Raw genomic sequence first — 57,671 nt, forward strand, 5'->3', positions numbered from 1 at the left:
GGTGGCTACGACGGGATTCGAACCTGTGACCCCATCATTATGAGTGATGTGCTCTAACCAACTGAGCTACGTAGCCATCTTTTTTCGCGTTACCTTATCGGCGTTGCGGGGCGCATTATGCGTATAGACCCTTGCAGCGTCAATACCTTTTTCAACGAAAATAGCCGGAATGTGACTGTTTGGTTAGGTTGCGAACAGCGTGGCCGAATATTCGGCAATTATTGGTTATTAATCGGTTTTAAGCGGTGAAATGTGAGGCAAAAAAAATCAGGCCCCTGAGGGACCTGATCGCGATCTGAGTGATTATTTGTAGGCTGACTGGTGCACGCCTACCGCGCGTCCTGATGGGTCGTTCATGGATTTGAACGATTCATCCCATTCAATCGCTTTGGCAGAAGAGCAGGCGACGGATGGGCCACCTGGTACGCACTCCGCAGCACTTGGAACCGGGAACAGCTCTTCAAAAATTTCACGGTACAGATAAGCCTCTTTCGAGCCTGGCGTGTTATACGGGAAGCGGAAGCTTGCGGTTTCCAGCTGTTGGTCTGAAACCTGTTTCGCCGCGACCTCTTTCAGGGTGTCAATCCAGCTATACCCTACGCCATCAGAGAACTGCTCTTTCTGACGCCACGCAACGCTTGCCGGCAGGTAGGATTCAAAACATTCACGCAGGATATGTTTTTCCATTTTACCGTTGCCGCACATTTTATCCTGCGGGTTGATGCGCATCGCCACGTCGAGGAATTTCTTATCCAGGAACGGCACGCGCGCTTCCACGCCCCAGGCGGACATCGCTTTGTTGGCACGCGCGCAGTCGAACATATGCAGTGCCTGCAGTTTACGCACCGTCTCTTCGTGCAATTCTTTGGCGTTCGGCGCTTTGTGGAAGTACAGGTAGCCGCCAAACACTTCGTCTGAGCCTTCGCCGGAGAGCACCATCTTGATGCCCATCGCTTTGATCTTACGCGACATCAGGTACATCGGCGTCGAGGCGCGGATTGTCGTTACGTCATAGGTTTCGATGTGATAGATCACATCGCGGATCGCATCCAGGCCTTCCTGCACGGTGAAGTGAATTTCATGGTGCACGGTCCCAAGGTGGTTTGCCACTTCCTGCGCGGCTTTCAGGTCAGGCGCCCCTTCCAGGCCAACGGCAAAGGAGTGCAGCTGTGGCCACCAGGCTTCCGAGCGCTCCTGATCTTCCACGCGGCGCGCGGCGAATTTCTTAGTGATCGCGGAGATCACGGAGGAGTCCAGACCGCCGGAGAGCAGCACGCCGTATGGCACGTCAGACATCAGGTGGCTTTTCACGGAATCTTCCAGTGCCTGACGCAGCTCGGTTTTGTCCGTGACGTTGTCTTTTACCGCGTCGTAGTCGAACCAGTCACGCTGATAATACTGGCGGATCTCGCCGTCTTTGCTCCACAGGTAGCTGCCCGCCGGGAACTCTTTAATGGTACGACAAACCGGCACCAGGGCTTTCATTTCAGACGCAACATAGAAGTTGCCGTGTTCATCGTGGCCCATGTACAGCGGGATAATACCGATATGGTCACGGCCAATCAGGTAAGCGTCTTTTTCGCTGTCGTACAGGGCGAACGCGAACATGCCCTGCAGGTCGTCCAGGAACTCGGGGCCTTTCTCCTGATACAGCGCCAGGATGACTTCACAGTCAGAACCGGTCTGGAACGCATAGCGGTCGCCGTACTCGGCGCGCAGCGCCTGGTGGTTGTAGATCTCACCGTTGACAGCCAGCGCGTGCGTTTTTTTCTCGTTATACAGCGGCTGTGCGCCTGCGTTGACGTCAACAATAGACAGACGTTCGTGGGCCAGAATCGCTTTGTCGCTGGCGTAAACGCCGGACCAGTCCGGGCCGCGATGGCGCATCAGGCGGGACAGTTCGAGTGCCTTTTTACGCAGTTCGCCCGCGTCAGTTTTAATATCCAGTACGCCAAAAATTGAACACATAACCTTCTCCGTTAACCCTGTTGCTTTGTAATGTTGCTTGCTTATGAAAATGCCGCAAAGGGGCAGGGGGCGCAAGCGTTTTACGGGTGAAAACGGAAATAGTGCAATGGTGGTTGCCGATCAGTGAAAAACACGTATGTCATAAGCGCATTCATTGATGATTATGCAATGAAAGTGCTTTTTTGTTAGATAGGATTGTATTCTGCAAGTGTGAAAATAAAAAAACCACGCCTGAGGCGTGGTTCGGTATCAGATGATGTCAATTTCATCGACGGAGGGGTAGATCCAGCTTGGCCGGAACGGCATTGAGTCAATGTCATCAAGCTGAGAGACGCCGGAGAGCACCAGAATCGTTTCCAGACCCGCCTGGAAACCGGCCAGAATATCAGTGCGCAGATTGTCGCCGACAATAACGGTTTCTTCAGAGTGGGCCTGCATCTTGTTGAGTGCGGCACGGATGATCCACGGGCTTGGCTTGCCGACATAGAATGGCTTGCGCCCGGAGATCTTCTCAATACCGGCGCACAGAGCACCACAGGCGGGATAAAAACCACGGCCATGAGTATCCGGATTGGTGGCAATAAAGCGCGCGCCGTTAGCCACAAAGAAGGATGCCTTATGCATCATCTCCCAGTTATAGGAGCGCGTTTCACCCACAATCACAAAGTCCGGGTTGACATCGGTAATGGTAAAACCCGCTTTATACAGCTCGTGGATCAGCGCACCTTCACCGACCACGTAGGCTTTTTTTCCTTCCTGACGTTTCAGAAAATCCGCCGTGGCCATCGCCGAGGTATAAAACACGCTGTCCGGGACGTCGACGCCCGCCGTCGCAAAACGGTTTGCCAGATCCTGACCGGTCTGAGAAGGGTAGTTCGTGAGAAGAACCAGAGGCATTCCTTTGTCGATGATGCGGTGAAGAAACTCCGCAGCACCCGGCACGGCAACGTTGTCGTGCATCAGCACGCCGTCGATATCACAAATTACATTCTTAATGGTCATGGACAGTCCGACATCAAAAAAAGAAGGCGTTACTATAAGGTTCGATCAACTTTCCAGCAAATGCTGCAGCAGAATTCCGTTGAGCATGGCGCGTTTGACCAGCGCGAACGCGCCAATCGCCGAGCGATGGTCAAGTTTTGAACGAACCACCGGGAGGTTCTGACGGAATGCTTTCAGCGCCTGGGTGTTAATACAACCTTCAATGGCGGGGAGCAGTACCTTTTCCGCCTCCACAATTTCGCCTGCGATCACCACTTTTTGTGGGTTAAACAGGTTAATGGCAATGGCGATGGTTTTCCCCAGATGGCGTCCCACCTGCTCGATCACTTCACAGGCCAGCGCGTCGCCTTTATTGGCGGCTTTGCAGATGGTGCCTATCTTGCAATCATCCAGCGTGACGCGGCTTTGATAACCCTGTTCAAGGAGATGGCGAACGCGCTGCTCAATGGCCGTGTTGGCGGCAATGGTTTCAAGGCAACCGAAGTTTCCGCAGTGGCAGCGTTCCCCAAGAGGTTCAACCTGAATGTGGCCGATCTCACCGACGTTGCCGTTGCGGCCAATAAAAATTCGGCCGTTAGAGATAATGCCGGCGCCCGTACCGCGGTGAACGCGCACCAGAATAGAGTCTTCGCAGTCCTGGCTCGCACCAAAATAGTGCTCTGCCAGCGCCAGAGAGCGAATGTCATGGCCCACAAAGCAGGTCACTTTGAAACGTTTTTCCAGCGCGTCGACCAGCCCCCAGTTTTCAACCTGAATGTGCGGCATATAGCGGATCACGCCGCTTTCCGGGTCGACCAGGCCGGGTAGAATCACGGAGATGGCGATGAGTTCACGGATTTTGCGCTGACAGCTTTCAATAAACTGCGCGATGGTATTCAGCAGCGCATGCTCCAGCGTCTCCTGGGTGCGCTCCGGAAGGGGATAGTGTTCTTCCGCAATGGCTTTGCTGCTCAAATCGTAGAGCGTGAGCGTGGTGTCATGACGACCCAGCCGGACGCCAATGGCCTGAAAATTGCGGGTTTCGGTGATAATGGAGATCGCGCGGCGACCCCCGGTGGAGGCCTGCTGATCGACTTCTTTGATCAGACCGCGCTCAATGAGCTGGCGGGTAATTTTTGTCACGCTGGCGGGAGCAAGCTGGCTTTGTTCGGCTATCTGAATACGTGAGATTGGACCGTGTTGGTCAATCAGGCGATATACCGCCGCACTGTTAAGTTGTTTAACGAGATCGACATTACCAATTTGAGCTTGTCCGCCAGGTGTCATACTTTTACTTACTCAGTGACGACCTCGTTACCATTAACGATGGTCTTAATAATTTTATAATCGTGTGTGAATGCCGTCAGGTTTGCAACCATACCTGGTGCAATTCCGCCGAGCTGTTTATCCACGCCCATTGCGCGAGCCGGATAAAGGGTGGCCATCCGCAGGACTTCATCAAGCGCAATCCCACAATGTTCAACCAGGTTCCGCACCCCTTCGATCATGGTCAAAGAGGAACCACTCAGCGTACCGTTTTCATCCACACACAGTCCATTGCGGTAGTATATTGTTTTACCGGCAAAAATGAACTGCTCAATATTTGCACCTGCCGGGGCGGTAGCATCCGTCACCAGACAGAGCTTGTCACCTTTCAGCCGCTTGGCATTACGAATGTTGGTGTAATCGACGTGTAAACCGTCCGCAATAATACCGCAGTAAACGTCTGGCTCATCCAGAATCGCACCGACCAGACCCGGTTCACGCCCCGTGATGTACGGCATGGCGTTGTAAAGGTGCGTTGCGAAGGTAATGCCCGCACGGAAACCGGCTTTTGCCTCTTTCAGCGTTGCGTTTGAGTGACCTGCTGAAACGATAATCCCGGCGGCAGCCAGTTTGCTGATGACCTCCGTGCCCGTCATTTCAGGCGCCAGCGTCACTTTGGTGATGACATCGGCGTTCGCGCACATGTAGTCAACCAGTTCCGCATCCGGTTTACGCACGTAATTAGGGTTATGTGTCCCTTTCTTGACCATATTCAGCCATGGCCCTTCAAGGTGCAGGCCCAGCGCCTGATTCGGGTATTTGGCCAGGTATTCACGCATCACGCGGATACCCTGTTTCATGAGATCATCACTGCTGGTAATGAGCGTTGGCAGATAGCTGGTGCAGCCTGATTTCTCGTTGGCTTTCTGCATGATCTCCAGCGTTTCGACCGTTACCGCATCGGCGGAGTCATTAAATTGCACACCGCCGCAGCCGTTCAGCTGTACGTCGATGAAACCGGGGGAGATTACTGCTCCATTGAGTGAGCGCTGTTCAATCTCCGGCGGCAGCTCTGCCAGCGGGCAAACACGTTCAATCAGGCCATTGGCGATAACAATCGCATGGTCATCCAGAATATCATGGCCGGTATAAATCCGACCGTGGGTTAAAGCGTACATAACGACCCCCGGTTAAAAAAAGCGGCCGCCTCTTGATGAAGAGGCGGTTATTCAATTACAGACCTTTGATGTTCTCAGCTTCTAACTCATTGAAGTATTTCAGCGTTTTTACTTTCAACTCCATCGTGGACGGCTCGTCACAGACGATGACCGACTTAGGATGCAGCTGCAGGCAGCTGATGGTCCACATATGGTTCACGTTGCCTTCAACGGCAGCCTGCAGCGCCTGCGCTTTCACGCCGCCCAGGACCAGAATCATCACTTCTTCGGCATCCAGCAGGGTGCCCACGCCTACGGTCAGGGCGTATTTTGGAACCTGGTTAACGTCACCGTCAAAGAAACGGGAGTTTGCCACGCGCGTGTCATGGGTCAGCGTTTTAATACGCGTACGGGAAGCCAAAGATGACGCCGGTTCGTTAAACGCGATATGACCGTCATTGCCTACGCCACCCATGAACAGGTGGATTTTACCGTAGGAACGGATTTTTTCTTCATACTGACGGCATTCTGCGTCAATATCCGGCGCGTTTCCATTCAGCAGGTTAATATTTTCAGATGGAATATCAACGTGATCAAAGAAATTGCGGTGCATAAAGCTATGGTAGCTTTCCGGATGGTCTTTCGGTAAGCCGACGTATTCGTCCATATTGAAGGTCACAACATGTTTGAAGCTAACCTGGCCTGCTTTGTGCATCTCCACCAGTGCTTTATACGCGGTCAGCGGTGTGCCACCCGTTGGAAGGCCAAGTACAAAAGGACGATCGGCGGTCGGTTTAAACGCGTTAATGCGGTTAACGATATGGCGAGCGGCCCATTTACCGACTTGTTCAGCAGTTGCCAGGGGAATCAGTCTCATTGTTCACCTCAAGAGTTAAAGTAGAAGAGTGGGCGGATGGCTATCGGAACCTGAAACTTAAGCGTAACCTGGAACCTTTCAGGCCGGATCAATCCGTCTTGATTTTTCGAATGATAAAATAAGTTTTCGTTGTTAGCCAGTGAAAGGGAGGGTAATAAACGATATTTGGTGACAAAAATCACAAAAAGTACGCTTTTAATTTGCGATACGAATTAATTTTTCACACACTCACAATGCCAGTGAATCATCAACTGTATATATAGTTCGTGACACAATAAAAAACAGAGCTGAGAACATGCCTTAAACGGGGTCTCATAGGGGGAAGAAAGTGAGTATTCTAGGTTATTTACAAAAGGTTGGTCGCGCACTTATGGTGCCGGTCGCCACGCTGCCTGCCGCAGCCATCCTGATGGGTGTCGGCTACTGGATCGACCCCAACGGCTGGGGTAACACCAGCGCGCTGGCGGCGTTCTTTATCAAGTCCGGCTCCGCCATTATCGACAACATGTCCGTGTTGTTTGCGATTGGTGTGGCTTACGGTATGTCCAAAGACAAAGACGGTGCCGCTGCGCTGACCGGTTTTGTCGGTTTCCTCGTGTTAACCACTCTCTGCTCACCTGCAGCGGTGGCCATGATCCAAAAAATCCCGGCGGACCAGGTTCCGGCGGCATTCAGTAAAATCAGCAACCAGTTTGTCGGTATCCTCGTCGGTATTATCTCTGCGGAACTGTACAACCGCTTCAGCAGCGTTGAGCTGCCAAAAGCGCTGTCGTTCTTCAGCGGCCGTCGTCTGGTGCCTATCCTGACGTCCTTCGTGATGATCGTTGTTGCGTTCATCATGATGTACGTCTGGCCGATGATCTTCGACGGTCTGGTTAACTTCGGTGAGCATATTCAGAAGCTGGGCTCCGTCGGTGCGGGCGTGTACGCGTTCTTCAACCGTCTGCTGATCCCGGTTGGTCTGCACCACGCGCTGAACTCCGTGTTCTGGTTCGACGTTGCGGGTATTAACGATATTCCTAACTTCCTGGGTGGCGCACAGTCCATCGAAGCAGGTAAAGCGGTTGTCGGTATTACCGGTCGTTACCAGGCAGGCTTCTTCCCAATCATGATGTTTGGTCTTCCGGGTGCTGCGCTGGCTATCTACCACTGCGCGCGTCCAGAGAACAAAGCGAAAGTGCTGGGTATTATGATGGCGGGCGCGTTTGCGGCCTTCTTCACCGGTATCACCGAGCCGCTGGAATTCTCCTTCATGTTCGTGGCACCTGTGCTGTATGTGATCCACGCTGTGCTGACCGGTATCTCCGTATTTATCGCGGCAAGCATGCACTGGATTGCGGGCTTTGGCTTCAGTGCGGGTCTGGTGGATATGGTGCTTTCTTCCCGTAACCCGCTGGCAACCCACTGGTGGATGCTGATCCCACAAGGTCTGGTGTTCTTCGCGATCTACTACATGGTGTTCCGTTTCACTATCACCAAATTCAACCTGATGACCCCGGGTCGTGAACTGGCCGTGGCCGGTAGCGAAGCAGATGGTCAGGATGTGAACGTGAGCGGTGCTCAGGATCAGGACGTATCAGGTCTGGCGCGTCAGTACATTGCCGCTGTCGGTGGTTCTGACAACCTGACCGGCATTGATGCCTGTATCACCCGTCTGCGTCTGAACGTAAAAGATTCTTCTCTGGTGAACGAGGCGCTGGCAAAACGCCTGGGTGCGTCCGGTGTTATCCGCCTGAACAAAACCAGCGTGCAGATTATCGTCGGCTTCGTTGCTGAGAAAATTGCCAACGCAATGAAAACGACCGGCCCGGTCGCAGCCGCTGAAGCAAGCGCTGCTCCCGCTGCCGCCCCTGCAGCTGCGAAACCGCAGGCAGTACCTAACGCAAAAACAGTTGCCGCGCTGGTTTCACCCGTTACCGGTGAGGTCGTTGCGATTGAGCAAGTGCCTGATGAAGCGTTCGCCAGCAAAGCTGTAGGCGACGGTGTGGCGGTGAAACCAACGGATAAAACCGTTGTGTCTCCTGCTGCAGGTACCATCGTGAAAATCTTCAACACCAACCATGCGTTCTGCCTCGAAACCGAAAATGGCGCGGAGATCGTTGTCCACATGGGTATCGATACCGTTGCGCTGAATGGTCAGGGCTTTACTCGTCTGGTGGAAGAGGGCGCTGAAGTGGTGGCCGGTCAGCCGATTCTGGAAATGGATCTGGACTTCCTGAACGCCAACGCGCGCTCCATGATAAGCCCGGTTGTTTGCAGCAACATCGATGACTTCAGTGGCCTGGTCATTCAGGCGAAAGGTCAGGTTGTTGCGGGTCAAACGCCGCTGTATGAGATTAAAGGCAAGTAATCGCTCCTGAGTAGAGTCATGCCTTAAGCGGCGGGGGATATCCTCCGCCGCTTTTTTTTGCAGCAAACGCCCCCATTATTTTCTTCAGAGCCGTTTTAAGGGTTGTCACTACGTCCGGCTTATAAGATCATATGCCGTTATACGTTGTTTACGCTTTGAGGAATCCACGATGAGTGAGGCAGAAGCCCGCCCGAGTAACTTTATTCGTCAGATCATCGATGAAGATCTGGCCAGTGGTAAGCACACCACAATTCATACCCGCTTCCCGCCGGAGCCGAACGGCTACCTGCATATCGGGCATGCAAAATCTATCTGCCTGAACTTTGGCATTGCCCAGGACTATCAGGGACAGTGCAACCTGCGTTTCGATGACACCAATCCAGTAAAAGAAGACATCGAATACGTTGAGTCCATTAAGAACGACGTGCAATGGCTGGGCTTCAACTGGTCTGGTGATATCTGCTACTCCTCTGACTATTTCGATCAGCTGTACGCCTATGCGGTAGAGCTTATCAACAAAGGTCTGGCGTATGTCGACGAGCTGTCTGCTGACGAAATCCGTGAATATCGCGGTACGCTGACTGCGCCAGGCAAAAACAGCCCGTTCCGCGATCGCAGCGTGGAAGAGAACCTGGCGCTGTTTGAAAAAATGCGTGCGGGTGGCTTTGAAGAAGGCAAAGCCTGCCTGCGTGCCAAAATCGATATGGCGTCTCCGTTCATCGTGATGCGCGATCCGGTGCTGTACCGTATAAAATTTGCTGAACACCACCAGACCGGTAACAAGTGGTGCATCTACCCGATGTACGATTTTACCCACTGCATCAGCGATGCGCTGGAAGGCATCACTCACTCGCTGTGTACGCTGGAGTTCCAGGACAACCGTCGTCTGTACGACTGGGTGCTGGATAACATCACCATTCCTGTGCATCCGCGCCAGTACGAGTTCTCTCGTCTGAATCTGGAATACACCGTGATGTCCAAGCGTAAACTGAACCTGCTGGTCACCGACAAGCACGTTGAGGGCTGGGATGACCCACGTATGCCGACCATCTCTGGTCTGCGCCGTCGCGGTTATACCTCCGCGTCTATCCGCGAGTTCTGCAAACGTATCGGCGTCACCAAGCAGGACAACACCATTGAAATAGCTTCTCTGGAATCCTGCATTCGCGAAGACCTGAACGAAAACGCCCCGCGCGCGATGGCGGTCATCGACCCGGTGAAACTGGTTATCGAGAACTATCCGCAGGGTGAAAGCGAGCTGGTCTCCATGCCTAACCATCCGAGCAAACCGGAGATGGGAACCCGCGACGTGCCGTTCAGCGGTGAAATCTGGATCGATCGTGCTGACTTCCGCGAAGAAGCCAACAAGCAGTACAAGCGTCTGGTGTTGGGTAAAGAGGTGCGTCTGCGTAATGCCTACGTCATCAAAGCCGAGCGCGTAGAGAAAGATGCGGAAGGTAACATCACCACCATCTTCTGTTCTTATGACGCAGAAACGCTGAGTAAAGATCCGGCGGACGGTCGCAAGGTGAAAGGCGTTATTCATTGGGTGAGCGCATCCCACGCGCTGCCGGTAGAAATTCGTCTGTACGATCGTCTGTTCAGCGTGCCTAACCCGGGGGCTGCTGAAGACTTCCTGGCGACCATCAACCCGGAATCTCTGGTGATCAAGCAGGGTTATGCGGAGCCTTCCCTGAAAGCCGCTGAAGCGGGTAAGGCGTTCCAGTTCGAGCGTGAAGGTTACTTCTGCCTGGACAGCCGTTACAGCACGGCAGAAAAACCGGTATTTAACCGTACCGTGGGTCTGCGTGATACCTGGACCAAAATCGGCGAATAATAACGCTGCATTGGTCAATGAGAGACAAGCGCCGCTTATTGCGGCGTTTTTTTATTTAATGATCATATCGTTAAAGCAGGGGAGTAATAATATCGAGGAAAATATCAGGTCAATGTGGTGCTACTTATTTTTCTGAAAAAAAGTTTGTTTTTTATCATCAATTCGCCATTTGTAAAAAGTAACAGCAATTAACGATCTTACCCTCTAAAATTTAATGGCTTACCCCGCCAAACCTCGCTCTCCGGCAAATGTTACAAATCACTACCAATTATGTGCACTTCGTCATAATCCTGACTTTTGTCCGCTGAAAAGCATTGATAATTCGCGTCGCGAAAAATAACCTAAAGGCGGTAGTTAATTCGAGGGTATTTATAACTACCCCTGACCGTTTGGTCTTTTTTATTTTCGCCGTTTCAGGCGTTTTAATTCGTCAAAGAGGAATAATCTATGCGTACGTTCAGTGGCAAACGTAGTGCGCTGGCGCTGGCTATTGCCGGTGTGACAGCAATGTCGAGCCTGGTTATCACACCTGAAGCGAAAGCTGCGGGTTTCATCGATGATTCTACCCTCACGGGCGGTATTTATTACTGGCAGCGTGAGCGTGATCGTAAAGACGTTACCGAAGATAAATACAAAACCAACCTTTCTCACTCCACCTGGAACGCCAACCTGGACTTCCAGTCAGGCTATGCCGCGGATATGTTCGGTCTGGATATTGCTGCATTCACCGCGATTGAAATGGCGGAAAACGGCGACAGTGCCCACCCGAACGAAATTGCCTTCTCCTCCAGCAACAAAGCGTATAAAGAAGACTGGTCCGGGGATAAGAGCGGAATCAGTCTTTACAAGGCTGCTGCGAAATTTAAATACGGCCCGGTATGGGCGCGCGGTGGTTATATTCAGCCAACCGGCCAGACGCTGTTAGCACCGCACTGGAGCTTTATGCCGGGCACCTATCAGGGTGCAGAAGCCGGGGCTAACTTTGACTACGGTGATGCGGGTGCGTTGAGCTTCTCTTATATGTGGACCAACGAATACAAAGCACCGTGGCACATCGAAATGGACAAGTTCTACCAGAACGATAAGAAAACCAAAGTAGATTACCTGCACTCGCTGGGTGCGAAATACGACTTCAAAAACGATCTGGTGCTCGAAGCCGCATTTGGTCAGGCTGAAGGGTATATCGATCAGTATTTTGCGAAAGCGAGCTACAAATTCGATATCGTTGGGGGGCCGTTAAGCACCAGCTACCAGTTCTACGGTACGCGTGACAAGGTCAGTAATGGCGGCGTGAATGACATTTATGACGGTACCGCGTGGTTGCAGGCGCTGACCTTCGGCTACAAGGTCGGACAGGTTGATTTGCGCCTGGAAGGTACATGGGTGAAGGCGGAAGGGCAGCAGGGGTACTTCCTGCAGCGTATGACCCCGACCTATGCCTCTTCAAACGGTCGTCTTGATATCTGGTGGGATAACCGCTCGGACTTCAACGCCGACGGCGAGAAAGCGGTCTTCTTTGGCGCTATGTATGACCTCAAAAACTGGAATCTGCCTGGCTGGGCCGTTGGTGCTTCTTACGCTTACGCCTGGGATGCAAAACCTGCTGATATGGCAACCCCGGATGCCTACTACGATCCAAACTATCGCCTGAAAGAGTCCTCCTACAGCCTGGATGCTATCTATACCCTGCAGGATGGTCGCGCGAAAGGCACGATGTTCAAACTGCACTTCACCCAGTATGACAACCACTCCGATATCCCGAGCTATGCGGGCGGTTACGGCAACATCTTCCAGGATGAACGTGACGTGAAATTCATGGTTATCGCCCCATTCACCATCTTCTGATGAACGCACCGGCGGGCTGAGTCCCGCCGGTATGGAGACTGCATATGATGAAAAAAATCGTAATCGTCGCGTTGCTGGCATCAGGGCTGGTGGCGTGTGCTCAGACACAGGCGCCGAAAGAGGACACCCGTCTGAAGGAGGCCTATAGCGCGTGTATCAATACCGCTGAAGGCTCGCCGGAGAAGATTGAAGCCTGTCAGAGCGTGTTGAATGTGCTGAAAAAAGAGAAAGCGCATGAGCAGTTCGCGACGCAGGAAAATGTTCGCGTGATGGATTACCAGGCCTGTATCCAGGCGCGTAAAACCGGTAACGATCAGGAAGTGGCGAAGCGTTGCGACCAGATCTGGAAAGAGATTCGCAGCAATAACAGTCATTAACTCGCTGTTATCATGCCCGGTGGCGCTGCGCCACCGGGCTTTTTAACAGCAAAAAAAAAGCCAACCTCGCGGCTGGCTCAGAGTATAAACACTCACTTATTTCGCGTCGTGCGCGTGATCATCTTCGCGGCAGTCACCTTCAGCACAGTGACCGTAAAGGTACAGGCTGTGGTTGGTCAGGCGGATGCCATGACGCGCCGCGATTTCACGCTGGCGTGATTCAATCGAATCATCGCTAAATTCAATGACCTTGCCGCAATCGAGGCAGATCAGGTGATCGTGGTGCTGCTGCTGGGTCAGTTCGAAAACAGATTTACCGCCTTCGAAATTATGACGGGTAACAATGCCCGCGTCATCAAACTGGTTCAGCACGCGATAGACGGTAGCCAGCCCAATCTCTTCACCCATGTCGATAAGACGTTTATAAAGGTCTTCCGCACTGACATGGTGATTGTCTGGACCCTGAAGCACTTCAAGGATTTTTAACCGAGGAAGCGTAACTTTCAGGCCAGCCTTCTTTAATGCGGTATTGTTGTCAGTCATGCGGAATCTGTCCTGTTGCTAAACGATTCACTTCTGTAGGAAGTGACAGAAAATGCACCTGGGATATTGCGTCTCATTATAGAACTGCCATGGCTAAATGAAAACTGCAAGTCTCAGGCAAAATATGCTTATAAAAACGTGGTATCACCAACAAACTTGCTCAATGGAAAACCACGTTTATCAGGGAGACATTGTACAGGTCTGGGCGAAAAAGTTAAAAGATTGTAGCGATTAATTTAATCGGTTTGACCTGGAGCACGGGCGCAACCGCCGTTGCGCCGCGATAAAAATCAGGCGTTAAGAATATCGTCCAGGTGCAGTTCTTCACGGATCTGCTTCACCCATTTCTCAACGCGCTCTGCCGTCAGCTCTGGCTGACGGTCTTCGTCAATGGCCAGACCCACGAAATGATCGTCATCAGCCAGGCCTTTAGACGCTTCGAAGTGGTAACCGGCGGTCGGCCAGTGGCCTACGATCACTGCGCCATTCGGCTCAATGATGTCGCGGATAGTTCCCAGTGCGTCACAGAAGTACTCGGCGTAGTCTTCCTGATCGCCACAGCCAAACAGGGCGACCAGCTTACCGTTGAAGTCGACTTCTTCCAGCGTCGGGAAGAAATCATCCCAGTCGCACTGGGCTTCACCGTAGTACCAGGTTGGAATACCCAGCAGAAGAATGTCATAGCCTTCGAGATCTTCTTTGCTGCTCTTGGCGATGTCATGCACATCAGCAACGTCTTTACCGAGCTGTTTTTGAATGTTTTTTGCGATATTTTCGGTATTGCCGGTATCACTGCCAAAGAAAATGCCGATGATTGCCATGAGTAAAATAACCTCTTGAAACTTAATAGTATGGTGGCGCAATTCGGCCACGGATAAGGGCAATAATAGCAGAACTGGCAACCCTGCGGAAACAGCTATCGCGCAGGACTGCACTCTGTGCTACATGAAAAGGGCGATAAAGGGGATTTTCAGACTTATGCCTGGCTGCGTAACGTCTCAAGCTGGGCGATCAACATCTCTTCAATGAGCTCGCTACGGCTGATGTTTCTCGCGTCAGCCAGCTCGTTAAGCGCATCGACGGCGTCAGCATTCAGCTTCAGTTCGACACGCTTAAGCCCACGATTTTTATCGCGTTTAAGCTGATTGCGTTTATTGATACGCAGCTGTTCATCGCGCGAAAGCGGATTCGTCTTGGGTCGTCCCGGTCGACGCTCATTCGCGAACAGATCTAGTGTCGTACGGTCCGTTTGTTCTTTGGCCATGATTCTGAGACTTCGGGGGAAACACGCCGCCCTGCTAATGCCCGGGCGATAAGCGCGCCATCATACATCAGCAAAAACGGCACGCCAACGACTGGAAGCCCGCAGCCTTCCAGTCGCTCTCTTTTTAATCAATTTGCAGTATCAGCGAGATAGCGGCGAATGGCGCGCAACACGGCGTCAGGTTTTTCTGCGTGAACCCAGTGCCCGGCCCCGGCAATGACATGGGCACGCGCCTGAGGGAATTGTGCCAGCAAGGTGTCGCGGTACGCGTCGGTAACGTAAGGAGAGTTACCGCCACGAATGAAGAGGGTAGGGTGTGGCCAGGCAGGTACCGTTTCCCAGCCCACAATGTTGTTGTATTGCTCCCAGAGCACCGGCACGTTGAAACGCCATTGCCCGTCAACAAAGGATTTCAGCAGGAACTGCACGACGCCTTCTTCTTCAAGATGGTCACGCATGACCGCAGCCGCCTGTTGGCGTGTTGCGACACCCGCTTCAGTGACCGCATTGATGGCGGCAAAAATCTCGTCGTGACGGCGAACGTCGTAGTCCACGGGCGCGACATCAATCACCACCAGGCCGTTAATGCGCTCCGGCGCCAGCGCCGTCAGGGCCATCACCGCTTTGCCGCCCATTGAATGCCCGATGAGCGTCACTTTTTGCAGGCCGTTGGCGTCCAGCGTATCCAGCAGATCCTGTGCCATCACGGCATAGGTCATCTCGTCTGAACGTCCGGAAAGACCGTGATTGCGCATATCGACCTGTAAAATATCGTGGTCGGTAACCAGATCGCGCGCCAGCACGCCCAGGTTATCCAGGCTGCCAAAAAGCCCGTGAACCAGTACGATGGGAGAATTATTGTTCGGCGATTGTGCAGTTTGCGCTCGGGTATTCAATTTCATGGCAAAGTTCTTTTTTTACGTATGTCAGGTTAGGGTATCATGTTGACCATTCTGCCGCCCGGCTGCAAGGTTCCAGTTTAATCTGACTTTTGCCGCCAACCTGGTTTGACGCTATCCGCTGTTGGGATTTGACCTTATAATCCCAATGACTTGTATTCAGATAAGATATCGCACTGGATTAAGATGAAAACAATCGAAGTTGATGACGAACTCTATCAGTATATTGCCAGCCAGACGCGGCATATCGGGGAGAGCGCGTCCGACATTTTACGGCGCATGCTTAAAATTTCCGCCGCTTCACAGCCTGCTACCCCAGTCACCAAAGATGTCGTGTCTCAGCCGAGCGTTGTTGCACAGGCAAAACCTGCCGTGACGCCGGCAAAAGATAAAGTGCGCGCGATGCGCGAGCTGCTGCTGTCCGATGAATATGCGGAGCAGAAAAAGGCGGTTAACCGCTTTATGCTGGTGCTGTCTACACTTTATTCACTGGATAACAAAGCGTTTGCAGAAGCGACCGAGTCGCTGCACGGTCGTACTCGCGTCTATTTCGCGGGTGACGAGCAGACGCTGCTGCAAAATGGCAATCAAACCAAACCCAAACATGTTCCTGGCACCCCGTACTGGGTGATCACCAATACCAATACGGGCCGCAAGTGCAGCATGATTGAACATATCATGCAGTCCATGCAGTTCCCGGCGGAATTGATTGAAAAGGTTTGCGGTACAATTTAACCCTTGCATCAGAAGGACCCGGTAATGGCAAATCACAGCCGTGCAGGCCAACCTGCACAACAAAGCGATTTGATTAACGTCGCTCAGCTGACCGCGCAGTATTACGTGCTGAAACCGGTCGTGGGCAACGCAGAACACGCAGTGAAGTTTGGTACATCTGGTCACCGTGGGAGCGCGGCGCGCCACAGCTTTAACGAACCGCACATTCTGGCTATTGCTCAGGCCATTGCGGAAGAGCGCGCTAAAAATGGCGTTACCGGTCCGTGCTACGTGGGGAAAGACACCCATGCGCTGTCTGAACCGGCGTTCATTTCTGTTGTGGAAGTGCTGGCCGCAAACGGCGTTGATGTGATTGTTCAGGAGAACAACGGTTTCACCCCAACCCCTGCGGTGTCTAACGCAATCCTGGTGCACAATAAAAAAGGTGGCGCGCTGGCAGACGGGATCGTTATCACGCCATCCCATAACCCGCCGGAAGACGGTGGCATCAAATACAACCCACCTAACGGTGGCCCGGCAGACACTAACGTCACCAAAGTGGTGGAAGATCGTGCTAACGCCTTGCTGGCAGACGGTCTGAAAGGCGTGAAGCGCATCTCTCTGGATGCTGCCATGGCGTCTGGCCACGTCAAAGAGCAGGATCTGGTTCAGCCGTTCGTGGAAGGGCTGGCGGATATCGTCGATATGGCGGCGATCCAGAAAGCCGGCCTGAAGCTGGGTGTGGATCCGCTGGGCGGCTCCGGTATTGAATACTGGAAGCGTATCGCTGAGCATTACAAGCTGGACCTGACCATCGTGAACGATCACGTCGATCAGACCTTCCGCTTTATGCACCTTGATAAAGACGGCGCGATCCGTATGGACTGCTCCTCAGAGTGTGCCATGGCGGGCCTGCTGGCGCTGCGCGACAAATTCGACCTGGCGTTTGCTAACGACCCGGATTATGACCGTCATGGAATCGTCACCCCTGCCGGGCTGATGAACCCGAACCACTATCTGGCGGTCGCGATTAACTACCTGTTCCAGCATCGTCCGCAGTGGGGCAAAGAGGTTGCTGTCGGTAAGACGCTGGTCTCTTCAGCGATGATCGACCGCGTGGTCGAGGCGCTGGGCCGCAAGCTGGTGGAAGTGCCGGTGGGCTTCAAATGGTTCGTTGACGGTCTGCACGACGGCAGCTTCGGCTTCGGCGGTGAAGAGAGCGCGGGCGCGTCCTTCCTGCGCTTCGACGGCACGCCGTGGTCAACTGACAAAGACGGCATCATCATGTGCCTGCTGGCGGCGGAAATCACCGCGGTCACCGGTAAGAACCCGCAGGAACATTACAACGAGCTGGCCGCACGCTTCGGTGCGCCAAGCTATAACCGAATTCAGGCTAGCGCAACATCAGCCCAGAAAGCGGCACTGTCCAAACTCTCTCCAGAGATGGTCAGCGCAAGCACCCTGGCGGGCGACCCGATCACCGCGCGTCTGACGGCGGCACCGGGCAACGGCGCATCCATTGGTGGTCTGAAAGTGATGACCGACAACGGCTGGTTCGCCGCGCGTCCATCCGGTACGGAAGATGCGTATAAAATCTATTGCGAAAGTTTCTTAGGCGCTGAGCATCGTCAGCAGATTGAGAAAGAAGCGGTAGAGATTGTCAGCGAAGTGCTGAAAAACGCGTAAATGCGGTTTGTGTGCCGGGCGGCACTGCGTTTGCCCGGCCTACAACAGCGATCGTAGGCCCGGTAAGCGCTAGCGCCACCGGGCTTTTTTTTAACTATGCTTATTCTTCAATTCAAATCTCGGTGACACCAGACCGTACAGCGTCCAGCCCATAAAGGTCACCATCGCGCCATACAGCATCGCTTCCTGGCCGGATGAGTAAAGCGCGTAGAAGCTGTAAATCGCCCCTATCAGCGCCACGATATTCGCCGCACGCGCTTTGCCTGGATCCACCTTGGCCACCTTCTGAATAATCACCAGCGCTGCCATCGACAGAATATACGGAATGATATTCGTCACTACCGCCAGGTTGACCAGCACATTGAACTGGCTGTTCAGCGACGGGCTAATGGTCATCAGCGACAATCCACTCTGGAAGATGACAATCGCCAGCATGCCCTGTACTGGCGCATCGGCTTTGGTCACGCGGGAGAAGATTTTCGGGAAGTAACCTTCGTCAGCCGAAGATTTAAACACCTGCGCGATGGTGAACTGCCAGCCGAGGAGCGAACCGCAGCAGGACATGACCATCAGCCCCATGATTACTTTCCCGACTTCCGGGGTGAACATCTGGGCGAAGGCCAGCCCGAACGGTGCCGTGGAGTTAGCCAGATCCATGTTCGGTACGATACCGGCAATAACGTTAGTCGAGACGATATAGATCACCGCCGCCCCCAGCGTTCCGCCAAGAACGGCAATCGGGACGTTCTTTTCCGGGTTCTCTACCACTTCCGCATTCGCGCAGGCCGATTCCAGACCGAGGAAGGCCCACAGCGTCATGGCGATGGATGACCCGACAGCGGTAAAGAACGGCACATGGTGCGGGTTCCAGGAGTTCGCGTACAGGGTCGGGCTGAACCAGAACCAGCCGATGATGCACAGGCCGACAACCGGGATAATCACGCCCCAGACGGTGATGCTGCTGAGCTGTCCGGTGATGCGTGCGCCGCCAAAGTTGGCCACGGTGCAGAGCCACAGCACGCCGATGGTTGCCAGTCCAATTTGTACCGGGCTGAGCGTTGCGCCAAACAGCTCTGTACCGTAACCCACGGCGGAGATGGCAATCGCTACGTTAGCGATCAGCAGCGACACGCCGTAAGTATAGTTGGCCATAAAGTTGCCGGATTTGCCAAAGGCATATTCGGCATAGCCACCCATCCCGCCTGACTTACGGCTGAACATCCCGCACTTGGCAAATGCCCATGCCAGCGCCATTGAACCTACAGCGGTCACCATCCAGGAGATAATCGAAATGGTTCCTACTTCTGCAAGCTTGGTGGGCAGCATAATGATCCCGGAACCCATCATATTCACCATGGTGAGGATGGTCAGCTGCACCACGCCCATCTTATTGGACTTACTCATAATTTCTCTCCTTTCAGCAGCGCGGGCTGAGCGGCGGGTTGTTTGATGACATTGCAGCGAACCTGTTTGCGACCCTCACACTCTTCGACGTACACACCCTGCAGCTCCGGCGCAAAGCCCGGTAACAGGTTGATGCCTTCTTCCAGCGCGGCAAAGTAGCGCAGTACGGAACCGCCCCAGACTTCCCCCGGGACAACACACAACACCCCTGGCGGATAAGGAAGGGCGCCTTCGGCGGCGATACGGCCTTCCGCGTCGCGCAGGGACACGAGTTCAACCTCACCGCGCAGATAGGCGTAGTTCGCGTCCTGCGGGTTCATCATCACGCGTGGGAAGTGAGACTTGCGGAACATCTCTTTCTGTAACTGTTTCACGTTGTGGCGGGCGTACAGGTCATGCATTTCCTGGCAGATCTGGCGCAGGGTGTAATCCGCGTAACGCTCCGGATGTTGTTTGTAGAGAGAAGGCAGGACGTCTTTCAGCGGAACATCGCTCTCGAGCAGTTTTTCAAAGCGTACCAGCTGCGCCACCAGCTGCTGCAGTTTGCCCATATCTTCGGCAGGCGTGAGCAGGAACAGGATCGAGTTGAGATCGCATTTCTCCGGCACAATGCCATTTTCACGCAGGAAGTTGGCAAGGATGGTGGCGGGGACGCCGAAATCCTCATACTCGCCGGTGCGGGCGTTAATGCCCGGTGTGGTCAGCAGCAGTTTGCAAGGGTCGATAAAGTATTGATGCTCAGCATAACCCTCAAAAGCGTGCCAGTTTTCACCCGGGACGAAGTGGAAGAAGCGCAGGTCGGTCGCTATTTCTGCCGTCTCCCAGCTTTCCCACGGACGGCCATCCACCGTATCCGGCACGAAGGGGCGCAAATACTGGCAGCTCTGCAGGATAAGCTTGCGCGCTTCGATACCGTTCACCACGCAGTCCATCCACATGTTGCGTCCACTCTGACCTTCATGCATCCGGGCGTTGATATCCAGCGCGGCAAACAGCGGATAGAACGGGCTGGTGGAGGCGTGCATCATAAAGGCATTATTCAGCCGCTTGTGTGGGACATAGCGCTGTTGGCCTTTGATGTGGCTGTCTTTCTTGTGGATTTGCGAGGTCTGCGAGAAGCCCGCCTGCTGTTTATGCACGGACTGGGTGACCAGGATCCCCGGATCGTTTTCGTTCAGCTCCAGCAGCAGCGGAGAGCAGTCGGCCATCATCGGAATAAACTGCTCGTAACCTACCCAGGCCGAGTCAAACAGGATGTAGTCGCACAAGGGTCCAATCTTATCTACCACCTGACGGGCGTTATAGATGGTGCCATCGTAGGTCCCCAGCTGGATCACCGCCAGACGGAACGGGCGCGCATCGCGTGCACGGCCAGGTGCGACCTCTGTCACCAGCTCGCGCAGATAACGTTCTTCAAAGCAGTGCGCGTCAATGCCGCCAATAAAGCCATACGGGTTGCGCGCGGTTTCCAGATAGACCGGCGTAGCCCCTGCCTGGAGAAGAGCACCGTGATGGTTAGATTTGTGGTTGTTACGATCGAACAGGACCAGGTCGCCCGGCGTGAGCAGGGCGTTAAGCACCACTTTGTTGGATGACGAGGTGCCGTTCAGCACGAAGTAGGTCTTATCGGCGTTAAAGACTTTTGCCGCGTGTTGCTGCGCAATGCACGGCGCGCCTTCGTGGATCAGCAGATCGCCCATCGCCACGTCGGCGTTACACAGGTCGGAGCGGAAAAGCGTCTCACCAAAGAAATCGACAAACTGGTTACCGGCAGGATGACGGCGGAAGAACTGCCCACCCTGATGCCCCGGGCAGTCGAACGCGCTGTTGCCCTGCTTCACATAGTCGACCAGGGCGCGGAAAAACGGCGGACGCAGCTGGGTTTCATACTTCTGGGCTGCCGCTTCCAGCTGACGTCCATAAAAGTCGTTGCTGGTGTCTGAATACTCAAATACGCCGTGAATGCGTGATAAATAGTCTGCCGGAATGATCTCTTCTTTGTGCGTCGCAACAAAAACAGGAATACCAAAGCCGGTGGCTTCTATTTCTTCCAGGATGCCGCCGGTAATATCGCTGACCGCCAGAACAATGGCGGCAATATCAATATAATCCGAGGCCCGGACATCCACCAGTTCACGCTGGGTGGTAAAGCAATCCGGACATGCACGGCTGGCTGCGATTTTTAAACTTTTCATCTTTCTCTCTTTATTTTAGGTAATATGCGTCCCTCGATTTCTTGCAAGAAAGAAATCGATAATTTTCCGGAAAAAAAGCAAAGGGTGGCCGCTGATTAAAATCAGTAAATTGCTTTTTTGATGATTGAAATTCAGTCCGCCCGGTGCGGATGTGTCTGAATCAAGATGAATGAGCGCACGAGTTCACAGGCAATAGCCTGTAAAATAAGGTGTTTCAGGATGACCTGTAAGCGAGTGCGCCAGAAGTCGAGGGACTACCGGGCATTAAAGAGATGAAAGTCGAAGCAGTTTCGGTGGGCAAACATCATGATATGTGTTGTCCGCCTTATATGGGGCATTAAACGATTGTTGTTTTCCATGTTTCATTTTCCTTTCAGTAATTGAAAGCATGGTCATTTTATCCAGGAAAAGGTGATTAACCGTGAAGCAGATCACCGTTAACCGATCAAATCAGAAATAAATATTCGTTTTTGATGAATATCGCAGATCAAAATTCTGATTTGTTGGTGGTTGGTTAACGGGTTGTTTTGTTAATGTTTTAAATGAGCAAAAATAACCCGAAGAAATAACGTCTGGGTTATTTGTGAAATATTATCTGAGTGATTTTGTTTTTATTTAAAAATAAAATGAATAGTTATTCAAAGCATGAACCGATAACCGATACCGGTTTCAGTTAATAAATGGCGAGGGCGAGCGGGATCAACTTCGAGTTTCTGACGAAGATGTCCCATATATATGCGCAAATAGTGACTATGCTCCACAGCGTTAGGCCCCCACACCTGATTTAACAGCTGGCGTTGGGTGAGTACCTTACCGTGGTTGTTGAGCAGCACGGCGAGCAGCCGAAACTCAATGGGCGTGAGATGGATCTCCTCTTCACCGCGCACAATGCGCCGCGCGGCAAGGTCAACCTGGATATCACTAAACGTGTAGGTTGGGTCGGCTGGCGTGGTTGCGCTGTGGCGACGCAGCGCCACGCGAAGGCGAGCCTGCAACTCGCCGATACCAAAAGGTTTAATCAGGTAGTCATCCGCCCCGGCATCCAGCGCGGCGATTTTATCCGTCTCTTCAGTGCGGGCGGAGAGCACCAGAATCGGCATCTGGCTCCACTGACGGACCTCACGAATAAAATCGATGCCGTCGCCATCCGGCAGCCCAAGATCGAGGATCACCAGGTCCGGCTTGCGGGTGGCGGCTTCAATTAAACCCCGTTGAAGCGTACCCGCGTCATGAACGCGCAGACCATCTCCTTCCAGCGCTGCGCGCAGAAACCGGCTAATGGCGATCTCATCTTCGACAATCAGAACGTTGATCACAAATCCTCTGGTAATTCATTAAGTTCTGGCGGGGTTTCCAGAGGAAGTGTAACACAAAAACGCGCGCCGCCTTCCGGACGATTCTCCGCAGAAATGGACCCGCCGTGGACGTCAATGATCGCCTGGCAAATCGCCAGCCCCAGCCCGACGCCCGGAATGGCCGACTCCTTATTGCCGCGCGCGAATTTTTCAAAGATAGCCAGCTCCTGCCCGGAAGGAATGCCCGGACCGGTATCCCAGACGTTAAGATGAAGCGCTCCATCTTCCACCGTTGCATCCACGCCAATCCGCGCGCTGGCGCCCGCATATTTACCGGCATTTTCCAGCAGGTTAATCAGCACCCGTTCAAACAGCGGGCCATCAACATGAATCAGGGTCAGGGGCTCGGGCATGTTCAGCGCGATATGTCGCCCACCCAGACCGGGTTCGAGCATTTTCAGGGCGCTGCCCACCACCTCTTCAAGCGTGAGCCACTCTTTTTTGAGGTTAAAGCCGCCTGACTGAATACGCGCCATATCAAGCAGGTTATTCACCAGACGCGTGGTATTCAGCACGTGCTGGCGGATCTCGCTGGCCTGAAGGGCGTGCTTAGAGCCTTCTGCCGCCAGGTCCAGCGTCAGGATTTCAGACTGACCAAACAGGACGGTGAGAGGGGTCCGAAGGTCGTGAGACAGCGCTGCCAGCAGCGAGTTACGTATGCTTTCACGCTCGCTTGCCAGCCGGGCCTGCTCTTCGCTGGTGGTGAGCGCCAGCCGCTCCAGCGCGCTGGCAACCAGCAGGGTGAAAGTCTCGAGCAGCCGCTGCTGTTCGGGGATCATCAGCTGGCGCAGATTGGAGGGCTCAACGATGACCAGTCCCTGATTTTTATCGGCACTGCGCAGCGGCAGAATTTGATAAGGTACGCCGGGCAGGGTGTCGGTCCCTGCGCCAGCCGGTAAGCCCTTGTCAAAGCTCCAGCGCGCGATGGCTTCGTCCCAGGGCGTCATGCCTGAGGCCGACGTCAGCGGGCGCAGCTTGCCGTGTTCGTCCGGGAGTAAAATCAGGTTGCTGGCATGAAACGTCGAGCGGATGAACTGCTCGCTGGTCTGCACAATATCCAGCGGGGTACGGCCAACCGCCAGCGATTTCGACATCTCATAGAGATGGCGCGTGCGCTGTTCGCGGTAGCGGGCGATACGTGCCTGATAGCGCACACCCGCGGTCAGATTCCCGATCACCAGCCCGACGGTAAGCATCACGGCGAAGGTGAGAATGTACTGTACGTCCGAAACGGCGAGCGTCCCGCGGGGGGCAATAAAGAACAGATCGAAGCTGATGACGTTGACAACCGTCGCCAGTACTGACGGCCAGCGCCCGTAAAAGAGCGCCACCACCACCACGCCAAGGAGGTAAATCATCACCAGGTTGGCGGCATCAAACGCAATCAGCCACTGGCTGGCAATCACGGTAATCAGGGCGCAGAGCACGACGGCGACAAGACAGCCGCGGAGCTGAATGCGCCATTTATCGCTGAAGGTGCGGCTGTCCGGCGCGCGAGTCGGTAAGGGGGTGGGTTTATCATCCAGCGCCACGATCACCAGGTCCAGATCCGGTGCGCGGCGGGCCAGTTTGTCGGCAAAGGATTCGCGGCTAAACCAGCGGCGATGCTGGCGACGGCCAATCACGATTTTCCCCAGGTTATGCTCGCGCGCGTAGCGCAGAATAGCTTTATCTTCCTGAGGATCGGAAAGGGTGGCGGTTTCCGCGCCCAGCTCCTGCGCCAGGCGCAGCGAACTCAGAATAGCGCGCCGCTGGTTTTCAGGCAGCGCGTGGAGATGGGGCGTTTCGACATACACCGCATGCCAGACGCTGCCAAATTTGGCAGCCAGACGAGCGGCGGTGCGGACAAGCTTTTCATTGCCGCTGCTGTGACCCACGCAGAGCAGGATGGCATCCCGCGTGTGCCAGACGCGTTCCTGGCCCTGCAGGTCACGCCAGGCGCGCATCTGATCGTCCACCCGGTCGGCGGTTCGGCGCAGGGCCAGTTCGCGCAGAGCAATCAGGTTACCTTTACGGAAGAAATGTTCGATGGCACGCTCGGCCTGGCCGGCGATATAGACTTTGCCTTCATGCAGGCGCTGGCGCAAATCATCGGGGGGGAGGTCGACCAGCACCACCTCGTCGGCGGAATCGAAGAAGGGATCGGGCACCGTCTCACGTACCTGGATACCGGTCACGCCGCTGACTACGTCGTTCAGACTTTCGAGATGCTGAACATTGACCGTCGTGAAAACATCGATGCCGGCTTCAAGTAACTCTTCAACGTCCTGCCAGCGTTTTGGATGGCGTGAGCCTGGCGCATTGCTATGCGCCAGTTCGTCCATCAGGATCAGGGCGGGGCGTCGGGCGAGGGCGGCATCGAGATCGAATTCGGTGACTAACCGACCACGATGGCTGATGCGTCGGGGCGGCTGGGTGGCCAGCCCCTTCAGCAGTGATGCCGTCTCTTTACGTCCGTGGGTTTCTACCACGCCGATCAGTATATCGAGCCCCTGCGCCCGAAGCCGCTGGGCTTCTGTCAGCATGGCGAAGGTTTTCCCGACGCCTGCGCAGGCGCCAAAGAAAATTTTCAGTTTGCCGCGATGGGCTTCAGCCGTTTGTTCAAGCAGCCTGTCCGGATCCGGGCGCATGGGCTCGTCGGTCATTTAGTTTTTCCTTAGCGCGTCCAGCGCCAGATTCAGCTCAACAATATTCACCACGGGCATGCCGATGAAGCTGACCAGCGGCTTTTGCGTGTGCTCTGCAACCAGCTGGCTAACCTGTTCGACGGTCAGCTGACGGGCGGCGGCAACGCGCGGGATCTGCCATGCCGCTGCTGCCGGCGTCAGGCTGTAGTCCAGCCCGCTGGCCGAGGCGGTCACCAGCTCCACAGGAACGACTCGGCTGGCCTGCGGATTGGCGGCGCGCAGGGCTGCCACACGTTCGGCGACGGCTTTGTCCAGCTCAGGGTTGCTGCCCGCCAGGTTACTGCCGCCAGATGCCATCGGATTATACGGGCTTTCGGCAGTGGCGGAAGGGCGTCCCTGGAAGTAACGGGCATCCGTAAAGTTCTGTCCAATCAGGCGCGAACCGCGGTTTTCACCGTTTTGCATAATCAGCGAGCCGTTGGCCCGATCTTTAAACCACCACTGGCCCAGCGCGGTGGTCACCAGCGGGTAAAGCCCGCCAGTAATGAGAGACAGCAGAATAAACAGAAGTATAGCGGGGCGTAACATCGTCATTTGATTCACCTTTTAAACCAGGCCGAACAGCGTCAACAGCAGGTCGATAACCTTGATACCGATGAAGGGCACCACCAGCCCGCCCAGACCGTAAATCCACAGGTTGCGGCGCAGCATGGCGGCCGCGGTGAGCGGCTTATAGCTCACGCCTTTCAGCGCCAGCGGGATCAGGAAGACAATAATCAGGGCGTTAAAAATCACTGCACTGAGAATGGCCGAAGCCGGGGAGTGCAGGTGCATCACGTTCAGCGCGTTTAATTGCGGATAGGTCGCAGCAAACGCGGCCGGAATGATGGCGAAATACTTCGCCACATCGTTGGCGATACTGAACGTCGTTAGCGAACCGCGCGTCATCAGCATCTGCTTGCCAATGTGCACCACTTCAATCAGCTTGGTCGGGTTGGAGTCGAGGTCGACCATGTTGCCCGCCTCTTTTGCTGCCTGCGTACCGGAGTTCATCGCTACCGCCACGTCGGCCTGCGCCAGGGCAGGGGCATCGTTGGTACCGTCACCGGTCATCGCCACCAGACGGCCTTCCGCCTGATACTGACGAATCAATGCCAGCTTGGCTTCCGGCGTTGCTTCGGAAAGAAAATCATCCACGCCCGCTTCGGCGGCAATCGCCGCGGCGGTAAGACGGTTATCCCCGGTGATCATCACCGTTTTGATCCCCATTTTACGCAGCTGGGCAAAGCGCTCTTTGATGCCGCCTTTGACGATATCCTTCAGGGCGATGACCCCCAGCACACGTGAGCCTTCGGCCACCACCAGCGGCGTTGCCCCCTGACGGGCCACGCTCTCGACCAGGCTGTCCACTTCCGGTGGGAAGTGGCCGTTGTTAGCCTCAATATGGCGACGGATCGCGTCAACAGAGCCTTTACGGATCATGCGATCCTGAATGTTAATTCCGCTCATGCGGGTTTGCGCCGTGAAGGGCACGAAAGTGGCATGCAGGCTCTGCACGTCGCGCTGGCGCAGGTTAAAGCGCTGCTTGGCGAGAATCACAATACTACGGCCTTCCGGGGTTTCATCGGCAAGGGAGGAGAGTTGTGCCGCATCCGCCAGCGTTTTTTCATCCACGCCTGGGGCGGGTAAGAAATCTGACGCCTGGCGGTTACCGAGGGTAATGGTCCCGGTTTTATCCAGCAGTAAGACATCTACGTCACCGGCAGCTTCAACCGCACGTCCGCTGGTGGCGATGACGTTTGCACCAAGCATACGGCTCATACCGGCCACGCCGATAGCAGACAGCAGGCCGCCAATGGTGGTTGGGATCAGGCAGACCAGCAGAGCCACCAGAACCGTAATGGTGACCGCGGTGCCGCCATAGGCGGAGAACGGCCACAGCGTTGCGGTTGCCAGCAGGAAGACGATAGTCAAGGCCACCAGCAGGATGGTGAGGGCAATTTCGTTGGGTGTTTTCCGACGCTGCGCGCCTTCCACCATGGCGATCATCCTGTCCAGGAAGGTTTCACCTGGGTTAACGCTACACTGGATCACCAGCCAGTCGGAGAGAATGCGCGTCCCGCCCGTCACGGAGGCGAAATCGCCGCCGGATTCACGGATAACCGGCGCGGATTCCCCGGTGATGGCGCTTTCGTCCACTGATGCGCCCCCTTCAATAACTTCCCCGTCGCATGGGATGATGTCGCCGGCTTCCACCAGCACCACATCGCCTTTACGCAGTTCATCCGCCGGAACGTGGTCCATCTGCGCGCCGTATTTGGGTTCACGTAACTTGCGCGCGAAGGCGGTTTTTTTGACGCCTTTCAGGCTGTTGGCCTGGGCTTTACTCCGGCCTTCCGCCAGCGCTTCCGCAAAGTTGGCGAACAGCACGGTGAACCACAGCCACAGGCTGATAGCCCCGGTAAACATCGCATTTCCCGGCATGTGGCCTGTTCCCATGGCTATCGCCAGGGCGGTGGTCAGGACGCTTCCCGCCCAGACAATAAACATTACCGGATTGTGCCACTGCACGCGCGGGCTCAGTTTTTTCACCGCATCCATGAGCGCCTGGCGAACTAATGACGGTTCGAACAGGGCCAGTTGTTTACGACTCATGACAATTTCTCCGCAAAATCAGCGTAAAGAGAGGTATTCCGCGACCGGGCCTAACGCGAGGGCGGGGATAAAGGTCAGGGCGCCGACCAGTAACACGGTGCCCGTCAGCAGGCCGATAAACAGCGCGCCATGGGTTGGTAATGTCCCGGTGGTGGTCGGTTGAATTTTTTTATTTACCAGCGATCCGGCAATCGCCATGACCGGCACAATGATCCCGAAACGACCCACAAACATGCAGAACGCCAGCAGACAGTTCCAGAACGGCGAGTTGGCGCTTAGGCCTGCAAAGGCGCTGCCGTTGTTGTTGGCGGCCGAGGAGACGGCATACAGCACTTCACTAAAGCCGTGAATCCCAGGGTTGAAGATGCCGCTGCGTCCGGCCTCGGTCATCAGCGCCAGCGCGGTGCCGAGCAGCACAAGGGCAGGGGTGACCAGAATCGCCAGCGCGGTTAATTTCATTTCGCTAACGTCAATTTTTTTACCCAGGTATTCCGGGGTGCGGCCAATCATCAGACCGGCAATAAACACCGCAAGCAGCACGAACAGCAGCATGCCGTAAAGACCCGAGCCCACGCCGCCAAACACCACCTCACCAATCTGCATCAGCCACATCGGGATCATGCCACCCAGTGCCGTAAAGGAATCATGCATGGCATTGACTGCGCCGCACGAGGCCGCCGTGGTGACTACCGCATACAGGCTGCTGGCGAGAATGCCGAAGCGGCTCTCTTTACCTTCCATGTTGATCGCGCTATCGGCGCCCAGCGAGAGGAAGTGCGGGTTCCCCTGCCATTCGGCCCACATCACCAGCGCGACACAGACCACAAAGATAAGTGACATGGTCCAGAGCAGGGTGCGCCCCTGACGGCGATCGTTGACCACGTCGCCAAAGGCAAAGCAGAGCGCGGCGGGGATCAGAAAAATGGCCAGCATCTGTACAAAGTTGGTCAAGGCAGTAGGGTTTTCAAATGGATGCGACGAGTTGGCGTTGAAGAAACCACCCCCGTTTGTCCCGAGCATCTTGATGGCTTCCTGCGAAGCCACTGGCCCCATCGGCAGGAGCTGTTTTGCCCCTTCCAGCGAGGTATATGGCGCGTAAGGCATCAGGTTTTGCAAGGTGCCCTGCTGAATAAAGAAGAGTGCGATCAGCAGCGCAATCGGCAGCAGGATCCACAGCGTAATGCGCAGCAGATCCACCCACGCATTACCCAGCGTACTCACTTTCTGGCGCGCAAACGCACGCGTCAGCGCGAAGATTACCGCAATACCGCTGGCAGCAGAGAGGAAGTTCTGCACGGTTAACCCGACCATCTGGCTGAAATAGCTGAGCGTGGTTTCACCAGAATAGGACTGCCAGTTAGTGTTGGTGACAAAACTGACCGCTGTGTTCAGCGCAAGATGCCAGGACAGGCCCGGTAATTGTTGCGGGTTCAGCGGCAGACTGCCCTGCAGCATCAGCATGGCAAAAAGCGCAATGAGCCCAACGATATTCAGCAGCAGAATGGCAATCAGATATTCACGCCAGTTCATCTCCCGATCGTGTATTCCCAGTACGCGCCAGATCCCTTTTTCAACGCTTCCCGTGCCAGGCAAGGGGACGTTGTTGATCAATCGTGCCAGTCCTGTTCCCAGTGGCCTTGCCAGAACGAACAATACCACTAAGAAGCTGGCAATAAGCAGAAACGCCTGAGCAGCCATCAGAAGGCCTCCGCATTAATCAGGGCATAAACCAGATAACCCAATAACAGGAACACCAGCACGATGCCGGCAATAAGACCTGCACTCACAATCCACCTCCGGGTGACTTTCGTTGTTGTACTAACGGTAGGATTTTCGGCGCAAAGATTTCGCAAAAATGGGGAGGGTGGGTGTAAAAAAAGTATAAAAATGGCAAAGCCCACAATTTAACTATTGATAAGTAAATCGTTAACTTTTTTGTAACTTAGTTACGGAGTGAATGTAAATATTCACTAAATGAATAAAAATAAGTGGTCGGATGAGTAGTAAAATTACAAACAAAGCGATATTATTTTAGCCAGGTCACAGATTTTGAATTTTCCGGATGACGTTTCCGGCCAACTATAGGGGAGAAAATATGGATCTTTATAAAGAGTATCCGGCTCATATCGTGTTCATGCGTCGCGCTTTCGCCGTAGTGGCTGGCGTGCTGGCTCTGCCGGTGATGCTGTTCTGGAAAGATCGTGCACGTTTTTACAGCTATCTGCACCGCGTCTGGGCGAAAACCAGCGAGAAGCCTGTGTGGATGGATCAGGCCGAGAAAGCGACCTGCGATTTTTACTGATACTAAGACTACACACAGCAATAAAAAAACCGCCAACAGGAATGTGGCGGTTTTTTTGTCCCTCAGGATTCGCGGTCCGTTGGGTGGTCTTGCAGCCCCTACCCGGGATTTTTATCATACCCTCCTGCAAACAGATGGCAATCCCTCTAAGCCTTTATAAAATCCTAATCTTATTCGAATATCTTACCTTTGCTGTTGATGTTAATTATGATGCTTCGTCCCTTTCCGCCATCTCGCACATGGGCATCGGTCCAGGGAAAGGTGTATTTACAGCCGTAAAGCAGCCCACCTACCCGGGCTTGTGTCCACCGACTTATCACCGGTGGTGAACGGTGGAGCGGTTAGCTGCAGGGACCGCATAATGAAACGCTATATATGCATTGCGTTCATTGTCGCCAGCGTACTTGTTGTTAAGCGTGATGAACCGACCGGGTTTGTTGCATTGACCACGATAGCGCAGGACAAGTAGCGTTAAGGCCGCCTCGGGCGGCCTTTTTTATTTCATCCCGTCTACACTTCATGGCAAAGTACAGTAAAAACCCGCCGCTTTTTCCTTTGGTGGCGTGCCCTTACGGACATAATGGATATTTGCCTGGAGTTTTATGCCCACCCATCTGGTTTGGTTTCGCGCGGACCTGCGCGTGCATGACAACATCGCTCTTGCGGCAGCCTGCCGCTCTCAGGATGCCAGAGTGCTGGCGCTGTTTATCGCCACGCCCGGACAGTGGCAGCAACATGATATGGCGCCGCGACAGGCGGCTTATCTCAACGCGCATCTCAACGATCTGCAATGCTCGCTTGCCGAAAAAGGCATTCCTTTGATTTATAAAGAGGTTAGTGATTTTGCCGCGCAGCTTCTGACGGTGCAGGAGATATGTCAGCAGAACCATGTCACGCATCTTTTTTATAACTATCAGTACGAAGTGAATGAACGCCAGCGGGATCGCCAGCTGGAAACATCACTGAAAGATGTACAGTGCCAGGGATTTGATGACAGCGTGATGCTGGCACCGGGCAGCGTCATGACCGGCAGTCATGAAATGTACAAAGTGTTTACGCCCTTTAAAAACGCCTTTGTTAAACGCCTTAAAGAGGCGCTGCCGGAGTGCGTGGCCGCACCCGCAGTCCGCGGGGAAGCGATAACGGACCTGCCGGAACTGACGTTTAATTATCCCCAGGCGGCGTTCGATGCGCTTCTGTTCCCCGAAAACGAAAAATCCGCTATCGCGAAGCTGCGCCAGTTTTGTAAACAGGGCGCGGGTGACTATGACGCTCGCAGGGATTTCCCGGCCATTGAAGGGACCAGCCGTTTATCCGCGTGCCTGGCGTTGGGCGTCCTTTCTCCTCGCCAGTGTTTACATCGTCTGCTGGCCGAGCAGCCTCAGGCGCTGGACGGTGGGGCCGGTTCGGTCTGGCTTAACGAACTTATCTGGCGCGAGTTCTATCGTCATCTGATGACGTATCACCCTGATTTATGTAAGCATCGTCCATTCATTCCCTGGACCGATAACGTAAAATGGCAGCACGATGAGGCGCCTTTACAGGCCTGGCAGAAAGGTGAAACGGGCTACCCCATTGTGGATGCCGCGATGCGCCAGCTAAATGAAACCGGGTGGATGCACAACCGTCTGCGAATGATTACCGCCAGCTTTCTGGTAAAAGATCTGCTTATCGACTGGCGTGTCGGGGAGCGCTATTTTATTTCTCAGTTGATAGATGGCGATCTGGCGGCGAACAATGGCGGCTGGCAGTGGGCCGCCTCTACCGGTACCGATGCGGCGCCCTATTTCCGGATTTTTAATCCCACCACCCAGGGGCAAAAATTTGACGCAGACGGCGACTTCATTCGCCGCTGGTTGCCCGCACTCAGGAATGTTCCTGCGAAAGCGATCCACGAACCGTGGACATGGGCGGATAAACAGGGCGTGAAGCTCGATTATCCCCGTCCGATTGTTGACCATAAACAGGCGCGCGTCGCCACGCTGGCAGCCTATGAAACCGCCCGCAAAGCTTGAGAGAGTCATGATGAAAAACAGCGAACTGGAAAGCCTGATTAACGAAAAACTGAACAGCACCGCCTTCAGCGATTACGGCCCGAACGGGCTTCAGGTTGAAGGACGTGAGACGGTACAAAAAATTATTACTGGCGTGACGGCAAGCCAGGCGCTGCTGGACGAGGCTGTTCGTCAGGAGGCCGACGCGGTGATTGTCCATCACGGTTATTTCTGGAAAAACGAATCACCGATTATTCGCGGTATGAAGCGCAACCGCCTGAAAACGTTGCTGGCAAATGACATCAACCTGTACGGCTATCACCTGCCGCTGGATGCGCACCCGGAGCTGGGCAACAACGTACAGCTGGCGCAGCTACTGGGAATTACCGTGATGGGCGAAATTGAGCCGCTGGTGCCGTGGGGCGAACTGGCGATGCCGGTTCCGGGGCTGGAGCTGGCCTCATGGATCGAAGCGCGCCTCGGGCGTCGTCCACTGTGGTGCGGTGATACCGGACCGGATCTGGTGAAGCGTGTTGCCTGGTGCACCGGGGGCGGGCAGGGCTTTATCGATAGCGCCGCGCGCTTCGGTGTCGACGCGTTTATTACGGGTGAAGTCTCTGAGCAAACGGTTCACTCCGCTCGCGAGCAGGGGCTCCATTTCTACGCCGCAGGCCACCATGCCACGGAACGTGGCGGCATTCGCGCACTCAGCGAGTGGCTGACGGAAAATACCGATCTGGATGTGACCTTTATTGATATCCCTAATCCGGCCTGATGAGAGGTAGTTAAGTGCAGCGAGCGCGTTGTTATCTTCTGGGTGAAACCGCAGTGGTACTGGAGCTGGAGCCGCCCGTTACGCTGGCCACACAGAAGCGTATCTGGCGGCTGACCCAGCGTCTGGCCGACATGCCTGAAGTGGTTGAGGCCATTCCGGGTATGAATAACATTACCGTCGTGCTGCGAAGCCCGCATACGCTGGCTCTGGATGCCATTGAACGTTTGCAGCGTTGGTGGGAAGAGAGTGAGGCGCTGGAGCCGGACTCCAGAACGATTGCGATCCCGGTGGTGTACGGTGGCGCGGGGGGACCCGATCTCTGCGTGGTCGCTCAGCACTGCGGGTTAACGGAAAAACAGGTTGTCGAGCTACACGCCTCCGTTGACTACGTTGTCTGGTTTTTAGGATTTCAGCCGGGCTTTCCGTATCTTGGCGGACTTTCCCCGAGGCTGCATACGCCGCGTCGGGCGGAGCCACGGCTGAGCGTGCCGGCTGGCACCGTCGCGATTGGCGGCGAGCAGACCGGCATTTATCCACTGGCTTCGCCTGGCGGCTGGCAGCTTATCGGGCACACGTCTACGCCGTTATTTGAGCCCGGTCAGGCATCGCCGGTCCTCCTGCGTCCTGGCGATACCCTCCGCTTTATCCCGCAGAAGGAGGGCGTATGTTAACGCTTATTCGTGCCGGGCTTTACACCTCCGTTCAGGATGCGGGCCGCTTTGGCATGCGCCAGTCTGGCGTGAGCTACTGTGGGGCGCTGGACAGGCCTGCGCTTGAGATTGCTAACGTGCTGGTGGGCAACCCCGGCAATACGGCTGCGCTCGAAATTACGCTGGGCCAGTGTGTCATTGAGTTTAGTCAGGAGACCTGGTTTGCGTTAACCGGCGCAGGGTGCGATGCCACGCTTGATGGCAAAGCGGTCTGGACCGGCTGGCGGCTGCGGGCGAAAGCCGGGCAGCGTTTAACGCTTAAGCGTCCTCTGCACGGGGTACGCAGCTATCTTGCGGTGGCGGGCGGTATTGACGTGCCGGAGGTGCTGGGCTCATCCAGTACCGATCAGAAAGCCGGTATTGGCGGTCACGAAGGACGCTTGCTGCGCGATGGCGATCGTCTGGCGATCAAGCCCTCTGCGCGTCACTTCTCGACGACTCAGGGCGTGAAGCAACTCCTTTGGGGAAACCAGATCCGCGCCTTACCGGGGCCGGAATATCATGAGTTTGACGAGGCCTCTAAAGAGTCCTTCTGGCGCTCACCGTGGAAGCTCAGCCCACAAAGTAACCGTATGGGGTATCGTTTGCAGGGGCAGCCGCTGACCCGCACGACTGACCGTGAATTGCTTTCACACGGTTTGTTGCCCGGCGTCATCCAGGTGCCGGGTAACGGTCAACCTATTGTGTTGATGAACGATGCGCAGACAACGGGTGGTTATCCGCGTATTGCCTGCATCATTGAGGCCGATCGCTATCATCTGGCGCAAATTCCCCTCGGACAGCCGATCCACTTCGTGCAATGTTCGCTGGAAGAGGCGCTAAAGGCGCGTCAGGATCAGCAGCGTTATCTGGAACAGCTGGCGTGGAGGCTCGATGGTAAAGATTGATTTAAACGCCGATCTGGGCGAGGGCGGCAGTGCCGATGCCCAACTGATGACACTGGTCTCTTCGGTCAATATCGCCTGCGGCTTTCACGCGGGTGATGCACAGATCATGCTGGAGAGCGTGCGCAATGCCCTTAAAAACGGCGTCGCGATTGGCGCTCATCCGAGCTTTCCCGACCGGGAAAACTTTGGCCGCACCGCGATGGAACTGCCACCGGAGACGGTCTACGCCCAGATGCTGTACCAGATTGGCGCGCTGGAGGCGATTGTGCAAGCTCAGCAGGGCGTGTTACGCCACGTGAAGCCGCACGGCATGCTCTACAACCAGGCGGCGAAAGATCCCGCTCTGGCTGACGCCATTGCCCGCGCGGTACGGGATTGTAATCCGCAGTTGATACTGGTTGGCCTGGCGGGAAGCGAGCTTATTCGCGCCGGGCAGCGTCTGGGGTTAACCACGCGTCAGGAAGTGTTTGCCGACAGAGGGTATTTGCCTGATGGCAGTCTGGTTCCCCGGACCCAACCCGGCGCGTTAATCACCGATGAATCTCAGGCGCTTGCGCAGACCCTTCAGATGGTGCGTGAGGGCACTGTCAACGCGACTGATGGCTCAACGGCCAGCGTGCAGGCGGATACGGTCTGTTTACACGGTGATGGCGAGCATGCGCTGCAGTTTGCGCGCCGCTTACGGGCGGCCTTTGCAGAACAGGGGATCCTCGTCAGCGCCTGACAATCACGATAAGGACAGAAAAATGCCTGAAGGCCCGGAGATCCGCCGCGCGGCGGATAGCCTCGAGGCGGCGATAAAGGGCAAAACCCTGACGGATGTCTGGTTTGCTTTTCCTCAACTGAAAGCGTTTGAAACACAGCTGGTGGGCCAAACGGTGACGCATATTGAAACGCGCGGAAAAGCGTTGCTTACGCATTTTTCCCATAACCTGACGTTATATAGCCATAACCAGCTTTATGGCGTCTGGCGAGTGGTTAATGCGGATGAGCAGCCGCAAACTACCCGCGTATTGCGCGTCAGGCTGCAAACGGCGGATAAAGCCATCCTGCTCTACAGCGCGTCGGATATAGAAATGTTAACGCCCGAGCAACTGCTTACGCACCCGTTCTTACAGCGGGTCGGGCCGGACGTGCTGGACATGCGCCTGACGGCGAGCGATGTCAAAGCCCGATTGTTATCACCCAAATTCCGCAACCGGCAATTTTCCGGGTTACTGCTCGATCAGGCGTTCCTGGCAGGGCTAGGTAATTATCTGCGGGTAGAAATTCTGTGGGAAGTGGGGCTGGCACCGCAGCACAAAGCGTCTCAGTTAAGTGATGAACAGCTGGAGGCGCTGTCCCATGCGCTGCTGGATATTCCGCGGTTATCCTATAACACGCGCGGCGTGGTGGATGAGAACAAGCATCACGGGGCGCTGTTCCGCTTTAAGGTGTTTCATCGGGCGGGAAAAAAGTGCGAGCGGTGCGGCGGGATTATCGACAGGATAATGCTCTCTTCACGACCGTTTTACTGGTGTCCACACTGTCAGAAATAAAAAAGCCGGGTGGCGGCTACGCCTTACCCGGCCTACATTTCGCACACGTAGGCCCGGCAAGCGTAGCGCCGCCGGGCATCTCTGTTAGCGCTTAATATCAGACTTAAAATCACGCTGCTCGTAGCCGGTGTAAAGCTGGCGAGGACGCGCAATTTTCATGCCTTCGCTGTGCATTTCGTTCCAGTGCGCAATCCAGCCTACGGTACGCGCCATCGCGAAGATCACGGTGAACATGGAAGACGGAATACCCATCGCTTTCAGGATGATACCGGAGTAGAAATCGACGTTCGGGTAGAGTTTCTTCTCGATGAAGTACGGGTCGTTCAGCGCGATGTGTTCCAGCTCCATCGCCACTTCCAGCAGGTCATCTTTAGTGCCCAGCTCTTTCAGCACTTCATGACAGGTTTCACGCATTACGGTTGCGCGTGGGTCATAGTTTTTGTAAACACGGTGACCAAAGCCCATCAGGCGGAAGGAATCATTCTTATCTTTCGCGCGACGTACGAATTCTGGAATGTGCTCAACGGTGCTGATCTCTTCCAGCATCTTCAGTGCTGCTTCGTTCGCGCCGCCGTGCGCCGGTCCCCACAGGGAGGCGATGCCCGCAGCGATACAGGCGAACGGGTTCGCGCCTGAAGAGCCTGCGGTACGGACGGTAGAGGTCGAGGCGTTCTGTTCGTGGTCAGCGTGGAGGATCAGAATACGGTCCATCGCGCGTTCCAGTACCGGGTTCACTTCATACTCTTCGCACGGCGTGGAGAACATCATGCGCAGGAAGTTACCGGCATATGAGAGGTCGTTACGCGGATACACAAACGGTTGACCGATAGAGTATTTGTAACACATCGCTGCCATGGTCGGCATTTTGGACAGCAGACGGAAGGCTGCGATATCACGGTGACGTGGGTTATTCACGTCAAGGGAGTCGTGGTAGAACGCCGCCAGCGCACCGGTAATCCCGCACATCACCGCCATTGGGTGAGAGTCACGACGAAACGCATGGAACAGACGGGTAATCTGCTCATGGATCATGGTGTGACGGGTCACGGTGGTTTTGAATTCATCGTATTGCGCCTGCGTCGGTTTTTCGCCGTTCAGCAGGATGTAGCACACTTCCAGATAGTTGGATTCGGTGGCTAACTGATCGATGGGGAAGCCGCGATGGAGCAGGATACCTTCGTCACCGTCAATGAAGGTGATTTTGGATTCGCAAGATGCGGTAGAGGTAAATCCAGGGTCAAAGGTGAATACCCCTTTGGAACCCAGCGTACGGATATCAATAACATCCTGACCGAGCGTGCCTTTTAGCACATCCAGTTCAATAGCATTGTCACCACCCAGGGTGAGCTTTGCCTTTGTATCAGCCATTTACGGTCTCCTTAGCGCCTTATGCTTAAGACTGCGCTTTACCGGATTTGCTTTCAGCTGTTAATCACCGTTACCAGATTGTTATTTGGCTTACCGCTCAGCTCACGAGGACAAACCAGGGTACAGAGCTATGGCGCCTTGCAGGTAAACGAATGAAATATCAGTGAAACAACAGCAAATCAGCGTTTTTGCAGTCCGAATTATTCAAACCTGTATATCACTAATAACTGTCCTGATAACTTCGGTCAATACCATCACACTGTTACATAACTATTTGTCAGGTGAAAGTGAGACCTCATAACTTTTGCGCATTATATGCCTTTTCTGATGACGTTTGTAACAATATTGTTTAACATTTGTCAAATCAGATGATTAAAAATTAAAAAGATGTTGTTATCGTGACCCTGATCACTGTTCCAGAGAAAACCCGACAAACTGTATGTAGGTTAATTGTAATGATTTTGTGAACGGCCTATACTGCCGCCAGGTCTCCGGAACACCCTGCAATCCCGAGCCACCCAGCGTTGTAACGTGTCGTTTTAGCATTTGGAAGCAATGTTTTGCATGACGCGCAGTTATAGAAAAGGAACGCTGCTTGACCCGCATCGCAGTCCGGAGGAAGGAAACAATAAGAACAGCATGTGGGCGTTATTCATGATAAGAAATGTGAAAAAACAAAGACCTGTCAATCTGGATCTCAAAACGATCCGGTTCCCTGTAACAGCAATAGCGTCCATTCTGCACCGTGTATCCGGTGTGATTACGTTTGTGGCGGTCGGTATTCTGCTGTGGTTACTGGGCACCAGCCTCTCTTCTCCTGAAGGATTCCTCCAGGCCTCTGCCATCATGAACAGCTTCTTCGTGAAATTTATCATGTGGGGCATTCTGACTGCGCTGGCGTACCACGTTGTTGTGGGTGTTCGTCATATGCTGATGGACTTTGGCTACCTGGAAGAAACGTTCGAAGCCGGGAAACGCTCCGCTAACATTTCATTTGTGATTACTGTCGTGCTTTCACTTCTCGCAGGAGTTCTCGTATGGTAAGCAACGCCTCCGCATTAGGACGCAACGGCGTACATGACTTCATTCTTGTCCGTGCTACCGCCATCGTTCTCACCCTTTACATCATCTATATGATCGGTTTCTTCGCCACCAGCGGCACGCTGACGTGGGAAATCTGGAGTGGGTTCTTCGGATCTGCCTTCACCAAAGTGTTCACCCTGCTGGCGCTGTTCTCCATCCTTATTCATGCCTGGATTGGTATGTGGCAGGTGCTGACCGATTACGTTAAACCTCTGGCGATTCGCCTCCCTCTGCAGCTGGCCATTGTTGTTGCTCTGGTGGTTTACGTTATTTATGGATTCGTTGTGGTGTGGGGTGTGTAATGAAACTGCCAGTCAGAGAATTTGATGCTGTTGTGATTGGTGCGGGTGGCGCAGGTATGCGTGCCGCACTGCAAATTTCCCAGAGCGGCCAGAGCTGCGCGCTGCTCTCAAAAGTGTTCCCAACCCGTTCCCACACAGTGTCTGCGCAGGGCGGTATCACCGTTGCGCTGGGTAATACCCACGAAGATAACTGGGAATGGCACATGTACGACACGGTAAAAGGTTCCGATTACATCGGCGACCAGGATGCCATCGAATATATGTGTAAAACTGGCCCGGAAGCGATTCTGGAGCTGGATCACATGGGTCTGCCGTTCTCCCGTCTGGAAAATGGCACCATCTATCAGCGTCCGTTTGGCGGCCAGTCGAAAAACTTCGGCGGCGAGCAGGCGGCACGTACCGCGGCAGCGGCTGACCGTACCGGTCACGCTCTGCTGCACACCCTGTATCAGCAGAACCTGAAAAACCACACCACTATCTTCTCCGAATGGTATGCGCTGGATCTGGTGAAAAACGCCGATGGCGCAGTGGTGGGTTGTACCGCGCTGTGCATCGAAACCGGTGAAGTGGTTTACTTCAAAGCGCGTGCAACCGTGCTGGCAACCGGCGGTGCAGGGCGTATTTATCAGTCTACAACTAACGCCCACATCAACACCGGTGACGGCGTTGGTATGGCTATCCGCGCTGGCGTGCCGGTGCAGGATATGGAGATGTGGCAGTTCCACCCAACCGGTATCGCTGGCGCGGGCGTTCTGGTGACAGAAGGCTGCCGCGGTGAAGGTGGCTACCTGCTGAACAAACACGGCGAGCGCTTCATGGAGCGTTATGCCCCGAATGCGAAAGACCTGGCGGGTCGTGACGTGGTGGCGCGTTCCATCATGATCGAAATTCGTGAAGGCCGCGGCTGTGATGGCCCATGGGGTCCACACGCGAAGCTGAAACTCGACCATCTGGGTAAAGAGGTGCTGGAATCCCGTCTGCCGGGCATCCTGGAACTGTCCCGCACCTTCGCACACGTTGACCCGGTGAAAGAGCCGATTCCGGTTATCCCAACCTGCCACTACATGATGGGCGGTATTCCGACCAAAGTGACCGGTCAGGCGCTGACCGTGAACGAGCAGGGCGAAGACGTCGTCATCCCTGGCCTGTTCGCGGTAGGCGAAATCGCCTGCGTATCCGTTCATGGTGCAAACCGCCTGGGCGGCAACTCCCTGCTTGACCTGGTGGTATTTGGCCGTGCAGTCGGTCTGCATCTGCAGGAATCCATTGCCGAGCAGGGCGCGCTGCGTGATGCAACCGATGACGAAATTGATGCCTCTCTTGCGCGCCTCAACCGCTGGAACGGTAACCGTAACGGCGAAGATCCGGTGGAAATCCGTAAAGCGCTGCAGGAATGCATGCAGCACAACTTCTCGGTATTCCGCGAAGGTGACGCGATGGCCAAAGGCCTTGAACAGCTGAAAGCGATCCGCGAGCGTCTGAAAAATGCCCGTCTGGACGATACCTCCAGCGAGTTCAACACCCAGCGCGTTGAGTGCCTGGAGCTGGATAACCTGATGGAAACCGCTTATGCCACTGCGGTGTCGGCAAACTTCCGTACCGAAAGCCGTGGCGCGCATAGCCGCTTCGACTTCCCGGATCGTGATGACGAAAACTGGCTGTGCCATTCCCTGTATCTGCCAGAGTCGGAATCCATGACGCGTCGTAGCGTCAACATGGAACCGAAACTGCGTCCGGCGTTCCCGCCGAAGATTCGTACTTATTAATGCGGAGACAGGATAATGAAACTCGAATTCTCAGTTTATCGTTATAACCCGGATGTTGATGACGCTCCGCGTATGCAGGACTACACCCTGGAAGCGGAAGAGGGTCGTGACATGATGCTGCTGGACGCCTTAATCCAGCTGAAAGAAAAAGATCCGACGCTGTCGTTCCGCCGCTCCTGCCGTGAAGGGGTCTGTGGCTCTGACGGTGTGAACATGAACGGCAAAAATGGTCTGGCCTGCATCACGCCAATTTCAGCGTTGCAGCGTCCTGGCCAGAAAATTGTTATCCGTCCTCTGCCAGGCCTGCCGGTCGTGCGTGATTTGGTGGTAGACATGGGGCAATTCTATGCACAATATGAGAAGATTAAGCCTTACTTATTGAATAATGGGCAAAATCCACCTGCGCGTGAGCACTTACAGTCTCCTGAGCAGCGTGAAAAACTCGATGGGTTGTACGAGTGTATCCTCTGTGCATGTTGTTCAACGTCCTGCCCGTCGTTCTGGTGGAACCCGGACAAGTTTATCGGCCCGGCCGGTCTGCTGGCTGCCTATCGCTTCCTGATCGATAGCCGCGACACCGAAACCGACAGTCGTCTGGAAGGACTGAGTGACGCTTTCAGCGTATTCCGCTGCCATAGCATCATGAACTGCGTCAGTGTGTGTCCGAAGGGGCTGAACCCGACGCGCGCCATCGGCCATATTAAGTCGATGCTGCTGCAGCGCAGTGCGTAAGTAAAAACGCCGGATGGCGCTGCGCTTATCCGGCCTACGTAACAGTAGGCCCGGTAAGCGCAGCGCCACCGGGCAAATTGCAGAAACCTTTAAAAACTGCCCTGAAGTCTAGACAGTTTCTAAAGGTTCCTTCGCGGGCCAAATGAAAAGAGCTCGCAGGTGAACCCCGGCACGTACACGTGGTGTACGTGGTAGTTTCTACGGCGAAAGTAAGCATAAAAATGCTTAAGGGATCACGATGCAGAACGGCGCAATGAAAGCCTGGCTGGACTCTTCTTTCCTTTCTGGTGCAAACCAGAGCTGGATAGAACAGCTCTATGAAGACTTCTTAACCGATCCTGACTCAGTGGACGCAAACTGGCGTTCCATGTTCCAGCAGTTGCCTGGCACAGGGGTCAAACCGGATCAATTCCATTCCAAAACACGTGATTATTTCCGTCGTCTGGCGAAGGATGCCTCACGTTACTCTTCTGCGATTTCCGACCCTGACACCAATGCGAAGCAGGTTAAAGTCCTGCAGCTTATCAACGCTTATCGCTTCCGCGGTCACCAGCATGCGAATCTCGATCCGCTGGGACTGTGGCAGCAAGAACGTGTGGCCGATCTCGATCCGGCGTATCACGATCTGACCGAGGCCGATTTCCAGGAAAGCTTTAACGTAGGTTCCTTTGCCATCGGCAAAGACACGATGAAGCTGGGCGAGCTGATTAACGCGCTCAAGCAAACCTACTGCGGCTCCATCGGCGCGGAATACATGCACATTACCTCTACCGAAGAGAAACGCTGGATCCAGCAGCGTATCGAATCCGTAGCAGGCCATGCGACCTTCTCGGCTGACGAGAAAAAACGCTTCCTGAACGAACTGACTGCAGCTGAAGGACTTGAGCGTTATCTCGGCGCGAAATTCCCGGGCGCAAAACGCTTCTCGCTGGAAGGCGGTGATGCGCTGGTGCCGATGCTGAAAGAGCTGATTCGTCACGCAGGCAAGAGCGGTACCCGTGAAGTGGTACTGGGCATGGCGCACCGTGGTCGTCTGAACGTACTGGTCAACGTGCTGGGTAAAAAACCGCAGGACCTGTTCGACGAATTCGCGGGCAAACATAAAGAACACCTCGGCACCGGCGACGTGAAGTACCACATGGGCTTCTCGTCGGATATCGAAACCGAAGGCGGTCTGGTTCACCTGGCGCTGGCGTTTAACCCGTCGCACCTGGAAATCGTCAGCCCGGTGGTTATCGGTTCCGTGCGTGCGCGTCTGGATCGTCTGGACGAGCCGAGCAGCAACAAAGTTCTGCCAATCACCATTCACGGCGATGCGGCGATTACCGGTCAGGGCGTGGTTCAGGAAACCCTGAACATGTCGAAAGCGCGTGGTTACGAAGTGGGCGGTACCGTTCGCATCGTGATCAACAACCAGGTGGGCTTCACCACCTCTAACCCGCTAGACGCGCGTTCTACCCCATACTGCACCGACATCGGTAAGATGGTGCAGGCGCCAATCTTCCACGTGAATGCGGATGACCCGGAAGCGGTCGCTTTCGTCACCCGTCTGGCGCTCGACTTCCGTAACACCTTTAAACGCGACGTGCTGATCGACCTGTTCTGCTACCGCCGTCACGGCCACAACGAAGCTGATGAGCCAAGTGCAACCCAGCCGTTGATGTACCAGAAAATCAAAAAACACCCGACGCCGCGCAAAATCTATGCAGACAAGCTGGAAGCGGAAAAAGTGGCGACGCTGGAAGATGCGACCGAGCTGGTCAATCTTTATCGCGACGCGCTGGATGCGGGTGAATGCGTAGTGAAAGAGCTGCGCCCAATGAACATGCACTCCTTTACCTGGTCGCCGTACCTCAACCACGAGTGGGATGAGAGCTACCCGAACAAGGTCGAAATGAAGCGCCTGCAGGAGCTGGCTAAACGCATCAGCACCGTACCGGACGCTATCGAAATGCAGTCTCGCGTAGCGAAAATCTACGGCGACCGTCAGGCCATGGCGGCAGGCGAGAAGCTGTTCGACTGGGGCGGAGCGGAAACCCTGGCCTATGCGACCCTGGTTGACGAAGGTATTCCTGTTCGTCTGTCCGGTGAAGATGCGGGCCGTGGTACCTTCTTCCACCGTCACGCGGTGGTTCACAACCAGTCCAACGGTTCAACTTACACCCCGCTGCAGCACGTGCACAACGGCCAGGGCCAGTTCAAGGTCTGGGACTCCGTACTGTCTGAAGAAGCGGTACTGGCATTCGAATACGGTTACGCCACCGCAGAACCACGCACCCTGACCATCTGGGAAGCGCAGTTCGGTGACTTCGCCAACGGCGCGCAGGTGGTTATCGACCAGTTCATTTCTTCTGGTGAGCAGAAATGGGGCCGCATGTGTGGCCTGGTGATGCTGCTGCCGCACGGTTATGAAGGCCAGGGTCCGGAGCACTCCTCCGCGCGTCTGGAGCGTTATCTGCAGCTCTGCGCTGAGCAGAACATGCAGGTCTGCGTGCCGTCCACCCCGGCTCAGGTGTACCACATGCTGCGTCGTCAGGCGCTGCGCGGTATGCGTCGTCCGCTGGTGGTAATGTCGCCGAAATCCCTGCTGCGTCATCCGCTGGCGGTCTCCAGCCTGGATGAACTGGCTAACGGCACCTTCATGCCAGCCATCGGTGAGATTGACGAGCTGGATCCGAAAGCCGTGAAGCGTGTCGTAATGTGTTCTGGTAAGGTTTATTACGACCTGCTGGAACAGCGCCGCAAGAATAATCAGAAAGATGTCGCCATCGTGCGTATCGAGCAGCTTTATCCATTCCCGCATCAGGCGATGCAGGAAGTGCTGAAACAATATGCTCACGTACATGATTTTGTCTGGTGCCAGGAAGAGCCGCTTAACCAGGGCGCATGGTACTGCAGCCAGCATCATTTCCGTGAAGTGATTCCATTTGGGGCAGCCCTGCGTTACGCAGGTCGCCCGGCCTCCGCCTCTCCGGCGGTAGGGTATATGTCCGTTCACCTGAAGCAGCAACAAGATCTGGTCAATGACGCGCTGAACGTCGATTAATTAAAGGATACAAAATGAGTAGCGTAGATATTCTTGTTCCCGACCTGCCTGAATCTGTAGCAGATGCGACCGTCGCTACCTGGCACAAAAAACCAGGCGATGCCGTTAAGCGCGATGAAGTGCTGGTAGAAATCGAAACTGACAAAGTGGTACTGGAAGTACCGGCTTCGGCGGATGGCGTTCTGGACGCGGTGCTGGAAGATGAAGGCACAACCGTAACCTCTCGTCAGATCCTGGGTCGCCTGCGTGAAGGCAACAGCGCGGGCAAAGAGTCCAGCGCGAAATCTGAAGAGAAAGCCTCTACGCCGGCTCAGCGCCAGCAGGCTTCTCTGGAAGAACAGTCTAACGATGCCCTCAGCCCGGCGATCCGTCGCCTGCTGGCTGAACACAGCCTTGATCCGGCAGCCATCAAAGGCACCGGTGTGGGTGGTCGTTTGACCCGCGAAGACATCGACAAGCACCTGGCGAAAGCGCCTGCTCAGGCAGAAGCGAAAGCCCCTGCGGCGGCACCGGCAGCACAGCCTGCGCTGGGCGCCCGCAGCGAAAAACGTGTACCAATGACTCGCCTGCGTAAGCGTGTGGCCGAGCGTCTGCTGGAAGCGAAAAACTCCACCGCGATGCTGACCACCTTCAACGAAGTGAACATGAAGCCAATCATGGACCTGCGTAAGCAGTACGGTGACGCCTTCGAAAAACGTCACGGTATCCGTCTGGGCTTTATGTCCTTCTACGTGAAAGCGGTTGTTGAAGCGCTGAAACGCTATCCGGAAGTGAACGCCTCTATCGATGGCGATGATGTGGTTTACCACAACTATTTCGACGTCAGCATGGCGGTTTCTACTCCACGTGGCCTGGTGACCCCGGTTCTGCGTGATGTGGATACCCTGGGTATGGCTGACATCGAGAAGAACATTAAAGAGCTGGCTGTTAAAGGCCGTGACGGCAAGCTGACCGTAGACGACCTGACCGGCGGTAACTTCACCATTACCAACGGCGGCGTATTCGGTTCACTGATGTCTACCCCGATCATCAACCCGCCGCAGAGCGCGATCCTGGGTATGCATGCCATTAAAGATCGCCCTATGGCGGTTGACGGTAAAGTGGAGATCCTGCCAATGATGTACCTGGCGCTCTCTTACGATCACCGCCTGATCGACGGCCGCGAGTCCGTGGGCTTCCTGGTTGCGATTAAAGAGCTGCTGGAAGATCCAACCCGTCTGCTGCTGGACGTCTAGTTTTGCAGTCTTGCCCGGCGGCGTATTGCTGCCGGGCCAATAAAAGCACGACCTAACGATTACCTGAAGGATGGATAGAACACATGAACTTACATGAATATCAGGCCAAACAGCTGTTTGCCCGGTATGGCTTACCGGCTCCGGTGGGTTATGCCTGTACTACCCCGCGTGAAGCAGAAGAAGCCGCATCTAAAATCGGTTCCGGCCCTTGGGTAGTTAAATGTCAGGTTCACGCTGGTGGCCGTGGTAAAGCGGGCGGTGTGAAGGTTGTTAAGAGCAAAGAAGAGATTCGCGCGTTTGCTGAACATTGGCTCGGCAAGCGTCTGGTGACCTACCAGACAGATGCAAACGGCCAGCCGGTCAACCAGATCCTGGTTGAAGCAGCGACCGACATCGCAAAAGAGCTGTACCTGGGCGCGGTTGTTGACCGTAGCTCCCGTCGCGTGGTGTTCATGGCGTCTACCGAAGGCGGCGTGGAAATTGAAAAAGTGGCGGAAGAGACTCCGCACCTGATCCACAAAGTGGCTATCGATCCGCTGGCAGGCCCAATGCCTTACCAGGGTCGCGAGCTGGCGTTCAAACTGGGTCTGGAAGGTAAGCTGGTTCAGCAGTTCACCAAGATCTTCATGGGTCTGGCGAACATCTTCCTGGAACGCGATCTGGCGTTGATCGAGATTAACCCGCTGGTGATCACCACCCAGGGCGACCTGATCTGCCTCGACGGCAAGCTGGGCGCTGACGGCAACGCACTGTTCCGCCAGTCCGATCTGCGTGAAATGCGCGATCAGTCTCAGGAAGACCCGCGTGAAGCGCAGGCTGCACAGTGGGAACTGAACTACGTTGCGCTCGATGGCAACATCGGCTGCATGGTTAACGGTGCAGGCCTGGCAATGGGCACCATGGACATCGTTAAGCTGCACGGCGGTGAGCCAGCGAACTTCCTCGACGTAGGCGGTGGCGCAACCAAAGAGCGCGTCACTGAAGCGTTCAAAATCATCCTCTCTGACGACAACGTGAAAGCTGTTCTGGTGAACATCTTCGGCGGTATCGTACGTTGCGACCTGATCGCTGACGGCATCATTGGTGCGGTAGAAGAAGTGGGCGTTAACGTTCCGGTTGTCGTACGTCTGGAAGGTAACAACGCTGAACTCGGCGCGAAAAAATTGGCTGACAGCGGCCTGAATATTATTGCAGCGAAAAGTCTGACGGATGCAGCTCAGCAGGTTGTTGCCGCAGTGGAGGGGAAATAATGTCAGTTTTAATTAATAAAGATACCAAGGTTATCTGCCAGGGCTTCACCGGTAGCCAGGGGACTTTCCACTCCGAACAGGCAATTGCCTACGGTACGCAGATGGTTGGCGGTGTTACGCCAGGTAAAGGCGGTACCACGCACCTGGGTCTGCCGGTGTTTAACACCGTGCGTGAAGCCGTAGAAGCGACGGGCGCAACCGCGACCGTTATCTACGTTCCGGCACCGTTCTGCAAAGACTCCATTCTGGAAGCGATCGATGCAGGTATTAAACTGATCATCACCATCACTGAAGGCATCCCGACGCTGGACATGCTGACCGTGAAGGTGAAGCTCGACGAAGCTGGCGTGCGCATGATCGGCCCGAACTGCCCGGGCGTTATCACCCCAGGCGAATGCAAAATCGGCATCATGCCGGGTCACATTCACAAGCCGGGCAAAGTGGGTATCGTTTCCCGTTCCGGTACTCTGACCTATGAAGCGGTTAAGCAGACTACCGATTACGGTTTCGGCCAGTCCACCTGTGTGGGCATCGGCGGTGATCCGATCCCGGGCTCTAACTTCATCGACATCCTGAAACTGTTCCAGGAAGATCCACAGACCGAAGCGATCGTGATGATCGGTGAGATCGGTGGTAGCGCGGAAGAAGAAGCGGCTGCTTACATCAAAGAACACGTGACTAAGCCGGTTGTGGGCTACATCGCGGGCGTGACTGCACCGAAAGGTAAACGTATGGGTCACGCAGGCGCGATTATCGCCGGTGGTAAAGGTACGGCTGATGAGAAATTTGCAGCGCTGGAAGCCGCAGGCGTGAAAACCGTTCGCAGCCTGGCGGATATCGGCGAAGCTCTGAAATCCATCATTAAGTAAGTCCTCTCTGCTCCCCGGAAGGGGGGCGTTGCAGTATAAAAATGTCCGTTTCGACATGGTTGGCCGCTGAGAAGCGGCCTTTTTTATTGCGTCCCGGACGTCATGCAATAGTCACAGATAGGTGTTAATTAGTAAGGTGTGAAAGGTAAAATTATTGTTATTTATTTAACTTAAAGAGAGTTGATGGAAAAAAACAGAAAACGCACTAAAATTTATGTCCTGAATAAATCAGCTATTCCGCGCTTCCTGAGTTAATAGAAATCACTTCTGTTTATATTAAACATTCGATTCGATAACCTTGGTTGTATTTTATATACATATCTTTAACATGGTTTTTACTATGTTCACTACATCAAAACACAATTAACATAACGGGTTGTTTTTGATTTAAATCAATGTTTAATGTTTGGAAAAACGCACCAAAAGGCGCTAAATTGTTCCCGATCAAAATGGCTGAAAAGTGGTAATTTTGCTATAAATTGATCGCCGTCGAAAAACGTAAATATGATTCAATAAAAACCTGTTTATTGTAAGGGTTTTGCAGCGTATTATATTTGCGGGATCAATTTGAATTTTTTATTAACGTATTTGTAACCTCACGTCATCGTTTTTATCCTCCTTTAGGGTAATAACGACGACAAGGATGCGAATAATTTGTATTGGGGCATGCGTGTGAATCTCTCTCTGACGGGGTTCACTCTCGGAGTCTTCATGCGATGAGCAAGGAGTCATGATGTTAGATATAGTCGAACTGTCGCGCTTACAGTTTGCCTTGACCGCGATGTACCACTTCCTGTTTGTGCCACTGACGCTCGGTATGGCGTTCCTGCTGGCCATCATGGAAACGGTATACGTTCTCTCCGGCAAACAGATTTATAAAGATATGACCAAGTTCTGGGGCAAGTTGTTTGGTATCAACTTCGCACTGGGCGTGGCAACCGGTCTGACCATGGAGTTCCAGTTCGGGACTAACTGGTCTTACTATTCCCACTATGTAGGGGATATCTTCGGTGCGCCGCTGGCTATTGAAGGTCTGATGGCCTTCTTCCTCGAATCCACCTTTGTAGGTCTGTTCTTCTTCGGCTGGGACCGTCTGGGTAAAGTCCAGCATATGGCAGTGACCTGGCTGGTCGCATTAGGTTCGAACCTGTCCGCGCTGTGGATTCTGGTCGCGAACGGCTGGATGCAGAACCCTATCGCGTCTGATTTCAACTTCGAAACCATGCGTATGGAGATGGTCAGCTTTGCTGAGCTGGTCCTGAACCCGGTTGCACAGGTTAAATTCGTTCACACCGTAGCTTCTGGCTATGTGTGCGGCGCGATGTTTATCCTGGGTATCAGTTCTTACTACATGCTGCGTGGTCGTGACTTCGCGTTTGCTAAGCGTTCCTTTGCTATCGCTGCAAGCTTCGGTATGGCTGCAATCCTCTCTGTTATCGTTCTGGGTGATGAATCCGGTTACGAAATGGGTGACGTGCAGAAAACCAAACTGGCCGCAATCGAAGCCGAATGGGAAACGCAACCGGCACCTGCTGCCTTTACGCTGTTCGGTGTTCCCGATCAGGACGCGCAGGAAAACCGCTTCGCTATTCAGATCCCTTACGCGCTGGGTATCATCGCAACCCGTTCAGTCGATAAGCAGGTGACGGGTCTGAAAGAGCTGATGGTTCAGCACGAAGAGCGTATTCGTAACGGTATGAAGGCCTACTCGCTGCTGGAACAGCTGCGTGCTGGCTCTACCGACCAGGCTGTTCGCGACCAGTTCAACACCGTGAAGAAAGACCTGGGTTACGGTCTGCTGCTGAAGCGTTATACCCCGAACGTTTCTGATGCGACGGAAGCGCAAATCCAGATGGCCACCAAAGACTCTATTCCGCGTGTTGCGCCGCTGTACTTTGCATTCCGTATCATGGTGGGCTGCGGCATCATCATGCTGCTGATCATTGCGGCATCCTTCTGGTCCGTGATTCGCAACCGCATTGGCGAGAAAAAATGGCTGCTGCGCACCGCGCTGTACGGCATTCCATTGCCGTGGATCGCTATCGAATCCGGCTGGTTTGTTGCGGAGTATGGCCGTCAGCCATGGGCGATTGGTGAGGTACTGCCAACGGCGGTAGCGAACTCTTCCCTGACAGCAGGCGACCTGATCTTCTCCATGCTGCTGATTTGTGGTCTGTACACCCTGTTCCTGGTGGCTGAACTGTTCCTGATGTTCAAGTTCGCGCGCCTTGGCCCAAGCAGCCTGAAAACCGGTCGCTATCACTACGAGCAGTCCACTGCGACTACTCAGCCGGCACGCTAAGACAGGAGTCATCAAATGATCGATTATGAAGTATTGCGTTTTATCTGGTGGCTGTTGGTCGGCGTTCTGCTGATCGGTTTCGCCGTCACGGATGGTTTCGACATGGGGGTGGGGATGCTCACCCGCTTCCTCGGTCGCAATGACACCGAGCGTCGAATCATGATTAACTCCATCGCCCCGCACTGGGACGGTAACCAGGTGTGGCTGATCACCGCAGGCGGCGCGCTGTTCGCGGCCTGGCCGATGGTCTACGCGGCTGCGTTCTCCGGTTTCTATGTGGCGATGATTCTGGTGCTGGCCTCTTTATTCTTCCGTCCGGTCGGTTTCGACTACCGTTCCAAGATTGAAGACACCCGCTGGCGCAACATGTGGGACTGGGGCATCTTCATCGGTAGCTTCGTTCCACCGCTGGTGATCGGCGTGGCGTTCGGTAACCTGCTGCAGGGCGTACCGTTCCACCTGGACGAATACATGCGTCTTTACTACACCGGTAACTTCTTCCAGCTGCTGAATCCGTTTGGTCTGCTGGCAGGTGTTGTAAGCGTGGCGATGATCATCACACAGGGTGCTACCTACCTGCAGATGCGTACTGTGGGTGAACTGCACCTGCGTTCTCGCGCGACTGCTCAGGTTGCTGCGCTGGTTACGCTGGTCTGCTTCGCCCTGGCTGGCGTGTGGGTGGTGTACGGAATTGATGGCTACGTGGTGACGTCTGCTATCAACCATGCTGCGCCGTCTAACCCACTGACCAAAGAAGTGGCGCGTCAGGCGGGTGCATGGCTGGTGAACTTCAACACGACGCCAGCGCTTTGGGCTATTCCTGCTCTGGGTGTGTTGCTGCCGCTGCTGACCGTGCTGACGTCTCGTCTGGAAAAAGGCGCTTTGGCGTTCGTGTTCTCTTCACTGACGCTGGCGTGCATCATCCTGACTGCGGGTATTGCAATGTTCCCATTCGTGATGCCATCCAGCACCATGCTGAATGCTAGCCTGACCATGTGGGATGCGACCTCCAGCCAGCTGACGCTGAACCTGATGACCTATGTTGCTTGTGTGTTCGTACCGATTATCCTGCTCTACACCACCTGGTGTTACTGGAAAATGTTCGGTCGTATCACTAAAGAACATATCGAAAGCAACACCCACTCTATGTATTAAGTAAGGAGCTGAATATGTGGTATTTCGCATGGATTTTAGGGACGCTTCTTGCCTGTGCATTTGGTGTCATCACTGCCCTGGCGCTTGAGCACGTAGAAGCGACCAAAGCGGGTGAAGAAAAACACTAATGAATATTATCGCAACGTTATATGCGGTAATGGATAAGCGCCCGTTACGGGCGCTTTCTTTAGTGATGGCATTACTGCTGGCAGGTTGTATTTTCTGGGACCCTTCGCGCTTTGCAGCGAAAACCAGCGAGCTTGAAATCTGGCACGGCTTCCTCATTATGTGGGCGGTGTGCGCAGGTGTGATCCACGGCGTGGGCTTTCGTCCGAAAGCCGTTCACTGGCAGGGATTTTTTTGCCCGCTCATTGCCGATCTGGTGCTTCTCGCTGGATTGATTTTCTTCTTCTTCTGAATAAGAAATGTCCGTTAACGTTATGGGCTTACCCTAGCCCATAAAAATTTACTCTCCGTTTACTTTCTCCCATTCCCAACCCTCTTTCCCGCGCGTATAGTAGCGAAGTTTAAAAGCTCTAACTTTTGTTGCATTACTGGGATGTAAAGTGAATACAACGCTGTTTCGATGGCCGGTTCGTGTCTATTACGAAGATACCGATGCCGGTGGTGTGGTTTACCACGCCAGCTACGTTGCTTTTTATGAACGGGCACGCACAGAGATGCTGCGCCATCATCACTTTAGTCAACAGGTGCTGTTGGCTGAGCGAGTTGCCTTCGTGGTACGCAAGATGACGCTTGAGTATTTTGCGCCTGCCAGACTCGACGATATGCTCGAAGTCCAAACTGAAATTACATCAATGCGCGGGACCTCACTGGTTTTCACGCAGCGGATAGTCAACGCAGAGAACACCGTACTGAACTCAGCTGAAGTACTGATTGTTTGTGTTGATCCAACCATAATGAAGCCTCGTGCGCTTCCTAAGTCTATTGTCGCGGAGTTTAAGCAGTGACTGACATGAATATCCTTGATTTGTTCCTGAAGGCAAGCCTTCTGGTTAAACTTATCATGTTGATTTTGATTGGTTTTTCAATCGCATCCTGGGCCATTATCATCCAGAGAACGCGTATCCTCAATGCCGCTGGCCGTGAAGCTGAAGCGTTTGAAGATAAGTTCTGGTCGGGTATTGAGCTTTCTCGTCTGTATCAGGAAAGCCAGGGACGCCGTGAAAACCTTACTGGCTCCGAGCAAATTTTTTATAGCGGTTTCAAAGAGTTTGCCCGTCTGCATCGCGCAAACAATCATGCGCCGGAAGCGGTCGTTGAAGGTGCCTCGCGTGCGATGCGTATCTCGATGAACCGTGAGCTGGAAAATCTCGAAACGCATATTCCTTTCCTCGGCACAGTAGGTTCCATCAGCCCGTATATCGGCCTGTTTGGTACCGTGTGGGGGATCATGCACGCCTTTATCGCGCTTGGCGCGGTGAAGCAGGCGACGTTGCAGATGGTTGCCCCGGGCATTGCAGAAGCACTGATTGCGACCGCTATCGGTCTGTTTGCGGCAATCCCGGCGGTTATGGCTTATAACCGTCTGAACCAGCGCGTGAACAAACTGGAACTGAACTACGACAACTTTATGGAAGAGTTCACTGCGATTCTGCACCGTCAGGCGTTTACCAGCACCGAGAGCAACAAGGGGTAAACCATGGCCAGATCGCGTGGACGAGGTCGTCGCGAGCTCAAGTCCGAAATCAATATCGTTCCACTGCTGGATGTCCTGTTGGTACTGCTGCTGATCTTTATGGCGACAGCGCCAATCATTACCCAGAGTGTGGAAGTGGATCTGCCGGATGCGACAGAATCACAGGCGGTGAGCACCAATGACGATCCTCCGGTTATCATTGAGGTTTCCGGCGTAGGGCAATACAGCGTAGTGGTAGAAAAAGATCGTATGGATCAGCTTCCACCCGAGCAGGTTATTGCTGAAGCGCAGCGTCGCCTGGAGTCAAATCCGAAAACGGTCTTCTTAATCGGTGGCGCGAAAGACGTACCATACGATGAAATTATTAAAGCACTGAACTTGCTACATAGTGCGGGTGTTAAGTCAGTTGGCTTAATGACTCAACCTATTTGATCATCCGCGTAGTTTTTGGGAACCGATAGTGTCAAAGGCAACCGAACAGAACGACAAGCTTAAGCGAGCGATAATCGTCTCCGCAGTGCTGCACGTTATTCTCTTTGCAGCGCTGATCTGGAGTTCGTTCGACGAGCATATTGATGCATCAGGCGGCGGTGGGGGATCCTCCATCGATGCCGTTATGGTGGATCCTGGTGCGGTAGTGCAGAACTATAATCGCCAGCAACAGCAGCAGGCGAGTGCAAAACGTGCGGAAGAGCAGCGTGAAAAACAGGCGCAACAGCAAGCGGAAGAACTGCGTGAAAAGCAGGCCGCAGAGCAGGAACGTCTGAAGCAGCTTGAGAAAGAACGTTTGCAGGCGCAGGAAGCCGCGAAAGAGCAGGCAGAACAGCAGAAACAAGCCGAAGAGGCCGCGAAGAAAGCACAGGAACAGCAAAAGCAGGCGGAAGAGGCGGCAGCAAAAGCCGCGGCGGACGCCAAAGCGCAGGCTGATGCCCAGGCAAAATTAGCGGCCGAAGCGGCGAAGAAAGCCGCTGCTGATGCTCAGAAGCAAGCTGAAGCGGAAGCCGCGAAAAAAGCCGCTGCTGACGCCCAGAAGAAAGCCGAAGCGGAAGCCGCGAAGAAAGCGGCTGCTGATGCCCAGAAGAAAGCTGAAGCAGAAGCGGCGAAGAAAGCCGCTACTGATGCTCAGAAGAAAGCTGAAGCCCAAGCGGCGAAGAAAGCCGCTCAGGAAGCAGAGAAGAAAGCTGCTGCCGAGGCTGCGAAGAAAGCGGCCGCCGCTGAGAAAGCTGCTGCAGAAAAAGCGGCAGCAGCAGAAAAAGCCGCCGCTGACAAAAAAGCTGCAGCTGAGAAGGCCGCTGCCGATAAGAAAGCTGCGGCTGAAAAAGCGGCTGCGAAAAAGGCTGCCGCCGCTGAAAAAGCCGCAGCAGCTGCCGGTGTTGACGATCTGTTGGGCGACCTGAGTTCTGGTAAGAATGCGCCGAAAACTGGCGGTGGGGCGAAAGGTAGTGGTCAGCCGTCGAAAGACAGTGGCACCTCTGGTGCTAACGGTGGTGCGACAGGTGCAGATATCAGCGCTTACGCTAAGCAGATCCAGGTTGCGATTCAGAATCGCCTGTTCGATGCGGGTCTTTATCAGGGCAAGCAATGCGTATTGCATATCAATCTTGAGCCGGACGGTAGATTGAAAAATGTGACGTCTGAAGGTGGCGATCCTGCGCTTTGCCAGGCAGCGTTGGCCGCAGCAAGATCGGCGAACATTCCTAAACCGCCTAACGAGGCTGTTTATGAAAAGATAAAAGATGCCAAACTAGACTTTAAGCTGTAACCACTCTTCTCACAGAAGAATGAAAAACAGTCTATTGTCGTAACCAGGCTTTAGTAGTTTTGTGTATTTGGGTTTGTTAACATTCTGCTAAATTATCGTGGGTAAGGTTACCCGGATAAGGGAGATATGATGAAGCAGGCATTACGTGTAGCATTTGGTTTTTTAATGCTGTGGGCAGCAGTACTGCACGCAGAAGTACGTATCGAGATCACCCAGGGGGTGGACTCGGCACGCCCAATCGGTGTTGTTCCGTTCCAGTGGGCCGGTCCTGGCGCTGCACCTGAAGATGCCGGTGGCATCGTGGCGGCTGACCTGCGTAACAGCGGTAAATTCAACCCGTTAGATCGTTCTCGTCTGCCTCAGCAGCCGGGTAGCGCACAGGAAGTTCAACCTGCGGCATGGTCTGCACTGGGTATTGATGCCGTGGTAGTGGGTCAGGTTACCCCTAACCCGGACGGTTCTTACAACGTGGCCTGGCAGCTGGTTGATACCGGCGGTGCACCAGGTACCGTACTGGCACAAAACTCTTACAAGGTCACTAAACAGTACCTGCGCTATGCGGCACACGCAGCCAGCGATGCGGTATTCGAAAAACTGACCGGCATTAAAGGTGCATTCCGTACCCGTATTGCTTATGTGGTACAGACCAACGGTGGTCAGTTCCCGTATGAGCTGCGCGTATCTGACTACGACGGCTACAACCAGTTCCTGGTGAAACGTTCTTCACAGCCTCTGATGTCTCCAGCCTGGTCTCCGGATGGCTCTAAACTGGCCTACGTAACCTTCGAAAGCGGACGTTCTGCGCTGGTTATCCAGACGCTGGCTAACGGTGCTGTTCGTCAGGTGGCGTCGTTCCCTCGCCACAACGGTGCGCCTTCGTTCTCTCCGGACGGGTCTAAACTGGCCTTTGCGCTGTCTAAAACCGGTAGCCTGAACCTGTACGTGATGGACATTGGCTCTGGCCAGATCCGTCAGGTGACCGATGGTCGTAGCAACAACACCGAACCATCATGGTTCCCGGACAGTCAAAACCTGGCGTTTACCTCTGACCAGGCTGGCCGTCCACAAATCTATAAAGTAAACATTAACGGCGGTGCTCCGCAGCGTATTTCCTGGGAAGGTTCTCAGAACCAGAACGCAGATGTGAGCAGCGACGGTAAATTTATGGTAATGGTGAGCTCCAACGGTGGGCAGCAGCACATTGCCAAACAAGATCTGGTAGCGGGTGGCGTTCAAGTTCTGTCGTCAACGTTCCTGGATGAAACGCCAAGTCTGGCACCTAACGGCACTATGGTAATCTACAGCTCTTCTCAGGGGATGGGATCTGTGCTGAATCTGGTTTCTACAGATGGGCGTTTCAAAGCGCGTATTCCGGCAACTGATGGACAGGTAAAATCACCTGCCTGGTCGCCGTATCTGTAAATAATAATTAATTGATTACTAAAGGAATCATAGAAATGCAACTGAACAAAGTGCTGAAGGGGCTGATGATCGCTCTGCCTGTAATGGCAATCGCAGCGTGTTCTTCTAACAAGAACGCCAGCAATGACCAGAGCGGCGAAGGCATGATGGGTGCCGGCACCGGTATGGACGCGAACGGCAATGGCAACATGTCTTCTGAAGAGCAGGCGCGTCTTCAGATGCAGCAGCTGCAGCAGAACAACATCGTTTACTTCGATCTGGATAAATACGACATCCGTTCTGACTTCGCTGCGATGCTGGATGCTCACGCTAACTTCCTGCGTAGCAACCCATCTTACAAAGTCACCGTAGAAGGTCACGCGGACGAACGTGGTACTCCAGAGTACAACATCTCCCTGGGTGAACGTCGTGCTAACGCTGTTAAAATGTACCTGCAGGGTAAAGGCGTTTCTGCTGACCAGATCTCCATCGTTTCTTACGGTAAAGAAAAACCTGCAGTACTGGGTCACGACGAAGCGGCTTACTCCAAAAACCGTCGTGCCGTACTGGTTTACTAAGAGAATTGCATGAGCAGTAACTTCAGACATCATCTGTTGAGTCTGTCGTTACTGGTTGGAATAGCGGCCCCCTGGGCCGCTTTTGCTCAGGCACCAATCAGTAGTGTCGGCTCAGGCTCGGTAGAAGACCGGGTCACTCAACTCGAGCGTATTTCTAACGCTCACAGCCAGCTTTTAACCCAACTCCAGCAACAACTTTCTGATAACCAAAACGATATTGACTCTCTCCGCGGTCAGATTCAGGAAAGCCAGTATCAGCTTAACCAGGTTGTAGAACGTCAGAAGCAAATCTTGTTGCAGATAGATAGCCTGAGCAGCGGCGGTGGTGCAGCACAAGCACAGCCAGCGGCGGGCGATCAGAGCGGTGCAGCAGCAACTGCACCGGCAGCGGATGCATCAGCTTCAACAGGTGCGCCTGTACAGAGCGGTGACGCGAATACGGATTACAACGCTGCCATTGCCCTGGTGCAGGATCAATCTCGTCAGGATGACGCGCTTGCTGCGTTTCAGAGCTTTGTTAAGAAATACCCTGATTCCACTTACCAGCCAAATGCGAATTACTGGCTCGGTCAGCTGAATTACAACAAGGGTAAAAAGGACGATGCGGCGTTTTATTTTGCCTCTGTGGTGAAAAACTACCCGAAATCGCCAAAAGCGCCTGATGCGATGTACAAAGTGGGCGTCATCATGCAGGACAAAGGCGACACTGCGAAAGCCAAAGCGGTTTATCAGCAGGTGGTCTCTAAATTCCCCGGTACCGAAGGTGCTAAGCAGGCGCAAAAACGTCTGAATTCGATGGGATGATTATCGCATGACCAGAAATCGCGTTATTTCTGGTCGTGCAGCATGATTACTAAGCAGTTAAGTGATCTTCATCGAAATTTTTGTTGCGCTGAATTCTTAAATCAGTAATATATGCCGCCGTTGCCACGGGATATCAAACAACGTGAAAACAG

General features: G+C 54.3%; 51 protein-coding genes and 1 tRNA gene. 32 read left to right on the forward strand and 20 right to left on the reverse strand.

The annotated features are described in order from the left end of the window. Positions 1-2: 2 nt before the first annotated feature. The 6 genes from E3U32_RS12725 to nagB all read right to left on the reverse strand — a co-directional run bounded on the left by E3U32_RS12725 (position 3) and on the right by nagB (position 6,249). Positions 3-76: transfer RNA gene (locus E3U32_RS12725), tRNA-Met, on the reverse strand. 227 nt (positions 77-303) lie between these two features. After that, positions 304-1,968: an asparagine synthase B gene (gene asnB / locus E3U32_RS12730; protein ID WP_089598893.1), complete on the reverse strand. Its 1,665-nt coding sequence runs from the start codon at positions 1,966-1,968 to the stop codon at positions 304-306. A gap of 249 nt (positions 1,969-2,217) precedes the next feature. Next, complete coding sequence (gene nagD / locus E3U32_RS12735) at positions 2,218-2,970, reverse strand: ribonucleotide monophosphatase NagD (protein ID WP_008501057.1); 753 nt, start codon at positions 2,968-2,970, stop codon at positions 2,218-2,220. A 45-nt stretch (positions 2,971-3,015) separates the two neighbouring features. After that, a complete protein-coding gene (nagC, locus tag E3U32_RS12740; protein WP_021242995.1) occupies positions 3,016-4,236 on the reverse strand; it encodes a DNA-binding transcriptional regulator NagC in 1,221 nt (406 codons plus the stop codon). Positions 4,237-4,244: 8 nt separating this feature from the next. Continuing rightward, positions 4,245-5,393: an N-acetylglucosamine-6-phosphate deacetylase gene (nagA, locus tag E3U32_RS12745; protein ID WP_134349086.1), complete on the reverse strand. Its 1,149-nt coding sequence runs from the start codon at positions 5,391-5,393 to the stop codon at positions 4,245-4,247. A 55-nt stretch (positions 5,394-5,448) separates the two neighbouring features. After that, positions 5,449-6,249: a glucosamine-6-phosphate deaminase gene (gene nagB, locus E3U32_RS12750; RefSeq protein WP_023310765.1), complete on the reverse strand. Its 801-nt coding sequence runs from the start codon at positions 6,247-6,249 to the stop codon at positions 5,449-5,451. Between the two features lie 328 nt (positions 6,250-6,577). Between nagB and nagE the strand changes: the two genes are divergently transcribed. The 4 genes from nagE (at position 6,578) to chiQ (ending at position 12,658) form a co-directional block, all read left to right on the forward strand. Next, positions 6,578-8,599 carry an N-acetylglucosamine-specific PTS transporter subunit IIBC gene (nagE, locus tag E3U32_RS12755; RefSeq protein ID WP_134349087.1) on the forward strand — a complete coding sequence of 674 codons (2,022 nt, stop codon included), beginning with the start codon at positions 6,578-6,580 and terminating at the stop codon, positions 8,597-8,599. Between the two features lie 169 nt (positions 8,600-8,768). Next, positions 8,769-10,436 carry a glutamine--tRNA ligase gene (glnS, locus tag E3U32_RS12760; RefSeq protein ID WP_134349088.1) on the forward strand — a complete coding sequence of 556 codons (1,668 nt, stop codon included), beginning with the start codon at positions 8,769-8,771 and terminating at the stop codon, positions 10,434-10,436. A 447-nt stretch (positions 10,437-10,883) separates the two neighbouring features. Next, positions 10,884-12,281: a chitoporin ChiP gene (gene chiP, locus E3U32_RS12765; RefSeq protein WP_134349089.1), complete on the forward strand. Its 1,398-nt coding sequence runs from the start codon at positions 10,884-10,886 to the stop codon at positions 12,279-12,281. Between the two features lie 47 nt (positions 12,282-12,328). Next, positions 12,329-12,658: a ChiQ/YbfN family lipoprotein gene (gene chiQ / locus E3U32_RS12770; protein ID WP_134349110.1), complete on the forward strand. Its 330-nt coding sequence runs from the start codon at positions 12,329-12,331 to the stop codon at positions 12,656-12,658. Between the two features lie 96 nt (positions 12,659-12,754). Here the strand turns inward: chiQ and fur are convergent, their stop codons facing one another. The 4 genes from fur to ybfF all read right to left on the reverse strand — a co-directional run bounded on the left by fur (position 12,755) and on the right by ybfF (position 15,367). Further along, positions 12,755-13,201 carry a ferric iron uptake transcriptional regulator gene (gene fur / locus E3U32_RS12775; RefSeq protein WP_023310771.1) on the reverse strand — a complete coding sequence of 149 codons (447 nt, stop codon included), beginning with the start codon at positions 13,199-13,201 and terminating at the stop codon, positions 12,755-12,757. Between the two features lie 290 nt (positions 13,202-13,491). Next, complete coding sequence (gene fldA / locus E3U32_RS12780) at positions 13,492-14,022, reverse strand: flavodoxin FldA (protein WP_008501067.1); 531 nt, start codon at positions 14,020-14,022, stop codon at positions 13,492-13,494. Between the two features lie 155 nt (positions 14,023-14,177). Further along, a complete protein-coding gene (gene ybfE / locus E3U32_RS12785; RefSeq protein WP_023334913.1) occupies positions 14,178-14,465 on the reverse strand; it encodes a LexA regulated protein in 288 nt (95 codons plus the stop codon). Positions 14,466-14,593: 128 nt separating this feature from the next. Next, positions 14,594-15,367: an esterase gene (gene ybfF / locus E3U32_RS12790; RefSeq protein WP_134349090.1), complete on the reverse strand. Its 774-nt coding sequence runs from the start codon at positions 15,365-15,367 to the stop codon at positions 14,594-14,596. Positions 15,368-15,550: 183 nt separating this feature from the next. On the opposite strand from ybfF, the gene seqA reads away from it, so the two are divergent. Both seqA and pgm read left to right on the forward strand, forming a co-directional pair. Continuing rightward, positions 15,551-16,099, forward strand: a complete 549-nt coding sequence (seqA, locus tag E3U32_RS12795) for a replication initiation negative regulator SeqA (RefSeq protein WP_008501070.1) — start codon at positions 15,551-15,553, stop codon at positions 16,097-16,099. A gap of 24 nt (positions 16,100-16,123) precedes the next feature. After that, positions 16,124-17,764 carry a phosphoglucomutase (alpha-D-glucose-1,6-bisphosphate-dependent) gene (gene pgm / locus E3U32_RS12800; protein WP_134349091.1) on the forward strand — a complete coding sequence of 547 codons (1,641 nt, stop codon included), beginning with the start codon at positions 16,124-16,126 and terminating at the stop codon, positions 17,762-17,764. Positions 17,765-17,854: 90 nt separating this feature from the next. Here pgm and potE read toward each other — a convergent pair whose 3' ends face one another. From potE to kdpF, 9 genes are all read right to left on the reverse strand, one after another. Then, positions 17,855-19,168 (reverse strand): putrescine-ornithine antiporter, encoded by a 1,314-nt coding sequence (potE, locus tag E3U32_RS12805; protein ID WP_134349092.1) that lies wholly within the window; start codon positions 19,166-19,168, stop codon positions 17,855-17,857. After that, positions 19,165-21,363 carry an ornithine decarboxylase SpeF gene (gene speF, locus E3U32_RS12810; protein ID WP_134349093.1) on the reverse strand — a complete coding sequence of 733 codons (2,199 nt, stop codon included), beginning with the start codon at positions 21,361-21,363 and terminating at the stop codon, positions 19,165-19,167. The genes potE and speF overlap by 4 nt, the downstream gene beginning before the upstream one ends. A 254-nt stretch (positions 21,364-21,617) precedes the next feature. Then, positions 21,618-21,722 carry a leader peptide SpeFL gene (speFL, locus tag E3U32_RS12815; RefSeq protein WP_003858645.1) on the reverse strand — a complete coding sequence of 35 codons (105 nt, stop codon included), beginning with the start codon at positions 21,720-21,722 and terminating at the stop codon, positions 21,618-21,620. Positions 21,723-22,001: 279 nt separating this feature from the next. After that, positions 22,002-22,679 carry a two-component system response regulator KdpE gene (gene kdpE, locus E3U32_RS12820; RefSeq protein ID WP_134349094.1) on the reverse strand — a complete coding sequence of 226 codons (678 nt, stop codon included), beginning with the start codon at positions 22,677-22,679 and terminating at the stop codon, positions 22,002-22,004. Continuing rightward, positions 22,676-25,363 carry a two-component system sensor histidine kinase KdpD gene (gene kdpD, locus E3U32_RS12825; RefSeq protein WP_134349095.1) on the reverse strand — a complete coding sequence of 896 codons (2,688 nt, stop codon included), beginning with the start codon at positions 25,361-25,363 and terminating at the stop codon, positions 22,676-22,678. Before kdpD ends, kdpE begins: the two co-directional genes overlap by 4 nt. Then, the gene (kdpC, locus tag E3U32_RS12830; protein WP_134349096.1) at positions 25,364-25,939 is read right to left on the reverse strand and encodes a potassium-transporting ATPase subunit KdpC; all 576 of its coding nucleotides are present in this window, start codon (positions 25,937-25,939) and stop codon (positions 25,364-25,366) included. Between the two features lie 12 nt (positions 25,940-25,951). Then, entirely contained in the window at positions 25,952-28,000 is a 2,049-nt protein-coding gene (kdpB, locus tag E3U32_RS12835; protein WP_032641682.1) for a potassium-transporting ATPase subunit KdpB, read from the reverse strand. An 18-nt stretch (positions 28,001-28,018) separates the two neighbouring features. Then, positions 28,019-29,698 (reverse strand): potassium-transporting ATPase subunit KdpA, encoded by a 1,680-nt coding sequence (gene kdpA, locus E3U32_RS12840; RefSeq protein ID WP_134349097.1) that lies wholly within the window; start codon positions 29,696-29,698, stop codon positions 28,019-28,021. Beyond that, on the reverse strand, positions 29,698-29,787 hold the full coding sequence (gene kdpF / locus E3U32_RS12845; RefSeq protein ID WP_014069365.1) for a K(+)-transporting ATPase subunit F: 90 nt from the start codon (positions 29,785-29,787) through the stop codon (positions 29,698-29,700). The genes kdpA and kdpF overlap by 1 nt, the downstream gene beginning before the upstream one ends. Before the next feature lie 308 nt (positions 29,788-30,095). Between kdpF and E3U32_RS12850 the strand changes: the two genes are divergently transcribed. The 7 genes from E3U32_RS12850 (at position 30,096) to nei (ending at position 36,206) form a co-directional block, all read left to right on the forward strand. Next, on the forward strand, positions 30,096-30,302 hold the full coding sequence (locus E3U32_RS12850) for a YbfA family protein (RefSeq protein WP_013097552.1): 207 nt from the start codon (positions 30,096-30,098) through the stop codon (positions 30,300-30,302). Between the two features lie 602 nt (positions 30,303-30,904). After that, on the forward strand, positions 30,905-32,317 hold the full coding sequence (phrB, locus tag E3U32_RS12855) for a deoxyribodipyrimidine photo-lyase (protein ID WP_134349098.1): 1,413 nt from the start codon (positions 30,905-30,907) through the stop codon (positions 32,315-32,317). A gap of 10 nt (positions 32,318-32,327) precedes the next feature. Beyond that, positions 32,328-33,071, forward strand: coding sequence for a type 2 GTP cyclohydrolase I (locus E3U32_RS12860; protein WP_134349111.1), 744 nt, complete (start codon positions 32,328-32,330; stop codon positions 33,069-33,071). A 14-nt stretch (positions 33,072-33,085) separates the two neighbouring features. After that, positions 33,086-33,742, forward strand: coding sequence for a 5-oxoprolinase subunit PxpB (pxpB, locus tag E3U32_RS12865; RefSeq protein WP_134349099.1), 657 nt, complete (start codon positions 33,086-33,088; stop codon positions 33,740-33,742). Continuing rightward, positions 33,736-34,668 carry a 5-oxoprolinase subunit PxpC gene (pxpC, locus tag E3U32_RS12870; RefSeq protein WP_134349100.1) on the forward strand — a complete coding sequence of 311 codons (933 nt, stop codon included), beginning with the start codon at positions 33,736-33,738 and terminating at the stop codon, positions 34,666-34,668. The genes pxpB and pxpC overlap by 7 nt, the downstream gene beginning before the upstream one ends. Then, the gene (gene pxpA / locus E3U32_RS12875; protein WP_134349101.1) at positions 34,655-35,392 is read left to right on the forward strand and encodes a 5-oxoprolinase subunit PxpA; all 738 of its coding nucleotides are present in this window, start codon (positions 34,655-34,657) and stop codon (positions 35,390-35,392) included. The genes pxpC and pxpA overlap by 14 nt, the downstream gene beginning before the upstream one ends. Before the next feature lie 22 nt (positions 35,393-35,414). Further along, positions 35,415-36,206: an endonuclease VIII gene (gene nei, locus E3U32_RS12880; protein ID WP_134349102.1), complete on the forward strand. Its 792-nt coding sequence runs from the start codon at positions 35,415-35,417 to the stop codon at positions 36,204-36,206. Between the two features lie 84 nt (positions 36,207-36,290). On the opposite strand, the gene E3U32_RS12885 is transcribed toward nei, so the two are convergent. Further along, the gene (locus tag E3U32_RS12885; protein ID WP_134349103.1) at positions 36,291-37,574 is read right to left on the reverse strand and encodes a citrate synthase; all 1,284 of its coding nucleotides are present in this window, start codon (positions 37,572-37,574) and stop codon (positions 36,291-36,293) included. Positions 37,575-38,213: 639 nt separating this feature from the next. On the opposite strand from E3U32_RS12885, the gene sdhC reads away from it, so the two are divergent. From sdhC to cpoB, 19 genes are all read left to right on the forward strand, one after another. Beyond that, on the forward strand, positions 38,214-38,618 hold the full coding sequence (gene sdhC, locus E3U32_RS12890; RefSeq protein WP_020684965.1) for a succinate dehydrogenase cytochrome b556 subunit: 405 nt from the start codon (positions 38,214-38,216) through the stop codon (positions 38,616-38,618). Further along, complete coding sequence (gene sdhD / locus E3U32_RS12895) at positions 38,612-38,959, forward strand: succinate dehydrogenase membrane anchor subunit (RefSeq protein WP_008501088.1); 348 nt, start codon at positions 38,612-38,614, stop codon at positions 38,957-38,959. Before sdhC ends, sdhD begins: the two co-directional genes overlap by 7 nt. Further along, positions 38,959-40,725 carry a succinate dehydrogenase flavoprotein subunit gene (gene sdhA, locus E3U32_RS12900; RefSeq protein WP_134349104.1) on the forward strand — a complete coding sequence of 589 codons (1,767 nt, stop codon included), beginning with the start codon at positions 38,959-38,961 and terminating at the stop codon, positions 40,723-40,725. Before sdhD ends, sdhA begins: the two co-directional genes overlap by 1 nt. Before the next feature lie 15 nt (positions 40,726-40,740). Further along, entirely contained in the window at positions 40,741-41,457 is a 717-nt protein-coding gene (gene sdhB / locus E3U32_RS12905; protein WP_008501090.1) for a succinate dehydrogenase iron-sulfur subunit SdhB, read from the forward strand. Between the two features lie 238 nt (positions 41,458-41,695). Beyond that, positions 41,696-44,503, forward strand: coding sequence for a 2-oxoglutarate dehydrogenase E1 component (gene sucA, locus E3U32_RS12910; RefSeq protein WP_134349105.1), 2,808 nt, complete (start codon positions 41,696-41,698; stop codon positions 44,501-44,503). Between the two features lie 14 nt (positions 44,504-44,517). Next, positions 44,518-45,738: a 2-oxoglutarate dehydrogenase complex dihydrolipoyllysine-residue succinyltransferase gene (gene odhB / locus E3U32_RS12915; protein ID WP_008501093.1), complete on the forward strand. Its 1,221-nt coding sequence runs from the start codon at positions 44,518-44,520 to the stop codon at positions 45,736-45,738. Positions 45,739-45,821: 83 nt separating this feature from the next. After that, positions 45,822-46,988, forward strand: coding sequence for an ADP-forming succinate--CoA ligase subunit beta (sucC, locus tag E3U32_RS12920; RefSeq protein ID WP_023310791.1), 1,167 nt, complete (start codon positions 45,822-45,824; stop codon positions 46,986-46,988). Then, the gene (gene sucD, locus E3U32_RS12925) at positions 46,988-47,857 is read left to right on the forward strand and encodes a succinate--CoA ligase subunit alpha (protein WP_008501094.1); all 870 of its coding nucleotides are present in this window, start codon (positions 46,988-46,990) and stop codon (positions 47,855-47,857) included. Before sucC ends, sucD begins: the two co-directional genes overlap by 1 nt. A 733-nt stretch (positions 47,858-48,590) precedes the next feature. After that, positions 48,591-50,159, forward strand: a complete 1,569-nt coding sequence (gene cydA / locus E3U32_RS12930) for a cytochrome ubiquinol oxidase subunit I (protein WP_134349112.1) — start codon at positions 48,591-48,593, stop codon at positions 50,157-50,159. Between the two features lie 15 nt (positions 50,160-50,174). Continuing rightward, complete coding sequence (cydB, locus tag E3U32_RS12935; RefSeq protein WP_134349106.1) at positions 50,175-51,314, forward strand: cytochrome d ubiquinol oxidase subunit II; 1,140 nt, start codon at positions 50,175-50,177, stop codon at positions 51,312-51,314. Between the two features lie 14 nt (positions 51,315-51,328). Next, positions 51,329-51,442, forward strand: a complete 114-nt coding sequence (gene cydX / locus E3U32_RS12940) for a cytochrome bd-I oxidase subunit CydX (protein ID WP_003858598.1) — start codon at positions 51,329-51,331, stop codon at positions 51,440-51,442. Then, positions 51,442-51,732: a cyd operon protein YbgE gene (gene ybgE / locus E3U32_RS12945; RefSeq protein WP_134349107.1), complete on the forward strand. Its 291-nt coding sequence runs from the start codon at positions 51,442-51,444 to the stop codon at positions 51,730-51,732. Before cydX ends, ybgE begins: the two co-directional genes overlap by 1 nt. 148 nt (positions 51,733-51,880) lie before the next feature. After that, positions 51,881-52,285, forward strand: a complete 405-nt coding sequence (gene ybgC, locus E3U32_RS12950; RefSeq protein WP_003858593.1) for a tol-pal system-associated acyl-CoA thioesterase — start codon at positions 51,881-51,883, stop codon at positions 52,283-52,285. Next, positions 52,282-52,974, forward strand: a complete 693-nt coding sequence (gene tolQ / locus E3U32_RS12955) for a Tol-Pal system protein TolQ (RefSeq protein WP_008501101.1) — start codon at positions 52,282-52,284, stop codon at positions 52,972-52,974. Before ybgC ends, tolQ begins: the two co-directional genes overlap by 4 nt. A gap of 3 nt (positions 52,975-52,977) precedes the next feature. Then, positions 52,978-53,406 carry a colicin uptake protein TolR gene (tolR, locus tag E3U32_RS12960; RefSeq protein WP_003858589.1) on the forward strand — a complete coding sequence of 143 codons (429 nt, stop codon included), beginning with the start codon at positions 52,978-52,980 and terminating at the stop codon, positions 53,404-53,406. A 28-nt stretch (positions 53,407-53,434) separates the two neighbouring features. After that, the gene (gene tolA, locus E3U32_RS12965) at positions 53,435-54,736 is read left to right on the forward strand and encodes a cell envelope integrity protein TolA (protein ID WP_134349108.1); all 1,302 of its coding nucleotides are present in this window, start codon (positions 53,435-53,437) and stop codon (positions 54,734-54,736) included. A gap of 129 nt (positions 54,737-54,865) precedes the next feature. Continuing rightward, positions 54,866-56,158 carry a Tol-Pal system beta propeller repeat protein TolB gene (gene tolB, locus E3U32_RS12970; RefSeq protein WP_134349113.1) on the forward strand — a complete coding sequence of 431 codons (1,293 nt, stop codon included), beginning with the start codon at positions 54,866-54,868 and terminating at the stop codon, positions 56,156-56,158. A 35-nt stretch (positions 56,159-56,193) separates the two neighbouring features. Further along, on the forward strand, positions 56,194-56,715 hold the full coding sequence (gene pal / locus E3U32_RS12975; RefSeq protein WP_003858578.1) for a peptidoglycan-associated lipoprotein Pal: 522 nt from the start codon (positions 56,194-56,196) through the stop codon (positions 56,713-56,715). A 9-nt stretch (positions 56,716-56,724) separates the two neighbouring features. Further along, positions 56,725-57,519 carry a cell division protein CpoB gene (gene cpoB / locus E3U32_RS12980; RefSeq protein WP_134349109.1) on the forward strand — a complete coding sequence of 265 codons (795 nt, stop codon included), beginning with the start codon at positions 56,725-56,727 and terminating at the stop codon, positions 57,517-57,519. Positions 57,520-57,671 lie beyond the last annotated feature (152 nt).

The organism is Lelliottia nimipressuralis (genome assembly GCF_004402045.1).
Lineage (GTDB): Bacteria > Pseudomonadota > Gammaproteobacteria > Enterobacterales > Enterobacteriaceae > Enterobacter > Enterobacter chinensis.

Excerpts from the sequence above, each read along its gene's own strand:
- asnB (WP_089598893.1), bottom strand. The coding sequence starts at position 1,968 with ATGTGTTCAATTTTTGGCGTACTGGATATTAAAACTGACGCGGGCGAA.
- nagD (WP_008501057.1), bottom strand. The coding sequence starts at position 2,970 with ATGACCATTAAGAATGTAATTTGTGATATCGACGGCGTGCTGATGCAC.
- nagC (WP_021242995.1), bottom strand. The coding sequence starts at position 4,236 with ATGACACCTGGCGGACAAGCTCAAATTGGTAATGTCGATCTCGTTAAA.
- nagA (WP_134349086.1), bottom strand. The coding sequence starts at position 5,393 with ATGTACGCTTTAACCCACGGTCGGATTTATACCGGCCATGATATTCTG.
- nagB (WP_023310765.1), bottom strand. The coding sequence starts at position 6,249 with ATGAGACTGATTCCCCTGGCAACTGCTGAACAAGTCGGTAAATGGGCC.
- glnS (WP_134349088.1), top strand. The coding sequence starts at position 8,769 with ATGAGTGAGGCAGAAGCCCGCCCGAGTAACTTTATTCGTCAGATCATC.
- chiP (WP_134349089.1), top strand. The coding sequence starts at position 10,884 with ATGCGTACGTTCAGTGGCAAACGTAGTGCGCTGGCGCTGGCTATTGCC.
- chiQ (WP_134349110.1), top strand. The coding sequence starts at position 12,329 with ATGAAAAAAATCGTAATCGTCGCGTTGCTGGCATCAGGGCTGGTGGCG.
- fur (WP_023310771.1), bottom strand. The coding sequence starts at position 13,201 with ATGACTGACAACAATACCGCATTAAAGAAGGCTGGCCTGAAAGTTACG.
- fldA (WP_008501067.1), bottom strand. The coding sequence starts at position 14,022 with ATGGCAATCATCGGCATTTTCTTTGGCAGTGATACCGGCAATACCGAA.
- ybfE (WP_023334913.1), bottom strand. The coding sequence starts at position 14,465 with ATGGCCAAAGAACAAACGGACCGTACGACACTAGATCTGTTCGCGAAT.
- ybfF (WP_134349090.1), bottom strand. The coding sequence starts at position 15,367 with ATGAAATTGAATACCCGAGCGCAAACTGCACAATCGCCGAACAATAAT.
- seqA (WP_008501070.1), top strand. The coding sequence starts at position 15,551 with ATGAAAACAATCGAAGTTGATGACGAACTCTATCAGTATATTGCCAGC.
- pgm (WP_134349091.1), top strand. The coding sequence starts at position 16,124 with ATGGCAAATCACAGCCGTGCAGGCCAACCTGCACAACAAAGCGATTTG.
- potE (WP_134349092.1), bottom strand. The coding sequence starts at position 19,168 with ATGAGTAAGTCCAATAAGATGGGCGTGGTGCAGCTGACCATCCTCACC.
- speF (WP_134349093.1), bottom strand. The coding sequence starts at position 21,363 with ATGAAAAGTTTAAAAATCGCAGCCAGCCGTGCATGTCCGGATTGCTTT.
- speFL (WP_003858645.1), bottom strand. The coding sequence starts at position 21,722 with ATGGAAAACAACAATCGTTTAATGCCCCATATAAGGCGGACAACACAT.
- kdpD (WP_134349095.1), bottom strand. The coding sequence starts at position 25,363 with ATGACCGACGAGCCCATGCGCCCGGATCCGGACAGGCTGCTTGAACAA.
- kdpC (WP_134349096.1), bottom strand. The coding sequence starts at position 25,939 with ATGACGATGTTACGCCCCGCTATACTTCTGTTTATTCTGCTGTCTCTC.
- kdpB (WP_032641682.1), bottom strand. The coding sequence starts at position 28,000 with ATGAGTCGTAAACAACTGGCCCTGTTCGAACCGTCATTAGTTCGCCAG.
- kdpA (WP_134349097.1), bottom strand. The coding sequence starts at position 29,698 with ATGGCTGCTCAGGCGTTTCTGCTTATTGCCAGCTTCTTAGTGGTATTG.
- E3U32_RS12850 (WP_013097552.1), top strand. The coding sequence starts at position 30,096 with ATGGATCTTTATAAAGAGTATCCGGCTCATATCGTGTTCATGCGTCGC.
- phrB (WP_134349098.1), top strand. The coding sequence starts at position 30,905 with ATGCCCACCCATCTGGTTTGGTTTCGCGCGGACCTGCGCGTGCATGAC.
- E3U32_RS12860 (WP_134349111.1), top strand. The coding sequence starts at position 32,328 with ATGAAAAACAGCGAACTGGAAAGCCTGATTAACGAAAAACTGAACAGC.
- pxpC (WP_134349100.1), top strand. The coding sequence starts at position 33,736 with ATGTTAACGCTTATTCGTGCCGGGCTTTACACCTCCGTTCAGGATGCG.
- pxpA (WP_134349101.1), top strand. The coding sequence starts at position 34,655 with ATGGTAAAGATTGATTTAAACGCCGATCTGGGCGAGGGCGGCAGTGCC.
- nei (WP_134349102.1), top strand. The coding sequence starts at position 35,415 with ATGCCTGAAGGCCCGGAGATCCGCCGCGCGGCGGATAGCCTCGAGGCG.
- E3U32_RS12885 (WP_134349103.1), bottom strand. The coding sequence starts at position 37,574 with ATGGCTGATACAAAGGCAAAGCTCACCCTGGGTGGTGACAATGCTATT.
- sdhC (WP_020684965.1), top strand. The coding sequence starts at position 38,214 with ATGTGGGCGTTATTCATGATAAGAAATGTGAAAAAACAAAGACCTGTC.
- sdhD (WP_008501088.1), top strand. The coding sequence starts at position 38,612 with ATGGTAAGCAACGCCTCCGCATTAGGACGCAACGGCGTACATGACTTC.
- sdhA (WP_134349104.1), top strand. The coding sequence starts at position 38,959 with ATGAAACTGCCAGTCAGAGAATTTGATGCTGTTGTGATTGGTGCGGGT.
- sdhB (WP_008501090.1), top strand. The coding sequence starts at position 40,741 with ATGAAACTCGAATTCTCAGTTTATCGTTATAACCCGGATGTTGATGAC.
- sucA (WP_134349105.1), top strand. The coding sequence starts at position 41,696 with ATGCAGAACGGCGCAATGAAAGCCTGGCTGGACTCTTCTTTCCTTTCT.
- odhB (WP_008501093.1), top strand. The coding sequence starts at position 44,518 with ATGAGTAGCGTAGATATTCTTGTTCCCGACCTGCCTGAATCTGTAGCA.
- sucC (WP_023310791.1), top strand. The coding sequence starts at position 45,822 with ATGAACTTACATGAATATCAGGCCAAACAGCTGTTTGCCCGGTATGGC.
- sucD (WP_008501094.1), top strand. The coding sequence starts at position 46,988 with ATGTCAGTTTTAATTAATAAAGATACCAAGGTTATCTGCCAGGGCTTC.
- cydA (WP_134349112.1), top strand. The coding sequence starts at position 48,591 with ATGTTAGATATAGTCGAACTGTCGCGCTTACAGTTTGCCTTGACCGCG.
- cydB (WP_134349106.1), top strand. The coding sequence starts at position 50,175 with ATGATCGATTATGAAGTATTGCGTTTTATCTGGTGGCTGTTGGTCGGC.
- cydX (WP_003858598.1), top strand. The coding sequence starts at position 51,329 with ATGTGGTATTTCGCATGGATTTTAGGGACGCTTCTTGCCTGTGCATTT.
- ybgE (WP_134349107.1), top strand. The coding sequence starts at position 51,442 with ATGAATATTATCGCAACGTTATATGCGGTAATGGATAAGCGCCCGTTA.
- tolR (WP_003858589.1), top strand. The coding sequence starts at position 52,978 with ATGGCCAGATCGCGTGGACGAGGTCGTCGCGAGCTCAAGTCCGAAATC.
- tolB (WP_134349113.1), top strand. The coding sequence starts at position 54,866 with ATGAAGCAGGCATTACGTGTAGCATTTGGTTTTTTAATGCTGTGGGCA.
- pal (WP_003858578.1), top strand. The coding sequence starts at position 56,194 with ATGCAACTGAACAAAGTGCTGAAGGGGCTGATGATCGCTCTGCCTGTA.
- cpoB (WP_134349109.1), top strand. The coding sequence starts at position 56,725 with ATGAGCAGTAACTTCAGACATCATCTGTTGAGTCTGTCGTTACTGGTT.